Raw genomic sequence first — 56,511 nt, 5'->3', positions numbered from 1 at the left:
GCTGGTGGCGACGCAGATGGCCCTCTCGCGGGAGCAGAAGCTGACCGATCTCGGCGGCGTCGTGGCAGCGGCCGCGCATGAATTGGGTACACCGCTGGCGACGATCAAGCTGGTCAGCTCCGAGATGATCGAGGAACTCGAAGACAACGAGATGCTGCGCGAAGATGCCGAACTGGTCCGTGACCAGGCCGACCGCTGCCGTGATATCCTTCGTTCCATGGGGCGCGCCGGGAAGGACGACCTGCATATGCGTCAGGCGCCGCTGGACACGGTGATCCGCGAGGCCGCCGAGCCGCATGTCGAGCGCGGCAAGGAGATCCTCTTCGATGTCTCCCCCGGCAAGGATGGCGGAGCGCGCCAACCTTCGATCTATCGCCGCCCGGAGATCATCCACGGGTTGCGAAACCTTGTGCAGAACGCGGTCGACTTTTCACAAGAGACCGTCTGGGTCGATGCGCGCTGGACGCCGGAGCAAATCATCATCCGCATCGCCGATGACGGGCATGGCTTCCCACCGCAGGCGCTTGGCCGGATCGGCGATCCCTTCATGCGCATCCGCAAATCCGCTGCCGAACGTGCCAAGAGGCCGGAATATGAGGGCATGGGGCTAGGGCTGTTCATCGCCAAAACGCTGCTGGAGCGTTCCGGCGGCACGTTGACCTTCTCCAACGGGTCCGACCCGTTCCTGACCGAGGCCGAGCGCCCGGCGCGCAGTGGCGCAATTGTCGAGGTTGCCTGGAGTCGCGCGTCGATCGGGGCAGAGGGAGACGAGTCGGATGAAGGTCTGGGCGAAAACATTCCCTTTCCGGTTGGTTGAGACCAAAGGCTTAACGGCAGGTTAACCTTTCGTGACCTATGGCTTGAGAAAGGTTTTGTAAGAAATCGGGTTTGTGATGGATCAGATTGATCTCACCCTTGGTATCGTCATGGTTGTATCCTCTCTGGGAACGGCCCTTTTGGCGTTGCTGGTGATGTCCTGGTTCCAGCCAGCGCGGCGTATAAGCTGGACACCGATAGACGACATGGGCGAGCCGGTCGTTTTCCTGTTCAAGGATCGCATGCTGGTCGATGCAACTCACCAGGCGCGTGCGTTGCTGGAAACAGGTCCGGATTTCCTCGGCGAATGGCCGCGCCTCCTTGCTGTACTCGAACGCCGGTTTCCGGGTTTTTCGGATGAAATCAGCCTCTTGGCAGAACAGCAATATCTTGTCCTTCGCAGTGATACCGGCGAATGCATCGAGGCCGAGTGGCGCGGTGGACTGGCGCGGATCGTGGTCAGCGACGCGCCTGGAGCCGAAGATTCGACCGACACCGGTTACAACCAGACTGCGGTGATGGAGGAACTGGCGACCCTGCGTGGTGTCGTCGATGCCGCTCCGATGCTGGTCTGGAAGGAAGACGCGACCGGTGCGGTCCGCTGGGCCAACGGTGCTTATGTCGAACTGGCCGAAGAGCTTCAACCGGAAGACGAATCGGTCGGTTGGCCCCTGCCCCGTATTTTCGCAGACCGTCCGGTCGGGCCGGATTCCTCCCAGAATCCGCGCCGCCTGTCTCTACGGCCGCCGCAGGCGGAGGAAGACAGCTGGTATGACAGCTTCTCGGAGCCGTCTGGCGAGGACACGCTGCTGTTTGCCCTTCCGGCCGACAAGCTGGTGCGGGCCGAAGGTGCCCTGCGCGAGTTCGTACAGACGCTCACCAAGACCTTTGCGCATCTGCCCACCGGTCTCGCCGTCTTTGACCGCGAACGTCGGCTGGCCCTGTTCAACCCGGCCCTGACAGATCTCTCGGCACTTGAACCCCAATTCCTCTCCAGCCGGCCGAGCCTGTTCGAATTCCTCGACAAGCTGCGCCAGAAACAGCGCACCCCGGAGCCAAAGGACTTCAAGAGTTGGCGTCACAAGATCGTCGAGCTGGAAAGCGCCGCCGCCTCGGGAACCTATCAGGAGACATGGACGCTTCCCGCCGGACAGACCTATCGCGTGACCGGTCGACCCCATCCCGACGGCGCAATCGCCTTCCTATTCGAGGATATCAGCTCCGAGATTTCCCTTACCCGCCAATTCCGGGCCGAGTTGGAACTCGCACAGGCCGTGCTCGATTCCGTCGAGGAGGCGATCGCGGTCTTCTCCAATTCCGGCAGCATGATCCAATCCAACGCGGCCTATATCCAGCTCTGGGATCACGACCCGCAGGCATCTCTTGGCGATACCGGGATCGTCGAAGCTACGCAGCGCTGGCAACAGGCCTGTCAGCCGAGCCCGACATGGGGCGACCTGCGGGACTTCGTGGTCCAGCCGCATGAACGCGCGGAGTGGTCCGCTATTGTCCGGCGCACTGACGGGCAGGTGGTGAATTGCCGCTTCGCGCCGCTGGTCGGCCATGCCACGCTTGTGGCCTTCTCGCTGGTCAACGAAACCACGGGTGCGGGAGATCCTCCGCCGAAAGTCTGGACACGAATGCCAGCCGCTCTGCGCTGAGATCCCCGGGCCGGTTTGCCGGTTGCAGGTCGGGGGCAGAACGCTACTCTGCGCCCATGACGTCCGACCCTGACACCACCCTCTCGCTAGACCTGCCAGACGCCTCCGCCACCGAAGCGCTCGGTCAGGCGGTGTCGGCGCTGCTTCAACCGGGCGATACGCTGCTGCTCTCAGGCCCCATCGGTGCCGGCAAGAGCCACCTTGCCCGCAGCGCAATCCGCGCTCTCATGGCGCGCGCCGATGAACCCCCCGAGGATATCCCTTCACCAACCTACACGCTGGTCCAGACCTATCCCGCAGGCGAGATCGAGCTCTGGCACGCGGATCTCTACCGCCTCACCGACCCGTCGGAGGTTCTTGAACTCGGTTTGGAGGAAGGGCTCTCCGAAGGAATCTGTTTCGTCGAGTGGCCCGACCGGCTGGGCAGCGCGGCACCGCCGGATGCACTGCAAATTGTCCTTCAGGCAAAAGGCGACGGCCGGATCGCGCGGTTGACCGGTCCGGCAGATCGCTGGTCCGATCGCCTCTCTGCACTCTCGACAGCCGTGAAGGCTGACGAATGACTCGCCCGGAAACGATCCGGAGTTTCCTCGCTGCAGCCGGCTGGGCAGACGCAAGTGCGAGCCGCCTCGCGGGCGATGCCTCCGCCCGGCGCTACGAACGGTTGCGCCATCCGACCCTCGGCAACGCCGTTCTGATGGATGCGCCCCCGGACACCGGTGAGGATATCCGCCCTTTCCGACGCATCGCGGAGCATCTTTGCCGGCTCGGGCTTTCCGCCCCACGGATCTTCGCCGCAGATGCCGAGACCGGTCTTCTGCTGCTGGAAGATCTCGGAGATTGTGTCTTTGCCCGATTGATCGAACAGGATCCGAGCCAGGAAACCCCGCTTTATCGCGCCGCTGCTGAAACGCTGGCCGAGCTGCACTGGAACGCCCCGCTCTCTGATCTGCCACCGCTCGGTCCGGCCGAGATGGCCCGTGCCGTGGATTTCGCACTGAGTTGGTATGCCTCGTCGCTTGGCGTTGCACCGAGCGAGACGGCCTCGCTGGAACTCGCCCACCTTGTCCGGACCCGGATCGACGCGCTGCCGCCGTCGCAACCCGTCCTGGCCCTGCGTGACTTCCACGCGGAGAACCTGATCTGGCTGCCGGAGCGCGACGGGATCGCCCGCACAGGTTTGCTCGACTTCCAGGATGCCTTCGCTGGCCACCCGGCGTATGATCTTATCTCCCTGCTCGAAGACGCACGCCGCGATGTCTCCGAAGAGACCCGCGCTGCAACGCTGTCTCATTTCGCCGAAGTCGGTGGGCACGATCCCGACGCGCTTGCCCTCGCCTGCGCCACGCTCGGCGCACAGCGGAACCTGCGCATCCTCGGCGTCTTCGCCCGGCTCTGCCTGCATTTCGGCAAGGCCCAGTATATCGACCTGATCCCCCGCGTCTGGCAACACCTGCAACGCGATCTCTCCCATCCAGACCTCGCCGGCCTCGCAGCTTTCGTCTCCGAGACCCTGCCCGACCCCAGCCCCGACCGTCTCAATCGGATCAAGGAGAAATGCGGTACATGCCTGACTCCGTGATGCTCTTCGCCGCCGGCTTCGGCACTCGCATGCGCCCGCTGACCGAGACCCGCCCGAAACCACTGATCGAGGTGGCCGGGCGGCCGTTGCTTGACCATGCACTCGACCTTGTCGATGCCGCCGGGATCGAGCGGATCGTTGTGAACACGCATTACCTCGGCGAGCAGATCGCAGAGCACCTCGCCGCCCGCCCGGAGATCGCTATCTCGCAGGAAACGCCCGATATCCTCGAGACGGGTGGCGGATTGCGGCAGGCGCTGCCCCTGCTTGGCCAAGGCCCGGTCTTCACACTCAACACCGATTACGCCTGGACCGGCTCCAACCCGCTCGACACCCTGCGCGCCGCCTGGGACCCGGAGCGAATGGATGCATTGTTGATGCTGGTCGCACCGGAAAACGCGAGAGCGCATCTCGGCAAGGGTGATTTCCTGATCGGCGCCGACGGCGCACTCCGGCGCGGGCCCGGAGCGATCTATTGCGGCGTCCAGATCCTCAAGACGGACGGGCTGGAATCGATCACGGAAAGTGCCTTCTCCCTGAACCTGCTCTGGGACAGGATGCTGGCCGACGGTCGTCTCTTCGGACTGCTCCATGATGGGCTCTGGTGTGATATCGGCCGGCCCGACGGGATCGTTGCAGCGGAACAGATGTTGGTCGGGACCAATGACTGACGCGCCCCGCATCCACGCGGTCGGGTTGGGCTGCGACTACCCGTCAGCGCTGATCTCCGGCCTCGCGCAACATCTGCCGAAAGACGATCCCGCGAGTTGGGCGCGCTGCACCATCTACGCGAATAGCGGACGGATGTTGCGACGCATTCGGGACGTGTTCGATTCCGGCCCGCCCCGGCTCCTGCCACGCTTGCGGTTGCTGTCAGACCTCTCCGAAGCGGCCGGCTTCCCCGATATCCCACCGGCGCTGAAACCGCTGGAACTGAAGCTGGATCTCGCGGAGCTGGTGCTGTCGCTGATCGAGCGCGGAACAATCTCCGCCCCGCGCGCGGCGGCTTTCGACCTTGCCGAAGGACTCGCAGCGCTGATGGATGAAGTGCATGGCGAGGGGGTCGATCCGGCGGCGATCGCGGCTCTCGATGTCGGCGAGTTCGCGGAGCATTGGAAACAGGGCCGCGCGATCCTTGATGCCGTCTTCGCGCATTTCGACACGGCCGGATCGGCGCTGCCCGGCGCGGAGGCCCGGCGGCGGCTGATCGTCGAGACGCTGGCTGCGCGTTGGGCCGGGGACCCGCCGGACGGTCCGGTGATCATTGCCGGCTCGACCGGTTCGCGCGGGGCAACGCAGCTGCTGATGCAGGCCGTTGCGCGCCTGCCCGAGGGATATGTCGTCCTTCCCGGGTTCGATTTCGATCAGCCGAACGCCGTCTGGCAGGAAATGCTGCGCGGGCGGGATGGCGAAGATCATCCACAATTCCGTTTCGCCGCCTTGATGCGGGCACTGGGGCTTGAACCGGGAGATATCCAGCCCTGGGTCAAGGACGCCCCGGCCGCGCCAGAGCGCAACCGGCTGGTGTCGTTGGCACTGCGTCCCGCGCCAGTCACGGATCAGTGGCGTGCAGAGGGGCAAAGACTGACCGGCGTGCCGGACGCAGCGGCCCGGATGACATTGGTCGAGGCGCCGAGCCAGAGGGCCGAGGCGGCGGCAATCGCGTTGCGGCTGCGACGCGCTGTGGAAGAGGGGCAGCGGGCGGCGCTGATCAGCCCGGACCGAATGCTGACCCGGCGTGTCACCGCCGCGCTTCAACGTTGGGAGATCGAGCCCGATGACAGCGCGGGTGAGCCGCTGCACCAGACCGCCACGGGTCGTTTCCTGCGACATGTGGCCGGGCTGATGGAAGCCAGTCCGGACCTTCCGGCGCTTCTGGTTCTGCTCAAGCACCCGCTGACAGGTTCGACCGAAGGTCTGCGCGGTTTGCATCTCCTCTGGACCCGGGAGCTGGAGAAGGATCTCCGGGGCGATGGCGCGATCCGACCCGAGGGCACCGCTCTGCGGGAATGGGCCGACGCCCAGCGTGTCGACGATGGACGGAAGGGTTGGGCAACCTGGCTCGCGTCGCTGCTGGACTCCGTCGAACGCGGCGGTGCGTCCGCTCTGGCAAGCCATGTCACGCAGCATCTCGCGTTGGCGGAAAAGCTCGCCGCCGGATCCGACGGTGAAGGGTCCGGGGCTCTCTGGACGAAACGTTCCGGCGAGACAGCCCAGCGCGCGATGGCCGCACTTTCGGAGGCTGGGGGTCGGGGGGGCGAGATGACCCGCCGGGATTATGGCGCGCTCCTCAAAGGGCATCTCGGCGGTTTCAATGTACTCGACCCGAACCGACCTCATCCCGGCGTGATGATATGGGGCACGTTGGAAGCGCGGGTCGGGGGAGCGGATCTCGCGATCCTCGCCGGGCTGACCGATGGCACATGGCCCGACCTGCCGGCCCCGGAGCCCTGGCTCAACCGACCGATGCGGCGGGAGGCGGGGTTGCTCAGCCCCGAGCGGCGCGTCGGGCTGGCCGCGCATGATTTCCAGCAAGCGATCTCGGCGCCCGAGGTGGTGCTGACGCGTCCCGAACGCGACGACGAGGCCGAGACGGTCCCCTCGCGCTGGCTGAACCGGCTGACCAACCTTCTCGGTGGTCTGGGGCCGGACGGCGAAGAGGCGCTGAACGGGATGCGACTGCGTGGCAAGACCCTGCTCGCACAGGCCGATGCGCTGGAGAGGCCGGCGGCGCAGATCGCCCCGGAACCACGACCATCGCCTTGCCCGCCCGTGTCGAAACGCCCGCGCCGGCTGGCCGTGACCCGGATCACGCAACTGATCCGCGACCCCTACGCGATCTATGCCCGCTACATCCTGCGCCTCTCGCCGCTCGAGGCACTCGCGCCCGGACCGGATGCCCTGTTGCGCGGCAATCTTCTGCACCGGATCATGGAGCGCTTCCTCGAGAACCGCGCGCAATGGATCGGAAATGCACCAGCGGCACGCGAGGAACTCGACGCGATTGCGCGCGAGATCCTATTGGAGTCGGTGCCACAGCAATCGATGCAGGCGCTCTGGCATGCGCGCCTGATGGGCGTGGCGGACCGGCTGATTGAAGCCGAATTCGTCCGGCTGGAGGCCGGCACGCCGGTCCTGACGGAAGACTGGGGATCCCTGCCTTTGCCGGACCTGGATTTCACCCTCGCCGCGCGACCGGACCGGATCGATCGTCTGAAGAGTGGGGGCTACGCGGTCTATGACTACAAGTCCGGCCAGCCGCCGTCGCTTGACATGGTCAAGCATTTCGAAAAACAGCTGCCGTTGGAAGCCGCCATGCTGGAGCAGGGCGGCTTCACCGGGCTCACGAGGGCGACAGTCGAGACGCTGGGCTATATCGCCATCGGAGCCAGCGGGCAGGACCGTCCGCTTGAAATCGAAGACGAGACAGGGCGGCTCGCGGATCTGTCGCTGGAGGGGCTGCGGGAGCTGATCACGCGCTATAGCGAGCGAGAGCAGGGCTATACGGCGATCCGGGCAGCGCAGACGACACGCTTTGAAGGCCGCTATGATCAACTGGCGCGCTATGGCGAATGGGACCTTACGGATCAGGCCGTCCGGATCCCGGTTGGGCCGGAGGAGGAGCCATGAGGCAGTTCGACGAGGCAACGCGCCGACAAATCGAAGCCGCGAATCCGACCGCCTCCACCTGGCTTTCCGCCAATGCGGGCTCGGGTAAGACGCGGGTTCTGACCGACCGGGTGGCGTTGCTGTTGCTGCGCGATGTGCCGCCGCAAAACATCCTCTGCCTGACCTATACCAAGGCCGCCGCCTCCGAGATGCAGAACCGGCTGTTCAAGCGGCTTGGCGAATGGGCGATGCTGGACGATGACGGATTGCGCGCGGCGCTTGGCAAGCTCGGGGTCGAGGCCACGCTTGATGCCGAGACGCTGGCCAAGGCGCGCCGTCTCTTCGCCCGCGCCATCGAGACGCCGGGCGGGTTGAAGATCCAGACCATCCACTCCTTCTGCGCCGGCATCCTGCGGCGGTTTCCGCTGGAGGCAGACGTGAGCCCGGGCTTCCGGGAGATGGATGATGCGGCAACGGTTGCGCTGCAGATGGAGGTGCTCGACGCGCTAGCCGAAGGCGAGCCGGCGCTCTTCGCCGAGATGGCCCAGCTCGTGAGCGATGCGGACATGACCGGGCTGGCTGGCGCCATCGCTGGCAAACGACAGGACTTTGCGGCCCATCCCGAGCGCGACGCCGTCCTGGCGCTGGTCGACCTGCCACCGGGTTTCGACAGGGACGCCGCGTTCCGGGAGCTTGTCGAGAGCGAGGATCCAACCATCCTGCGGGAGTTGGCCGGGATCTTGGAGGGGCAGACGGCGACGACGCGGAAGGTGTCGGAAGCGCTGAGAGCCATCCTTGCAGACGGCATCGATCAGGCTCGGTTCGACCATCTCGCCGGCCTTCTGCTGCGAAAGGACGGGCTGCCAAAGGCAACTGTCGTGACCGCGAAACGCCGTACCGAGCTTGGCTCGCTGGAAGCCGTGTTCGACGCGCTGGCGGAGGCCGTCCGCCGCGCCGCCGATCAGCTCAAGGCGCTGAACGCAGCAGAGAAGACATGGGTCCTGCACCGCTTCGCTGCCCTCTTTCTGCCGGAGTATGCGCGGCGCAAAGAGCTTGGCGGCTGGCTCGATTTCGACGACCAGATCCAGAAAGCCGAGGCGCTGCTGGCCCGGCCGGGCGTCGCCGAATGGGTGCTCTACAAGCTCGATGGCGGGATTGACCACGTTCTGGTCGACGAGGCGCAGGACACCAGCCCGCTGCAATGGCGGGTGATCGAGCACCTGACGCGGGAATTCACCGCCGGGTCTGGCGTGGCCGAGGCGGGCGAGCGGTCGATCTTCGTCGTGGGAGACCTGAAACAGTCGATCTATTCCTTCCAGGGCGCGGACCCCTCCGGCTTCATCAACATGCGGCGCGCCTTTGCCGAACGGCTGTCACATATCGACTTGAGCTTGCAACAACTGGAACTGAAACACTCCTTCCGCTCCTCGGGCGAGATTCTGTCCACGGTCGATGTGACCTTCGGCGAGGAGAACAATCGCGGCATGGGCGATGCCGTGCGGCATGTCGCCTTCAAGACCGGACTGCCCGGGCGGGTCGATCTCTGGCCAGTGATCGAACCGGTCGCCAAGGCAGACAGCAAGGAGTGGTTCGACCCGGTGGATATGGTCAGCGACGAACATCACGTCGTTCAACTGGCACAGAACGTGGCGCGGCAAGCGCGGGAGATGGTCTCGCACGGCTTTCTCTGGGAAGAGCGTGACGGCAATTTCCAGCCGCGTCCGATCCATGCGGGCGATATCCTGATCCTCGTGCAGGGGCGCGGTGGCGGGGCGGCGGTGTCGCTCTTCCAGGAGATCATCTCGGCTTGCAAGGCGGTCGGGCTGGATGTGGCCGGCGCCGATGTGCTCAAGCTCGGCGAAGAGCTGGCGGTGCGGGACATTCTGGCGGTGCTGCGCTTCCTATCGATGCCGGAAGACAACCTGTCGCTTGCAGAGGCATTGAGATCGCCCCTTCTGGGCTGGAGCGAGGCGGAGCTTTACACGCTGGCGACAGAGCGCGGCGACAAGGAATATCTCTGGGCGTCGCTCCGAGCGCGGCAAGAGGAATTCCCCGCAACATGGGCGATCCTGCGCGACCTGCGCGACAACGCCGACTACCTACGCCCCTATGATCTGATCGAGCGGCTGTTGACCCGCCATGACGGCCGCCGTCGCCTGACCGCGCGGCTGGGCGACGAGGCATCGGACGGAATCGACGCGCTGCTCTCGCAGGCGCTTGGCTTCGAACAGGAAGAAGCGCCGAGCCTGACCGGGTTCCTCGCCCGGATGGAGGGCGCGGAGGTCGATGTGAAGCGTCGGGCCGAAGGACGGGGGCAGAAGCTGCGGGTGATGACGGTGCATGGCTCCAAAGGGTTGGAGTCGCCCATTGTGATCCTGCCCGATTGCGGCCCGATCCGGCGCGCGCGCGAGTTCCGGGACATGCTCTTGCCAACGGAAGGCGCGCCGCTCTGGAACATGGCCAAGGCTGACAGTCCGGAGAGCCTGAACACACGCCGCCAGGCCGCGATCGACAAGCGGTTGGAGGAGGCGCAGAGGCTGCTCTACGTGGCGATGACCCGGGCCGAGCAATGGCTGATCGTCGCCGCGGCGGGAGATCTGGGGAAGACTGGCGACAGCTGGTACGAGCAGGTCGCCACCGGGTTGGAAGCCGCAGGTGCCGGGCCCCAGGATTTTGCTGCCGGTCCCGGCCTGCGCCTGCAATCGCCGCAATGGGCTGCTGCAGATCGCCCGGCGCCCGAGCAAAACGCGGAGACGACACCCCCAGCGCTTCCCGACTGGATCGAACAGCCAGCGACGCCGCCGGTGCGCCGCGAGGCAACGCTGGCCCCCTCCGATCTGGGCGGTGCCAAGGCATTGGCCGGCGAAGGAACAGATCTCGACGAGGACGCGGCGATGGCGCGAGGGACGTCGATCCACCTTCTGCTCGAACAGCTTCCGCAACATGCTGCCGCTGACTGGCCACATGCGGCCGAACGGATCCTTGGGGACACCAGCTCTCCCCAAGAGGCTGCCGCGCTGCTTTTGGAGGCCCGCCATATTCTCGAAAACGACGCGTTGGAGTTTCTTTTTTCATCCGACAGCCTGTCCGAGGTAGACATAACCGCAACCCTCTCGGAACTTGCAGGAAAACGGATCCACGGCGCGATTGACCGGCTGGTTTTGCACCCCGATTCCGTGCTTGCCGTTGATTTCAAGACCAACGCCACCGTGCCTCATTCTGCCGCCGAAACGCCCGAGGGTCTTCTGCGCCAGATGGGGGCCTATGCCGCTGCCCTGCAACAGATTTTCCCGGGCAAGCGGATCGAAACGGCGATCCTATGGACCCGGACCGCACAGCTCATGCCCCTGCCCGCGCCACTTGTGCACTCTGCTGTGAGCAATGCTGCCTTGCCTTGACGCTTGAGGGGGCGCTCCTTACGTTCCGGCTCAACGCGTGATGCGAAGGAGAAATCGCTATGGAAACCGTTGCCGTGACCGATGACAGCTTCGATGCTGACGTCAAGAATTCCGAAGTCCCCGTTGTGGTGGATTTCTGGGCCGAATGGTGTGGCCCCTGCAAGCAGATCGGCCCGGCGCTCGAAGAGCTGGCGGCCGAGTATGGTGGCAAGGTGAAGATCGCCAAAGTCAACGTGGACGAGAACCCGAACTCCCCGGCCGCACTTGGCGTGCGGGGCATCCCGGCTCTGTTCCTGTTCAAGGACGGCGAGGTTGTCTCTTCCAAGATTGGCGCCGCCCCGAAAGCCGCACTGAAGGCCTGGATCGACGAGTCGGTTTGATCCCCGGCCATACCGGTTGAGTGAGGGCGCTTCGGCGCCCTTTTTCGTGGCCCATTGTGCCGGGCCGTTGGCGCGACCATATAGGGTCCGACCAAGGATGGAGAAAGACATGGCCGAGAGCGATTTCCCCGGCTGGCACGGGACAACGATCATTGGCGTGCGCAAGGGCGGCGAAGTCGTCGTCGCGGGCGACGGGCAAGTGAGCCTCGGCCAGACGGTGATCAAGGGCACGGCGCGAAAGGTGCGCAAGCTTTCTCCCGGCGGGCATGACGTGGTCTGCGGTTTCGCCGGCTCCACGGCGGATGCGTTCACGTTGCTCGAGCGGCTTGAGAAAAAGCTCGAAGCAACGCCGGGACAACTTGCCCGCGCCGCTGTCGAACTCGCCAAGGACTGGCGGACGGACAAATATCTGCAAAAGCTCGAAGCCATGCTGATCGTGACCGACGGCAAGGAGCTGCTCGTGATCACCGGTGCGGGCGACGTGCTTGAGCCCGAACATGGCATTGCCGCCATCGGATCGGGCGGCAATTTCGCCCTCGCCGCCGCACGGGGCATGATCGACAGCGATCTGGGCGCCGAAGAGGTCGCACGCAAGGCCATGGCAATCGCTGCCGATATCTGTGTCTACACAAACGGCAATCTGACGGTCGAGACCATCAAGGCGTGATCGGGCGCCGCCCTGTGTTTGTCAGCCCGGATAGGACTTCCAGCTCTGCACAGAGCTCCGGAACACGTTGATATCGACTTTCCCCGGCACGCCGGGCACCAGCCCGGTGCCGGTGTATTGCCAGAAGTCCCAGCGCGCACCGGGATAGCGCACGCGGGGATGATCGGCGACCGAGCGCAGCCAGAACCGTGTGCCGCGCAGTTGGTCGATGCCGGTATCTTCCCAGAAATCAACCGAGGTATAGACGATCGGCCGTTGCCCGTAATGCGCTTCCAGCATGTCGAGGAAACGATCGGCCTCGGCGCGCACGACGGCGCCGTCCGGGCGTTTGGTGCAGGTCGGCGAATAGGGGTTCCACTCGAGATCCAGAACGTGTGGCAAGCCGCCGGGCACCCTCGGGACATTTCGGATGAACCAGCGCGCCTGATCATCAGCATCGGCGCAGAAATAGTAGAAATGATAAGCAGCCCGCGGGACACCGGCCTGGCCGGCGGCGGCCCAGTGCTCCGAGAACATCGGGTCCAGCTCCTCGACGCCCTCGGTGGCCTTGATGAAGACGAAGGAAATCCCGGCATTACGCGCGGTGCGCCAGTCGATACCCTTCTGCCAACGGGAGACATCCAGCCCGTGCACCGCGTAGGAGCTCGGCACCCGACCATCCCAGGGATGCGGATCGGCATCGCCGAACTTCGGATAGCTCACTTCGACCGGGCGCGCGGCATCGGACCGGGAGGCCTTCGGCGCGTCTCCGCCCCCGCCGCCACAGCCCGACAGAACGAACAGGGCAAAAAACAGCGTCGCTAATCGCATCTGCAATCTCCGGTTTTCGCCGACAAAAACCGCCGGCAACCTTGTGCATGAAGGCATGCATGTCGATTCCGGGCAACAGGGAAGGCTTGCGTCTGGCGCAATGGTGACTACCTAGGCGGAGACATGCCGGAGATGCGAGAGATATGACCGACCTGACCCCCCGCGAGATCGTGAGCGAGCTCGACCGTTTCATCATCGGACAGAAGGACGCCAAGCGCGCCGTCGCCGTGGCTCTGCGCAACCGCTGGCGGCGCAAGCAGCTCGATGACGACCTGCGCGACGAGGTCTATCCGAAGAATATCCTGATGATCGGCCCGACCGGTGTCGGCAAGACGGAGATCTCGCGGCGACTGGCCAAGCTTGCCCGCGCGCCCTTCATCAAGGTCGAGGCGACGAAATTCACCGAGGTCGGCTATGTCGGCCGGGACGTGGAGCAGATCGTGCGCGATCTGGTCGATGCGGCAATCCAGCAGACGCGGGATTTCATGCGTGAGGAGGTCAAGGCCAAGGCGCATAGCAATGCCGAGGAACGTGTGTTGGAGGCGATTGCCGGTTCGGATGCGCGCGAGCAGACGCGAGAAATGTTCCGCGGCAAGCTCAAGCGGGGTGAGTTGGACGATACCATGATCGAGCTGGACGTGGCCGATAGCGGGCCGTCCATGCCGATGATGGACATACCGGGGCAGCCGGGGATGAATTTGGGCGCGATGGATCTCGGCTCGATCTTCGGCAAGGCCTTTGGCGGGCGGACGGTGAAACGGCGCCTGACCGTTGCGGACAGCTATGAATTGTTGATCTCGGAAGAGGCGGACAAGCTGCTCGATGACGAGGTGGTAACCCGCACGGCGCTGGAATCGGTGCAGGAGAACGGGATCGTCTTTCTCGACGAGATCGACAAGGTCTGCGCCCGGCAAGAAGCCCGTGGCGGCGATGTCAGCCGCGAAGGCGTGCAACGGGACCTGCTGCCGCTGATCGAGGGCACGACGGTCTCGACCAAGCACGGACCTGTCAAGACGGACCATATCCTCTTCATCGCATCCGGCGCCTTCCATATCGCCAAACCATCGGACCTGCTGCCTGAGCTTCAGGGGCGCTTGCCGATCCGGGTCGAATTGCGGGCGCTGACGGAAGAGGATTTCGTCCGCATCCTGACCGAGACGGACAACGCGTTGACGCGGCAATACACGGCGCTGATGGCGACGGAAGAGGTCGTGGTGACATTTACCGAAGACGGCATCGCGGCACTGGCGCGGATGGCGGCGGAGGTGAATTCCTCGGTCGAGAATATCGGCGCGCGGCGGCTCTACACGGTCATGGAGCGTGTCTTCGAAGAGCTGAGCTTCGCCGCGCCGGATCGGGCCGGGCATGAGGTCACGGTCGATGCTGCATTTGTCGAGGAAAACCTGGGCGAACTCGCCGGGTCTGCCGATCTGAGCCGCTACGTGCTCTGAGGCGCGCGCGGCATTTCGCCGGTCGGCGCCGGGAGCATGGCGCCGGTCGGCCAATGGGTCTAGACGGGCCGCATGATTGCTGCACCCGCGAAACACCTTCTTTTCTGTGCGCTGCTTGTGCTTGCGGCCTGCACGCCTCGCGCGGATGTCATGCCGAAGGCGGCTCCCGACGGAATCGGCACCGATGTGACCGTGTTCGTCGGCACGACCCGAACGCGGACGGAAACAGGCGATTTCGAGTCAAGTGATCGCGGGGACCTCGGGTTTGCCCGTATCGACGTTTCCATTCCTCCAGCTCACGAAGCAGGACGAGTTGAGGTGGGCGGCGAAAACCCGGACCCGAAGAAGCATTTCCTCTCCCGTTCGATCCAGCCAATGGGCGCGTCCCGCTTCCGAGACGAAGTCGCGCAACAACTCGCCGCCAATCCGCAATATCACGGCGAGGTTTTCGTTTTTGTCCATGGGTTCAACAACACGATGGGGGACGGCGTCTTCCGGACTGCGCAAATCGCGTCCGATCTCGGAATCCACGCGCTCCCCGTGCACTATGCCTGGCCATCGGGCGGGCATCCATTGGGCTATCCTTTTGACCGGGACAGCGCTCTCTATGCCCGCAACGGGCTACAACACCTCATCGAAGAACTCACGGCGAGCGGGGCAAAAAACATCATCCTGCTGGCGCATTCCATGGGCTCTCAGGTGACAATGGAGACGCTTCGACAGATGTCTCTGAGCGGGCGGGGGGCGGCCTGGGACCGGATCGGCGGGGTGGTGCTGATGGCGCCGGATCTGGATGTCGACCTGTTCCGCCAGCAAGCGGGCGATATCGGACCCCTGCCGCAGCCTTTCCTGATCCTGGCGTCGCAGCGGGACGCGGTTCTCCGGCTTTCCGCACGTTTGACGGGACAGGATGAACGTCTTGGAAACATCTCCTCGATCGACGATCTGTCTGCGCTCGAGGTGATCGTGATCGACCTGTCCGGCGTTCGGGATACGTGGAACTCGCATATGGTTGCCGTCGCATCTCCGACGATCATCCGGCTGATGTCGGATCCCGAACTGGTGGAAAGCGCGTTCCAGTCTGCCCAGTCCGCCCGGCTTGGCCTGTTGCCTGGAACAATCCTGACCGTGCAGAACGCGACCGAGATTATTCTCGACCCGGCCAGCGCAAGCCAGATCGAAGAGGACTAACCCATGGGAACTGTTTCCTTTCTGCGGGAAAACGCGGCCTGGCTTGCCGCGGGCTTCCTGCTGACCCTGTCCTCGAGCTATGGCCAGACCTTTTTTATCTCGGTATTTGCCGGAGAGATCCGCGCCGAGTTCGGCCTCAGCCATGGCGGTTGGGGTGCGATCTATGCGCTCGGAACGCTTGGCTCGGCGCTGACCATGCTCTGGGCGGGCACATTGGCCGACCGGTTCCGGGTCCGCGACCTGGCGATGATCGTGCTGCCTTGTCTTGCGGTGGCCTGCCTGGCGATGGCGGCGGTTCCCGGCGTCTGGGCACTGCCTGTGGTCATCTTCGCGCTGCGGCTGATGGGGCAGGGGATGACGATACATATCGCGGTTGTCGCGATGGCGCGGTGGTTCGTGGCTACCCGTGGCAAGGCGCTCTCGGTGGCGCGGCTGGGCGTGACGCTCGGAGAATCTCTGATGCCCATCCTCTTCGTAGCGTTGCTGACGATCTTCGGCTGGCGGTCACTCTGGGTTCTGGCGGCCGGGATGGCGCTGATTGTGTTGCCGGCTGTGCTTGTCTTGTTGCGACAGGAGCGGGTGCCCTCGGCGGATGCGGAGGCCAACTCATCGCTCGGCATGGACGCGCGGCATTGGACGCGCGGGGAAATGCTGAAAAACTGGCTCTTCTGGGCCATGTTCCCGCTGATCCTCGGCCCGCCAACCTTCATCACTGTGTTGTTCTTTCACCAGGTCCACCTGGCGGAGATCAAGGAGGTGGCACATCTCTCCTTTGTGGCGCTCTTCCCGCTCTACACCGCCTTTTCGGTCGGGATGATGCTGATCGCAGGCGCGGCGCTCGACCGGATCGGCACGGCCCGGATACTTCCTCTCATGCCGCTGCCCATCGCCATCGGGTTTCTCTGTCTTGGCTATGCTGACGGCATTGCCGAGTTGGCGATCGGCATGGTGCTGATCGGCACGACCTCGGGCGCCCAATTCACCGTGATCGGCGCCTTCTGGGCGGAGTTTTACGGCACGCGAAATCTCGGGGCGATCAAGGCGGTTGCGACCGCGATCATGGTCTTCGGCTCCGCCTTCGGGCCCGCGTTGACCGGAGCGCTGATCGATTTCGGCTTGGGGCTGGATCGGCAATTGGTGATGATCGGTGTCTTTTTCCTGGTCACGACCGCGATCACGTTCTTCGCCTTGCGGCGGGCGGCGAAACACCTACCGGCGACGGGAGAGGTAAACGTAATAGGCGCCTGAGCCCCCATGGCTGATATGCGCGTCCGTCACCTGCAAGACCAATGCGCCAAGCGGTGCAAGCCGGAGCCAATGCGGCACTTGATTTCGCAGAACACCGCGCGGGGTCGGGATCGGACCATCATCGTCGCGAAACTTGCCCTTTCCCTGACCCTTGCCGGTGACCACGAGAGCAAGGCGGCAACCATCGGCATGGGCGGCGATGATGAACCGCGAGAGGGCCGAATGTGCCGTGGAAAGGGTCATACCGTGCAGGTCGATCTTGCGTTCGGGCCGCAGCTTGCCCTTCTTCATCTTGCCAAAGGTCTTGCGATCCATCCGGACGGGCTGGGCGGCGAGACGCTGCTCCAACGTGCTGGCGAGATCGTGTCCCTTGGACGTGTCGTAGCGCGCGGCCTGTCCGAGCCGGAATGCGGGAAGCGATGCCAGTGCCGGCTGGCTGCGTGGTCCCTCGGGTTTGACGTTATTGACTTCCAACTCGGGTGCTGGCTTGCGGCTGGCGGGATGCATGCGATTGGTGGAGCGGGCGACCTGGTTCCAAAGCGCCTGGTCATCCTCGGAGAGGCGCCTCTTGCGGGTCATTGTTATTCCTCGTCCACCATGGCGAAGGCGCGCTGAATGGGCATGAGTACGATCATGCGGCCGGGATCACGGATCTTGCCCGCATCGAGACCAGCCGTCGATCCAGAACCGAAGAAGATATCCGCCCGCTGTGCGCCCTTGATCGCGGAGCCGGTATCCTGAGCGATCATCAACCTGTGAATGGGATCCGCGCCATCCTTCTCGATCCAGACCGGAGCGCCAAGCGGGGTATATGCAGGATCGACGGCAACTGTCCGACCGGCGGTAACGGGGCGGTTCATCGCACCGATGGGGCCTTCTTTCGGATCGTTTCCTTTCACCTTGCGGAAAAAGACATAGGACGGGTTGTGGCGCAGCAGCGCCAACCCGTCGATCGGGTTGCGGCGAACCCAGTTCTTGATGACCTGAGCGGAGACCTGATGCGCCTCGTAGATACCCCGGCGGATCATTTCCTGACCGATCGAGCGGTAGTCATGCCCGTTATGGCCACCATAGCCGACGCGAAGCACCTGTCCGCTCGGCAGCGTTATGCGCCCGGAGCCCTGAATCTGTAGAAAGAAGAGATCCACCGGGTCTTCAACCCAGGCAATCTCGAGACCACGTCCTTCGAGCAACCCCTGTTCCTCGATCTGCGCGCGCGAGGCCCAGGGCTGGCCCGGTGGCACATCCTCGGGCCGGGCATAGAGCGGAAACCGGTAGCGCGGAGTGCGAGAGAGCGAGCCGCGCAGTTCCGGCTCGAAATAGCCAGTGAAGAGCGCAGGCTCCTCGCCCTGGATCAGAACCGGACGGAAGAAGAGCTCGAAGAAACTACGCCCGCCGCCTTTTTCGCGCGCGACGCGGCAAAGGCCGCGCCATTCCGGGTCTTTCGGGATGTCGCAGGTCTTGAGAAATGCCTTGAGAGCGGCGGAATGGTCATCCGCCGCCCAACCATCAAGCTGATCGAAAGAAAGCAACTGCAGGTCCGCCTCGGCGACGGCCGGGCTTGCGGCTGCCAAAAGAGCCGCGAGCAGAGTCGCGCGGCCCGTCTTGGTCATTCGCCCGTGGCCACCAGCTGCCAGTTCGGATCTCCGGCACCCATGCGGCGCGCGAAGGTCCAGACATCCCGCTGGCGCTTGATCTCGGTTTCGGAGCCCTCGAGCACCTCTCCCTCGGCATTGCGCACAACCGACGTCAGTTCACCGACGAAACGGACCGTTACCTCGCCCATCTCCGTGGCCGGCTCGAACTCGGCCCGGACGAGAGAAAGCTCGCGCAGACCGATGAAATTGGCATCCACCGAGAGGCCCTGCTCTTCACGATGCTGGAGAACCTGGGAAAAAGCCTCGTGCACATCGGGATTGAGGAACCGGGCGACCTGATCGATATCGCCATGCTCGAAGGCCATCAGGATCATTTCGTAGGCGCCGCGCGCTCCTTGCAGGAATTCGCCGACATTGAACTCGGGCTCGGCCCGCTTCATCTGGGCCAGCGCTTCAGCGGTCGGGCTGCCTTCTTCGGCGTGATCGGTGATGTCGTGGTCGACGCCGCCCTCGATGACTTCGAAGTCGGGTCGACCGCCACGACGGTCCTCCGGGCTCTCATCAACCGGAAGAGGCGGCTTTTCAAAGCCTTCGCGGGTTCCGAGGACGGACCGGAGCCGCAGGATCAGGAAAATAGCGATCCCGGCCAAAACCAGGAGCTGGATCACGGCAGCACTCATTGAAATCCTCTTCTTTCGCCTATGGGTTGGTATCGGGCCCTCACCGCACTTATGTAAGCGAGCAGGAAAGACAAGTCCACAAACACACGCTCCTCCGGAGGAGACTCATGCTTCTGCTTCTGCTCTTCATCGCGGTTCCGCTGATCGAGATTGCCCTGTTCATCCAGCTTGGCTCCGTGCTGGGGCTCGCTTGGACATTGCTTATCGTCGTTCTGACGGCTCTTATCGGCACCTGGCTGGTGCGGCAGCAAGGGCTCGCTGTGCTGGGGAAAGTGCAAAGCTCGATGAACGAGCTGAACGATCCAACGGAACCGCTCGCGCATGGTGCAATGATCCTGTTTTCCGGTGCGCTGCTGCTGACGCCGGGCTTCTTCACCGACACGGTCGGTTTCCTGCTGCTGGTGCCGAAGGTGCGCGAGGCGGTGTTTCGCTGGATCCGGTCGCGAATGGTGGTTCAGAGCTCGGCGGGCTTTCACAGCACCCAGTTCCGAACGGGGCCGCATCCGGGGCAAAAAACCGGTCCGCGCGACGTGATTGACGGGGAATTCACGGAAATTCCCGAAGAACCGCGCCGGACGAAAGGTCCTTCGGGCTGGACTCAGGATTGAGGCGACCGGCGTGGTCTGATAAGGCCGCAGCAAACCTGTGGAACAATCATTTCTGGAGACGAAAATGTCCGATCAACCCAGTGACACCGGCGCGGCCCCTGACGGCGCGGCGCAACAGCCGCCGGCGCAGCCGAAAATGCAGGTGCTCGGTCAGTATATCCGGGACATGTCCTTCGAAAACATCGTCGCTCAAAAGGGCGTGAACGGCGAGGTCTCGCCCGATGTTCAGGTTCAGGTCAATCTTGATGCCAAGAAGCGCAGCGTCGAGAACCAGTTCGAGGTCGTCTGCAAGTTCAAGGTCGAAAGCCGCAACAAGAGCGAGGACAAGTCGCCGCTCTTCCTGCTGGAACTGGAATATGGTGGCATCTTCCTGATCGAGAACGTGGCCGAAGAACAGCTGCACCCCTTCCTGCTGATCGAATGCCCGCGGATGCTCTTCCCGTTTGTGCGTCGCATCGTGTCTGACGTGACCCGCGATGGCGGATTCCCGCCGCTCAACCTCGACAATGTCGATTTCGTCGCGCTGTACCGCCAGGAGCTGATCCGGCGGGCGCAGGCAGAGCAAGCCGCCAAGGCAAAGCCGGACGCCTAAGCCCTGCACAACCGGGGTCGCTGGAAGCGGCGCCCCCGATCAGGCTTCGAAAGTTTTCCAGAGCGCGTCGTCCCCGAGGCTTTCGATGAGCTTCGCGTGGGCGGCGCGCTCTTCTTCTGTCAAACGCGCGGGCAGGGCGGTCGATCGTGGCTTCGGACGCCAGGCTGTGCCGGTTGTCCTGTTCGCCTGCGCATTGGTGGCGAGGGCGAAATCCGGCTGACGACCACCGATGAGCTCAAGATAGACATCGGCCAGGATCTCGGAGTCGAGCAGGGCGCCGTGCAGGGTCCGTGACGAGTTGTCGATATTGAAGCGACGGCAAAGACCGTCGAGTGTGTTGTTGGACCCGGCAAAGCGTTTCCGCGCCATTTCCAGCGTGTCGAGCGCCTGTTTCAGCGGGAGTTGCGGAAAGCCGGCCCAATCCAGCTCCGCATTGAGGAACTTCATGTCGAATGGCGCGTTGTGGATCACGAGCACGGCGTCACCCACGAAACCGACAAAATCCTGCGCGATGACCTCGAACAGCGGCTTGTCGGAGAGGAACTGCTCTGACAGGCCGTGAACGTTGAAAGCTTCGATTGGCATGTCGCGGCGCGGATTTATATATTGGTGGTAGGTGCGACCGGTGGGAACGTGGTTTTCCAGTTCCACCCCACCGATCTCGACGATCCGATGGCCATCGAACGGGTCGAGACCGGTTGTCTCCGTATCCATCACGATTTCACGCATGTATCTGCCTCAATTCTTCTACGAGGGATTGGACTTGGTTTCGGGCACCAGTGAGGGTCGATGTGTCGACAATCACGTCAGCGCGAGCGCGTTTTTCAGCGTCGGGCATCTGCTTGGCAAGGATTTTCTGGAATTGTTCCGCCGTCATGCCCGGGCGCGCGAGAACACGACGACGCTGCTCTGTCGCCGGCACGGAGACGACGATGGTCAGATCCATCTGATCTGCGGTGCCCATTTCGAAAAGGAGCGGGATATCAAGGAGTAGGATCGGCGCGGTGCTCGTTGCGATGAAGGTCGCACGATCCTGAGCAACAAGAGGGTGCACCAGAGCTTCGATCCTGTGCAGCGCGGTCTCATCTTCGGCAATCCAGGCCTTGAGCGCATGACGGCTGACAGAACCATCCAAGATGGCCTCGGGGCGCAACGACCGGATCGGCTCTACGGCTGCCCCGCCCGGTGCATAAAGACGATGGACCGCTGCATCGGCATCCCAGACGGGAATACCCTCGTCGGCAAACATCGCTGCGGTGGTCGATTTGCCCATTCCGATGGAACCGGTAAGGCCAATCAGAAAGGGGGCGGTCATCGATCAAGCACCGCCCTTCGCAGGTCCTCATTCACTTCAGGACGCAGGCCGAACCAGCGCTCGAAGCCCGGCGCAGCCTGGTGCAGCAACATGCCGAGACCATCAACGGTGCGGCAACCGCGGGCAGCCGCGTCTTCGAGGAACGGTGTTCGCAACGGCGCATAGACGAGGTCGTTGACCACCGCCTCCGGCTCGATTGCATCGAGTGGTACCTTGAAGTCCGGCTTGCCGATCATGCCAAGCGAGGTCGTATTGACGACGGTCGCGGCGCCGGCAAGCATCGAGCCCGCATGGACCCAGTCATGGACCGAGATCTTGGGACCGAATTCGGAGCGAAGCGCCTCAGCGCGGCCGCGTGTCCGATTGGTGAGACGAATCTCCGGAGTCCCGGCATCCAGCAAGGCCGTGACGATGGCGCGAGACGCACCGCCAGCTCCAAAAACGGCGGCCGGGCCAGACTGGGCATTCCAGCCAGGCGCATTCTGACGAAGGTTGGCAAGGAAGCCGTGGCCATCGGTATTATCAGCGTGAATTCGGCCATCCTCGTTGAAAATCAACGTGTTGGCAGCACCGATGAGAGCAGCTCGGTCGGTGACGAGATTGGCCAGGGAAAGCGCGGCTTCCTTGTGTGGGATGGTGACGTTGACACCAACAAAACCCATGCGGGGAAGGGCTTGAAGAATGTTCGCAAGATCCTCCGGGGCGACTTCCATGGGAATATAGTGTCCGGAAATGCCGTAACTCTTCAACCAGTGGCCGTGCAGCCGCGGCGAAAGTGAATGTCCAATCGGCGCACCAATAACGCCGGCGAGCGGAATCCGTTTGGTCATGTTTCGATCACTCCCCTGAGTGCAAGATGATCCAAGAGCGGCAATAACGGAAGCCCGAGAACGGAAAAGTAGTCCCCTTCAATCCGGGTGAAGAGGCGGCTGCCCTCCGCTTCGAGTTGATACGCGCCGACGCAGTGGCGTATCTCGGACCAGTTTCGGGCAACATAATCTTCGACATAGGCCTTCGAAAGGGATCGCATCGTCAGCCGAACCGTCGCAACATGCCGCCAGATCACCTGTTCAGCTTCGATCAGGATTGCGGCTGAATGAAGGAAATGGGTCTGGCCGGACATGGAGAGGATTTGTTGAACCGCGTCGTCTTCCGAGTTTGGCTTGGCGAGCGCGTGATTTTCGAATTCAAGGATCTGATCGCACCCGAGGACCAACGCGTCCGGTTGACGGGTGGCGATCTTGAAGGCTTTTGACTCGGCGAGGTGGTCGGCCATGTCGCGCGGCGAAACTCCTTCGGCCTCCATGGCGCGGCGCAGGCTGTCCTCATCAATACGAGCCCGGGCGGTCTCGAAACCAAGACCCGCATTGCGCAAGAGCTGCGCCCGGATTTCGGAAGCTGACGCGAGGACCAGGTTCGGCATGTGGACATCCTCGTGGAAAAGCTTGGGGGTTTGATCGGGAACCCTTGTGGCCCGATGGGGACAGAAATGCCAGTCCCTGGCTCCGACCCGGATCTCGGCCCGTTCCAGTCTGTTCGATCCACGTGGAGAAGTCGAGCAAGCTGTATTGGGATAGTTAGCTCACACAAGGTCTGGTCGAAATGTATCCACGGGATAGTCCACTGTTAAAAAATATCTAAATCATTGAATTTATTTGTAAAAATACTGAAAAGCGACGCCGGTGGATGTCTCAGGATATCCCTGTCGAAGGTGTGTGAAAGACGGTGGAAGACTCGATAATCCACAAATGCACAGGCCCTACAACAACAACATCTTTTCTTTCTTACTTATTTATATTTAGGTGGCTCGGCTTGGTCCAAGGGGAGATATGCAATGATCGGTGACTGGCTTGCCAATGGCTATCTCTGGATAAAGGCCCTGCATGTGATCTCCGTGATTGCCTGGATGGCCGGTCTGTTCTACTTGCCGCGCCTCTATGTCCATCATACCGAGAAGACAGAAGCCGGGACAGAGATGGATACCGTCTTCCAGATGATGGAGAGGAAGCTGCTGAAGCTGATCATGAACCCTTCCATGATCGCGAGCTGGCTGTTTGGACTGCTGCTGGTCCTCACACCCGGGATCGTGGATTGGTCAGCCGTCTGGCCCTACACCAAGGGTCTGTCTATCCTGGCGATGACTTGGTTCCATATGTGGCTCGCGGCGCATCGACATGATTTTGTAAAAGGCGAGTTCAAGCTGTCGGGTCGGACTTACAGGATGATGAACGAGCTTCCGACAGTCTTGATGATCGTGATCGTCATCTCTGTCATTGTCCGGTTCTGACCACTTATTGGCTAAGTTGAACAGGGCAGGAATTGACTCCCGGCTCGAAACTTCCTAGATCGACCAGCAATGGCAGTCCTGCCAGGTCCCTCCATTCAAGACGACATCGCGACCGGATTTTCCGGAGCAGGATATATTTACATGGCTGACACCTCCCTTACGCTTTCCGAACTCAAGGCAAAGACCCCCAAAGATCTTCTTGCCGTGGCGGAGGAACTGGAGATCGACAACGCATCCACGATGCGGAAGGGCGACATGATGTTCGCCATTCTGAAGGAGCGTGCCGAGGATGGTTGGGAAATCTCGGGAGACGGTGTCCTCGAAGTCATGCAGGACGGGTTTGGCTTCCTGCGGTCGCCTGAGGCCAATTACCTGCCAGGTCCCGATGACATCTATGTCTCCCCGGATATGATCCGGCAACACGCTCTGCGGACGGGAGATACCGTTGATGGCGTGATCCAGGCACCGCGTGAGAATGAACGCTATTTCGGGATGACGAAAGTCACCCAGATCAACTTCGAGGAACCCGAGAAAGCGCGCCACAAGGTCAATTTCGACAACCTGACGCCGCTCTACCCCGATGAGCGGTTGAACATGGAGATCGACGATCCCACGATCCGGGATCGTTCGGCGAGGATCATCGATCTCGTCGCACCGATCGGCAAAGGGCAACGTTGTCTGATCGTGGCACCGCCTCGGACCGGTAAGACCGTCTTGCTGCAGAACATTGCGCATTCGATCGAACGAAACCATCCGGAATGCTATCTCATCGTTCTCCTGATCGATGAACGCCCGGAAGAAGTCACCGACATGCAGCGCAGTGTTAAGGGTGAGGTCATTTCCTCGACCTTTGATGAGCCGGCGACTCGCCATGTCGCTGTCTCGGAAATGGTGATCGAGAAGGCAAAGCGTCTGATAGAACACAAACGAGATGTTGTTATTCTTCTGGATTCGATCACTAGACTTGGTAGGGCTTTCAATACCGTCGTCCCGTCTTCCGGCAAGGTTCTGACCGGTGGTGTCGATGCGAATGCGTTGCAACGACCGAAGCGCTTCTTTGGTGCGGCGCGGAACATCGAAGAAGGCGGTTCTTTGACTATCATTGCAACCGCGCTGATCGACACTGGCAGCCGGATGGACGAGGTTATCTTTGAAGAATTCAAGGGTACGGGTAACTCCGAGATCGTTCTTGACCGCAAGGTTGCAGACAAGCGGGTCTTCCCGGCAATGGATATCCTGAAGTCCGGCACCCGGAAGGAAGACCTTCTGGTGAACAAGATTGATCTTCAGAAGACCTTTGTTCTACGTCGGATCCTGAATCCGATGGGGACAACAGACGCAATCGAGTTCCTGATTTCGAAACTGAAGCAAACAAAGACAAACGCAGAGTTCTTCGACTCGATGAACACCTGACCGGTTAGTTTTCGGAGAGAGAGATGGATACAATCTATGCTCTGGCCACGGCGCCTGGCCGTGCCGGCGTGGCAATTGTTCGTGTCTCAGGGACGGAAGCGAGGAATGTCTGTCGGTCTTTGGCCGGGGACGTTCCGGATCCGCGGATGGCATCCTTGCGGCGACTTCGGCATCAGGGCGATGTTATCGACGAGGCTCTGACTCTGTTCTTTCCAAAGGGCGCCAGTTTTACCGGGGAAGATGTTGTTGAGTTTCAGACCCATGGCAGCCCGGCTGTTATTTCGCGTATTTCACGGGTGCTCTCTGGTCTGGATCGCGTGCGTGCGGCTGAACCCGGTGAATTCACGCGGCGTGCCCTGGAGAACGGGCGCCTTAACCTGGCAGAAGTGGAGGGCTTGGCGGATCTGATCGACGCTGAAACGGAAGCTCAACGCGTCCAGGCTTTCAGAACATTTGACGGTGACCTTGGTCGGCAGGTTGAAACCTGGAGACGGGATCTCATTCGGGCGGCCGCGCTCGTTGAAGCCAGCATTGATTTTGCCGACGAAGAAGTTCCGGAAGATGTTGTGCCTGAGGTCACGAGTATTCTTCAGTCACTGGTCGCGTCTTTCCGCTCCGAGGTGAACGGAGTGGGTGTTGCGGAGCGGATTCGATCGGGTTTTGAAGTGGCTATTGTCGGTCCGCCAAATGTTGGAAAATCAACGCTTTTGAACAGGTTAGCGGGTCGAGAGGCCGCGATTATCTCTGAATTTGCTGGCACAACGCGTGATGTGATTGAAGTTCGCATGGATGTGAGCGGTATGCCTGTGACTTTTCTTGATACAGCGGGCGTTCGAGAAACGGACGATGCTATCGAGGCTCTGGGTGTTGAGCGCGCACTGGAGAGAGCTAGAGCGGCCGATATTCGTGTTGTGTTAGGATCTGTCAGTGACGAGCTGAGCCTTCAGCCAGATGATATTGTTCTGGTCCCGAAGTCTGATCAGACACCAGATTTGAGTGGGATGGGAATCTCGGGACTGACTGGTGATGGCGTTTCACCCTTGATGGAACATATTTCACGCATTTTGTCCGGGCGGGTAGCTGAAACAGGCGTCGCCACAAGAATTCGCCACAAAGAGGCCCTTACGGAGTCAGTTGATGCTTTGGAGATGGCATTGTGGAGTCTATCCTCGGACGATATTGAACTTGAACTCAGTGCCGAGTCGATACGCATCGCCACACGGAAGGTGGATTCTTTGGTCGGACGGATTGGTGTTGAAGATCTTTTGGGAGAGATCTTCAGTAGTTTTTGCATCGGCAAGTAAGGATTGTTTCACGTGAAACACGATTTTGATGTTGTCGTTGTGGGCGGAGGACACGCCGGCTGCGAGGCAGCTGCGGCGGCCGCCCGTATGGGTGTCAAGACAGCACTGGTCACTCTGAAAGAGAGTGACCTAGGTGTGATGTCGTGCAACCCGGCCATAGGTGGCTTGGGTAAAGGACATCTTGTTCGGGAGATTGACGCGCTTGATGGATTGATGGCCCGCATCGCCGATCGAGCGGGTATTCAATTTCGTTTGCTGAACCGCAAAAAGGGCCCAGCTGTCCAAGGCCCGCGCGCGCAGGCTGATCGCATGATCTATCGGACAGCGATGCGTGAAGAGATCGCGAAGATCGAAGGACTTCAGTTATTGCCGGGTGAAGTCTCAGGACTGATCCAGGCTGACCAGTCTGTTTCTGGTATCAGACTTGCCGATGGATCAGAAATACATGCCCGCGCTGTTGTTCTTACAACAGGAACGTTCTTGAACGGCATTATTCACATCGGGGACGAACAGTCTTCAGGTGGCAGGATCGGCGACAAAAACTCAACTCTCCTTGCAGAGCAATTACGCGCTTTAGGATTGTATACTGGGCGTTTGAAAACGGGGACGCCGCCGCGTCTGGATGGCCGAACGATCAATTGGGAGGTTTTGGAAGCGCAACCAGGCGACCCGCGTCCCACGATGTTCTCGTTTCTGTCCGATGCGCCAACTGCGCGACAGATCTCCTGCGGGATCACGCACACAAACACGCAAACACATGAAATAATTGGTAAAAACCTATCGAGATCGGCCATGTATGGCGGACATATCGAGGGAGTGGGGCCGAGGTATTGCCCATCCATCGAGGATAAGGTTGTCCGTTTCGCGGAAAAGCAGTCTCATCAGATTTTCCTCGAGCCAGAGGGATTGGATAGCCACACGGTCTATCCAAACGGAATTTCAACGTCGCTTCCACGCGAGGTTCAGGAGGACTACGTTCATTCCATTAGAGGATTGGAAAACAGCGCTATCCTTCAACCCGGCTACGCGATTGAATATGACTATGTGGATCCGCGCAGCCTGGACAACACACTGGCGACAAAGTCTTTGCCCGGTTTGTATCTGGCGGGGCAGGTCAATGGTACGACCGGGTATGAAGAGGCCGCCGCGCAGGGAATGGTCGCTGGGCTGAATGCCGCTGCTTATGTATCAGGGAGAGAGCCCGTTGGGTTTTCCCGTCACTCCAGCTATATCGGCGTCATGGTGGACGATCTTACGACGCAGGGTGTGAGTGAACCCTATCGGATGTTTACGTCGCGTGCTGAATACCGACTTTCCCTACGTGCTGACAATGCGGATCAAAGACTGACGCCTCTCGCAATGGAACTTGGGATTGTATCCAAGCGGCGAGAAGACGCCTTCATACGGAAGCAGAAAGCGCTTGATGGTTTGAAGTCTGCGATGCAAAGCGTTCGGGTGTCGTCGAGGAGGCTTTGCGAAGCGGGTGTCAAAGTGAATCCGGATGGGCCACAACGGACATTGCTTGATGCATTGGCTTTGCCCGGAGCCACGGGTTCTAACCTTTCCGAGTTTATGTCGGGCTTTGACGTCCACGATCCCGGCGTTCTTGAGCAGGTCTCTCGGGACGCGCTCTATCGACATTACATTGATCGCCAGCAGAAAGATGTTGAGGCGTTGAATCGTGATGAAACGTGGAAGATCCCGAACGGTTTTGCCTATTCGGCCTTGGCGGGGCTTTCAAACGAACTCCGGAGCAAACTCGAACGGGTCCGGCCGAGCACATTGGCGCAAGCCGGGCGAATTGACGGAATGACTCCCGCGGCGCTTTCCTTGATCCTCGCGCACCTCAGGCGACAAGAGCGTCGAAATGCTTGATGGCGATGGATTGGAGAAAGTGCTCGGAGAGACTGTTTCACGTGAAACAGTGGATATGCTGGAGACCCATCTCGCCCTCCTCGAGAAGTGGAATCCCGCGATAAACCTGGTTTCGTCCGGCAGTCTAAAGGATGGATGGAGCCGCCATACCATTGATTCAGCTCAAGTTTTCGTACCAGGACGCAATCGTGCCGGTCTATGGGTCGATTTTGGTTCGGGTGGAGGATTCCCGGGTTTGGTCGCCGCCATTCTGGCCACTGAACTTGCACCAGATCTACGTTTTGTGCTGGTCGAAAGTGACAAGCGAAAATCTGCGTTCCTCTTGAATGCGGTAAATACCCTCAAACTGAATGTCACGATTCTCGCCGAGAGAGTAGAGGCGCTTCCGTGTCAGTCGGCGCAAGTCATTTCCGCGAGAGCGGTATCGGAGCTTGGTCAGCTATTGAACTATGCAGAACCTCACTTGGCCGAGGATGGAATTTGCATTTTTCCAAAGGGAGAACGGTATGAGCAGGAAATTTCAAGAGCGGAGAAACACTGGCGCTTCAAGCTCGCGCAAAGGCAAAGTATAACCGATCCGAAAGCCGTTATTCTTGTTCTTGGAGATATCCAGCGTGTCTGATGGGACCAGCCCGCGTGCCGCGAAAATCATCGTGATCGCGAACCAGAAAGGCGGTGTTGGGAAAACAACCACCGCGATAAATCTTGGGGCCGCTCTCGCCGAGATTGGCCAGAAAACCCTGATTGTAGACTTGGATCCCCAAGGAAATGCTTCAACCGGCCTGGGGATTGCGCTCTCAGATCGAACTGTGACGACATATGATCTCCTCCTGGAAGACGCATCGCTCGAGAACGTCTACCAGAAGACCCACCGCGAAGAGTTGTTCGTGGCGCCTTCAACAACCGATTTGAGTTCGGCCGATATCGAGCTTGTTTCGAATGAACGCCGGAGTTTTCTGCTCCATGATGCTCTGAGACGGCCTGAAGTCACCAAGTTGGGCTTCGACCACATACTCATTGACTGTCCGCCATCTTTGAATCTGTTGACGATAAACGCAATGGTTGCGGCCCATTCGTTATTGGTTCCATTGCAGAGCGAGTTTTTCGCCTTGGAAGGGTTGTCCCAGCTCATGTTGACCCTGCGCGAAGTGAGACAAAGCGCGAATCCGTCTCTTCGAATAGAAGGTGTTGTTCTCACCATGTTCGACGCGCGGAACAACCTTTCGCTTCAGGTCGAACAGGACGCACGGGAAGCTTTGGGCGAGCTTGTGTTCAATACGCGAATTCCCAGAAACGTTCGAATAAGCGAAGCGCCGAGTTTCGCGCAGACGGTTCTCGAGTATGATACCCGGTCAAAGGGCAGCGCTGCGTACAGGGCGTTGGCGGAAGAAATGATCGCACGCAGCGTTCGTGCTTCAGACTGAGAAGGTTCCAATGGAAAAGAAGAACAAGAAATCTCGCGGCCTGGGGCGGGGTCTTTCCGCGCTGATGGCAGACGTCTCGGTGGAGCCGCAGACTGCCGGTGGAGATCACGTCGGATCAGTAGAACGATTTGTTCCCATTGAACTAATTGAAGCTAACCCCGATCAGCCGAGGAAGAGCTTCGCGGCCGGGGCGCTTCAGGAACTCGCAGAGTCGATTCGCGAAAAGGGTGTTCTTCAGCCACTGATTGTGCGGCGGAGCCCCCGCGATTCTGAAGGGTTCGAAATCGTTGCGGGCGAGCGGCGTTGGCGTGCCGCTCAGATGGCGCAACTTCATGAACTTCCTGTGCTGGTAAGGGAACTTGGCGATACGGAAGTTCTTGAAATTGCGATTATTGAGAATATCCAGCGAGCTGACCTCAATGCGATTGAAGAAGCGCAAGGTTATAGGCAACTTATCGATCGTTTTGGTCATACGCAGGAGCAACTTGCACAGGCGCTTAGCAAGAGCCGTAGCCATATTGCAAATATCATGCGCCTTCTACAGCTTCCGGACGATGTCCAGGGATTGCTACGAGAAGGCAAACTGTCCGCTGGTCATGCCCGTGCGCTGATAACTTCGGATAGACCCTCAGAGCTGGCACGAGAGGTCGTCGCTCGTGGTTTGTCCGTGCGTGAGACAGAGGCTCTTGTCAAACGCAACGCGGAGCAGAAGGAGGCACCGAACAACCAGCGCAAGCGGGCACCTGAAAAGGATGCCGATACACGGGCTCTTGAGTCGGACCTTTCCGCGAATCTAAGAATGAAAGTGTCGATCGATCATCTCGATGTCGATGGGACGGGCAACCTTACGATCCGTTACAAGTCTCTCGATCAACTCGACGCCTTGTGCCAGCTTCTGTCGGTCAGCCCGTTGGACGAGACCATATAAAGACCAGTACTGCGGTTAGAACGACAGCCTGGAGGAGCAGAATAGCCGCGGAGAGTTGGGCCAAGAGAGAAAGCCCGAAGACGCCACCGATCGAGAGGGTTGCGAGCCGCTTGCCGCCCATTGAAATGGCACCTTTTACTCTCCAATCGGCGATGCTTGGCCCGAACACGGCATGCTCCACCAGCCAATCGTGTAACCGGTCGGACGACCGTGAAAAACAGAAGGCTGCCAACAAGATAAAGGGGACGGTCGGAAGGAGAGGCAACACAACTCCAATGAGGCCAAGCAGAAGCGAGACACCGCCCAAGGTGGCCCAAAATACCTTCATTTCGATCCCAGAATTAGCTCGCGTAGAACGGCATTCAGGATGTTTCGTCCGCGCACGGTGGTCCTGACACGTTCTCCATCTTGATTGAGCATTCCGGCTTGCACCATTTCTTGAATTCGTTCCGGCATTCCCGGATCGGCTCCCATGTTCATCAAACGGCCAAGCGAGATCCCATGCCGATGCCGCAATCCCATCATGAGATATTCTTCTGCTCGCTCCTGTCCACCCAACGGACGGGATTCCCAGAAGGGCAGAGACTGGCTCTCTGCTCCGGCCAACCAGACAGAGGGGTCGGATGCCGATACGCACGCGTTTCGGATACCCTCAAAGGTTAGTCGGCCATGGGCGCCGGGTCCTATACCTAGGTAGTCTCCACCGGACCAATACAATATATTGTGTCTGCTTTCAGCCCCTGGGCGCGCGAAATTCGAAATCTCGTAGAGATCGAGTCCATGGGAAGCGCAGGTTTCGACCGTCAGATCATACATGTCGCCTGCGAGGTCCTCATCCGGAAGTCCAGCCAAGCCGCCAGCAGCATGACGTTGTCCGAATGCCGTCCCTGGCTCGATCGTCAGTTGGTAAAGGGACAAGTGATCGATTGCCATATCCAAGGCCCGTTGCAGCTCACTCCGCCATGCCGCAAGAGATTGATCCTGGCGTGCGTAGATCAGGTCAAACGACACCCGCTCGAAGACCTGTCGCGCAACCTCGAACGCTTTCTGCGCGTCCTGAGTAGAATGCAGTCGCCCGAGCCGTCGCAGATCCTCATCGAGCAAGGATTGCACACCAAGAGACAACCGGTTGACGCCGGCCTCTCGATACCCTTCGAAACGACCAATCTCCACAGATGTCGGGTTGGCTTCCAGCGTGACTTCCAGATCGTTGGAGACAGCCCAGCACTGACGGACTTCGTCCAGCACGGCGCGAACCGTTTGGGGCGCCATCAAACTGGGAGTTCCCCCTCCGAAATAGATGGAATCGAGTTTTCGTCCCTGAAGTAGCTCAGCTGAAGCACGGATCTGGCGTCGATACGCCTCGGCCCACCGCGCCTGATCGATAGAAGCAGCCACATGGGAGTTGAAGTCGCAATAGGGGCATTTCGATTGGCAGAATGGCCAGTGCAGATAGAGGCCAAACCCGGCGTTCTGCCAATCAGCTATCGGCAAAACAACCTGCTACAAGTTTGGCAAAGGCATCGGCCCGATGACTCATCGAATGCTTCCGTACCGGATCCATCTCACCAAAGGTCTCCGTCTCGCCGACCGGTTGAAACATCGGATCAAAGCCGAATCCATGTTCACCGCGGAGCGGCCAGACGAGGCGGCCTTCGACCCGACCGTCAAAGATTTCATCATGCCCGTCCGGCCAGGCGAGACACAGCACGCAGTGAAAGCGCGCAACACGAGGCTCTTGCGCCGAACGCTCTTCGCATTTGTCCCAAACCGTCGTCATCGCCATCTTGAAATCGCGTCCATTGGGCGTTTCAGCCCAATCCGCAGTATAGACCCCGGGCGCGCCACCCAAAGCGTCAACACTCAAGCCGCTGTCGTCGGACAAGGCCGGCAAACCGCTTGCCTTCGCCGCCGCATGCGCCTTGATCCGAGCGTTGCCGATGAAGGTGTCCTCGGTTTCCTCCGGTTCGGCCAGCCCCAGTTCTCCTGCGGACTGAACCGAGACGCCGAATGGCGCCAGGAGATCACCGATCTCGCGCACCTTGCCAGCGTTGTGAGAGGCGATCACGAGGTCATTGCCGTCAAACCGACGCATCTCAGCCCTCCACAGCCGCTTTTTGCGCCGCAACCAGCTCGGCAACACCGCTTTCGGCGAGGTCCATCAGCGTGGAAAGCTCCTCACGTCCGAAGGTTGCGCCCTCCGCCGAGGCCTGGACTTCAATCAGACGACCGCGTCCGGTCATGACGAAATTCGCATCCGTCCCGGCCTCGCTATCCTCCGGATAGTCCAGATCCACCACCGGTTGCCCGGCATAGACCCCGCAGGATACCGCCGCCACGTGATCGATGATCGGATCGCTGATCACATCGCCGGCCTTCAGAAGCTTGTTCACGGCGAGACGCAGCGCGACCCATCCGCCGGTGATCGATGCACAGCGTGTTCCGCCATCAGCCTGGATCACATCGCAATCCACAACAATCTGCCGCTCGCCGAGAGCGACCCGGTCGATGCCGGCCCGAAGCGCCCGCCCGATCAGTCGCTGAATTTCCTGCGTCCGCCCGGATTGCCCACGCTTCGCTTCCCGGTTCATCCGGCTATGCGTCGCGCGCGGCAGCATCCCGTATTCTGCCGTGACCCATCCCAGGCCGCTGTTTTTCAGGAAAGGCGGCACCCGTTCGTCGATTGTCGCGGTGCAGAGCACATGCGTGTCGCCGCATTTGATCAGGCACGACCCTTCCGCATGCCGGGTCACCCCGGTTTCGATCGAAATCTCTCGCATCTGGTTCACTTCACGGCCGGACGGGCGCATAGGGTCTCTCCTTGTAGATTTGCCCCTCTCTTGGCGATGACGGACGTATGATGCAAGCCCGATTGACCTCAGGGGCCCAAGGCACCTAAATCAAATTCCGAGCAGGGCCAATCCGAGCACCCAGATGAACAACGCGTCCCAGATCCTCGACCAGATGAACGAACGCTCCCGCGAAGTCTTCCGTCGGGTGGTCGAAGGGTATCTGACATCCGGCGAACCGGTTGGCTCGCGTACGCTTACACGCTCGCTTTCCGAGAAGGTTTCCGCCGCCACGGTGCGAAACGTGATGCAGGACCTCGAATATCTCGGGCTGCTGGACTCGCCGCATGTATCTGCCGGCCGCGTACCGACCCAGCAAGGACTCCGCATGTTCGTCGACGGACTTCTGGAAGTGCGCGATCTCGACCAGCAGGACCGCGAACGGATCGATGCGACGCTCGGCACTCCGGAGTCCGATATTGGCGATCTCATGACCCGCGTCGGCTCTGCGCTCTCCGGAGCGACACAGGTCGCCAGCCTTGTGCTTGCCCCCAAACACGAAGCCCCGATCCGGCATATCGAGTTCGTTCAGCTTGCGGCGGACCGTGCTCTCGTCGTGCTTGTCTTCGCCGATGGCCAGGTCGAGAACCGCGTCTTCACCCCTCCACCGGGTCAGACTCCGTCTTCGTTGCGAGAAGCCGCAAATTTTCTGAACTCACTTGCAGAAGGCCGTACCCTGTCCGAACTGCGACACACCATCGGTCAGGAAATCGTGAAACGTCGCCGGGAGATCGACGTTCTCGCCCGCGATATGGTCGATAGCGGCCTTGCTACCTGGGCCGATGCCGGAGAATCCACGGAGCGCCTGATTGTCCGTGGTCGGGCGAACCTCTTGGAAGAAGGGGCTGAAGCAGCGGATCTCGACCGCATCCGAACCCTTTTCGATGATCTAGAGCGCAAGCGCGACATCGCCGACTTTCTTGAGCTCACCGAAGAGGGCGAAGGTGTGCGCATTTTTATCGGCTCTGAGAACAAGCTTTTCTCACTTTCGGGTTCCTCTCTGGTGGTTTCTCCCTATATGAACGCTGATCGAAAGATTGTGGGCGCGGTCGGTGTGATCGGCCCCACGCGACTGAATTATGGACGCATCGTGCCCATCGTGGACTACACGGCACAGCTGCTGGGCAGGATGCTATCGGACCGGAGCTAGAGGCGACGATGGCGGACAAGAAGACGGACGAAACGCTGGACGAGAAGATCGAAGAAATCTCCATCGAGGGCCTTGCCGAGGATGCCGAGGAATTCATCGGCGATCCGCTTGCGGAAGACGACGAACTGGAGACGATCCGCGCCGAGCGGGACGAGTTCCGCGACCGCTTCATGCGCGCGCTCGCCGATGCCGAGAACTCCCGCAAGCGCTCCGAGCGCGACCGGCGTGAGGCGGAGCAATATGGAGGCTCCAAGCTCTCTCGCGACATATTGCCGGTCTATGACAATCTCAAACGTGCGCTGGATGCTGCAACGGCTGAGCAGCGCGAACAGGCTGCCGCTTTGATCGAGGGCGTCGAGTTGACTCTTCGCGAGCTGCTCAATGTCTTCTCGAAGCATGGTATCACGTTGGTTCAGCCGGCAGTCGGCGAGAAGTTCGACCCGCAGATCCATCAGGCGATGTTCGAAGCGCCGGTTCCCAACACGGTTGCCGGCGACATCATCCAGGTCATGACGGAAGGATTCCTGCTGCATGACCGGCTGTTGCGTCCGGCGCAGGTCGGTGTCTCCTCGACGCCGGCGGGTTGATCGTTCAGCTTTTCTCTCGCGCGAGAGCCTTGAGGTCGTAGATCAGCGACAGGGCCTCGCGCGGCGATAGCTCATCCGGCAGAACCTCGTCCAGACGCTCGACAATAGCGCTCGGTGCTGTCTTTGCCGCGGGTGCCGGGGCGGGGGGGACGGCCGAGAACAGTGGCAGATCGTCGATCAGCGCAAGCTGCCGCTTCCCGCCCTCGCGATCCCCCTTTTCCAGTTGGTCCAGCACAACCCGCGCCCGTTCGACGACCGAAGCAGGCAACCCGGCAAGCCGAGCCACCTGGACCCCGTAGGATCGATCTGCCGCGCCGTCGCGAACCTCGTGCAGGAAGATCACTTCGCCTTCCCATTCCTTGACCGCCACGGTTGCGTTCTCAACCCCGTCCAGTTTCGTGGCCAGAGTCGTAAGTTCATGATAATGCGTGGCAAATAGCGCCCGGCAGCGATTTGTGGCATGCAGGTGCTCGAGTGTTGCCCAGGCTATGGAGAGTCCGTCATAGGTCGCCGTTCCGCGCCCGATCTCGTCGAGAATGACCAGGGAACGTTCATCCGCCTGGTTCAGAATTGTGGCCGTTTCGACCATCTCGACCATGAAGGTTGATCGCCCGCGCGCCAGGTCGTCGGAAGCGCCGACCCGGCTGAAGAGCGAGGACACAACGCCGATCATCGCCGATGAAGCCGGCACGAAACTCCCCGACTGCGCCAACAGCGCAATCAACGCGTTCTGACGTAGATAGGTCGACTTACCGGCCATGTTGGGGCCGGTGAGCAACCGCACATGCGCCGCGTCATCCGGCGCCGTCAGCAGACAATCATTGCCGACAAACGCTTTTCCTTCGCGCTTCAGAGCATGTTCGACCACGGGATGTCGCCCGCCGGACACGTCGAAATCCCGGCTTTGATCCACCGTTGGCCGGGTCCAGTTCTCTCCCCGCGCAAGATCGGCCAAACCGGACGCGACATCCAACTCCGCCAGGGCACCGGCCGCTGCACCAGTCTCGCCCGCACCCGTCAGAACCTCTGCCCGCAGCGCTTCGAACAAACGTTTCTCGATCTCCTGGACACGGTTTCCAGCGTTGAGAATGCGCGTTTCCAGTTCGGACAACTCGACGGTCGTAAACCGTACTGCGTTGGCCGTGGTTTGCCGATGGATGAACGACTCCGACAGCGGGGCAGAGAGCATCTTTTCGGCATGCGTTGCCGTTGTTTCGACAAAATACCCTAAGACATTGTTATGTTTTACTTTTAAAGAAGCTATCCCGGTTTCCGCTGCATAGCGGGCTTGAAGCGAGGCAACCACGCCGCGCCCTTCGTCGCGCAGGGTCCGGACCTCGTCCAGTTCGGCGTCATAACCGGCCGCGATGAAGCCGCCATCTCGCAGCATCAGCGGCGGCTCGGCCACAAGCGCGGCCTCGAGCCGATCAACCATCTCGTCGTGACCATTCAGCCCGGCGGTCAGCGGTGCCAGCAACTCTGATCCATTAGTCTCCGAGAGGATCGCAGCAATCTCCCCGGCCTGGGTCAGTCCGGCCCGGATCGCCGCGAGATCCCGCGGTCCACCGCGTTCCAGAGACAGGCGTGACAGCGCCCGGTCGATGTCCGGCACCTTGCGGAGAGCTGCTCGCAACGTGTCGGCAGTGGATATTCCGTCAACAAAAAATGATACGACATCAAGTCGTTCAAGGATTTTGTCGATATTGCAGGAAGGGCTGGAAATCCGCCGTGCCAGCAGACGCCCGCCTGCCGCGGTCACCGTCCGGTCGATAGCGGCGAGCAGGGATCCTTCACGCCCGCCCGACAGGCTGGCGGTCAGTTCGAGATTGCGACGTGTGGCAGCGTCGATCTGCATCACGTCGCCACCAAGATCCCGTTGCGGCGGCCGCAGAAGCGGCAGCTTTCCCTTCTGTGTCAGTTCCAGATAGGCGGTGATCGCTCCAAGCGCTGCAATCTCGGCCCGTTCGAACGAGCCGTAGACCTTCAGTTCCGAAACCCCGAATATCCGACACAGCCGCTGCTCGGCGCCCGAACTGTCAAAGCTGGACCGGGCGACTGGTGTCAGCGCCGCGCCGGATTCCTCAACAAGCTCGCGAAGTGCCGATTCCTCGCTTTCGGAGACCAGCACTTCACGCGGGGCCAGCCGCGCCAGTTCCGGACCGAGCCGAACGAGCGGGCAGGGGCCGACACGCAACTCCCCGGTCGAGATATCCACTGTCGCCAGCGCTGCGGCGTCCCGGATTCGCGCGATTCCACAGAGGAAGTTGTTCCGCCGCGCGTCGAGCAGGCTGTCTTCCGTCAGGGTTCCGGGTGTGACCAACCGAACCACTTCGCGCCGAACCACAGCTTTGTAGCCGCGTTTCTTCGCCTCCGCCGGATCTTCCATCTGTTCGCAGACGGCAACGCGAAACCCCTTGCGGATCAGAGTCAGCAGGTAGCCCTCGGCCGCATGGACCGGCACGCCACACATCGGAATGTCCTCGCCGGCATGCTTGCCCCGCTTGGTCAGCGCAATATCGAGCGCGGCGGAGGCGGCCACGGCGTCATCGAAGAACATCTCGTAGAAATCGCCCATCCGATAGAAGAGCAGCGCCTCGGGATGGCCTGCCTTGATCTCCAGATATTGCGCCATCATCGGCGTGACGGTCACGGGCATTCCCCCAATCCAGTGTCGCGTTCGGCGCAGACTATGCGAGGCAAGCCCGGCTTTGAAGCCGCCTTCCCAAGCTATCCACAGCTTCCTGTATCGCGCCGCGTCAATCGGCGGTTTCGTATTCCCCGGAAAGAAGGGATATTCGTGTTCCGGAATGAAAAGATCCCTAGGGAGGGCGGTCCTCATGGCCAAGAAACAAATCACATCCGACGAGGCGCTTCTCTATCATCTGGAGCCAACGCCGGGAAAGTTCGAGGTTGTCGCCACCAAGCCGATGACCACGCAGAGAGACCTGTCACTCGCGTATTCTCCCGGCGTTGCCGTCCCGGTCGAGGCGATCGCCGAAAACCCGGCAACCGCCTATGACTACACGGCAAAAGGCAACACAGTCGCGGTGATTTCCAACGGCACGGCGATCCTCGGGCTCGGGAATCTCGGCGCGCTGGCGTCCAAACCGGTCATGGAAGGCAAGGCGGTGCTCTTCAAGCGCTTCGCCGATATCAACTCCATCGATATCGAGCTGGATACCGAAGATCCGGATGAGTTCATCAATGCGGTGAAGCTCATGGGTCCGGCTTTCGGCGGCATCAACCTTGAAGACATCAAGGCGCCGGAATGCTTTATCATCGAGCAGCAGCTCAAGGAAAAGATGGACATCCCCGTCTTCCATGACGATCAGCACGGCACGGCCGTTATCTGTGCGGCGGGTCTGATCAATGCGCTGCAGATCACCGGCAAGAAGATTGAAGATTGCAAGATCGTGCTCAACGGCGCGGGCGCAGCCGGTATCGCCTGTATCGAGCTCGTGAAGCATATGGGCGCCAAGCATGACAATTGCATCGTCTGCGATACCAAGGGCGTGATCTTCCAGGGCCGCAAGAAGGGCATGAACCAGTGGAAATCGGCCCATGCGGCGAAGACCCCTGACCGGACGCTGGAAGATGCGATGAAGGGCGCCGATGTCTTCCTTGGTGTCTCCGCCAAGGGTGCGCTGACACCGGATATGGTCGCCTCGATGAATGATGATCCGATCATCTTCGCCATGGCAAACCCTGATCCCGAGATCACGCCGGAAGAGGCCTACGAGGTTCGCGCCGATGCTATCGTTGCCACCGGGCGTTCGGATTATCCCAATCAGGTCAATAACGTGCTGGGTTTCCCGTATCTCTTCCGCGGGGCGCTGGACATCCAGGCCCGGGCAATCAACGAGGAGATGAAGATCGCCTGCGCCCAGGCATTGGCCGAACTCGCGCGGGAGGATGTGCCCGACGAGGTGGCCATGGCTTATGGTCGCAAGCTGAGCTTCGGCCGGGAATACATCATCCCGACTCCTTTCGACCCGCGTCTGATCTATACGATCCCACCGGCCGTTGCCCGCGCTGGGATTGAGACCGGCGTTGCCCGGCGCCCGATCGTTGACATGGATGGCTACGAGCAGACGCTCCGCGCGCGGATGGACCCGACCGCGACCATCCTCTCCTCGATCTCCGCACGCGCCAAGGCGGCCCAGGCCCGGATGATCTTTGCCGAGGGCGACGATCCGAAGGTATTGCGCGCGGCCGTTGCCTATCAACGGCAGGGTTTCGGAAAGGCGCTGGTCGTCGGTCGCGAAAAGAATGTGAAAAAGAAGCTTGAAGAAGCCGGGATGGGCGAGGCCTATCGTGAACTGACCGTGGTCAACGCGGCCAATTCCCGTCATCTCGAAGCCTATACCGCCTTCCTCTACAAGAAGTTGCAGCGCAAGGGTTTCGATACCTCCGATATCTACCGCATGGCGGCGCGCGACCGCCATGTCTTCTCGGCTCTGATGCTTGCCCATGGTCATGGCGACGGCCTGGTGACGGGTGTGACCCGCAAGGCCGCGCATGTTCTGCACCAGATGAACCGCGTCTTCCCGGCTTCGGCCGAGGATGGCGCCGTGGGCGTCACGGCGGTCCTTCACAAGGGCCGCATCGTTCTTGTTGCGGACACGCTGGTGCATGAATGGCCGGACGAGGAAGATCTTGGTGATATCGCCATCGCTGCTGCGAAGGTGGCGCGTGGTCTCGGGTTGGAGCCTCGCGTTGCCTTTGCCAGTTTCTCGACCTTCGGCTACCCGGTCTCCGAGCGCGCCCACAAGATGCATATCGCGCCGAGCGTACTCGACAAGCGTGGCGTCGATTTCGAGTATGACGGCGAAATGACAGTCGATGTGGCATTGAACCGAGAGCAGATGGCGCTTTACCCGTTCTGCCGGCTCTCCGGACCGGCGAATATCCTCGTCATGCCGGCGCGGCACTCGGCCTCCATCTCTGTGAAGCTCCTGTCGGAAATGGCGGGCGCGACCGTGATCGGTCCAATCCTGTCCGGCGTCGGAGCCCAGATCCAGATCTGCCACACGGGCGCGACGGTGAATGACATCCTTCACATGGCCTCGATTGCGGCCTGCAAGATCGGATAGCGACATGGCACTCTACAACCTGGGTTCTATCAATACCGACTGGTTCTATCAGGTGACTCACTGTCCGATGGATGGTGAAACGGTCGCCGCAGATGGCTGCGTCAACGGATTGGGTGGCAAGGGCGCCAACCAGTCTGTCGCTGCCGCACGGGCGGGATCCGTGGTCCATCATATCGGGTCAGTCGGTGGCGAAGGGGTCTGGGCTGTGGAACAGCTCAAGTCGATGGGGGTGGATGTCACTCATGTCGCCATCGAACTGACTGGGCCGACGGGTCATGCCCTGATTTTTGTCACCCCCGATGGCGAAAACCGGATTGTGATTTTCCCCGGTACCAATCGGATGATCGAGGACGCGGACGTCAAGACAGCGCTGTCGCGCGCGAAACCGAAAGACACGCTGCTGATTCAGAACGAAACCAACGCACAGGCCTTTGCCGCCCAGCGGGCCAAGGCGCGGGGCATGCGGGTGGTGTATTCCGCAGCGCCATTCGATTTGGAATCCGTGCGGGAAATGCTGCCGCATGCTGATCTATTGGCCGTGAATTCTGTCGAGGCAGCGCAACTCGCCGAAGCGCTTGGCGTGGAGATTACGGCGCTGCCGGTGCCGGAATTGCTCGTGACGCGAGGCGCAAAAGGGGCGACTTGGCATGATCTCAAGGAGGGCGAAAGCCTGTTCGTTCCTGCGCCAAAGGTCGATCCGGTGGACACGACGGGCGCTGGCGATACCTTTGCCGGCTATTTCTGTGCTGGACAGGATCAGGGCTTGGCGGTTGCAGAATGCCTGGAACTTGCGGTCGGGGCTGCCGCTCTGAAAGTAACCCGTCCGGGAACCTCTGAGGCGATTCCGTCGCTGTCAGAGGTCCGCCTGTTCCTCGAATCTCTCCCCGCGGCACAATAGGCCGATGGTGTCAGGCAAGTCGGCAAGAAAAAAGGCGGGTCAGAAACCCGCCTTTTTCCAATTTTCGAGATCTTGCGATCTTAGCTGCAGCTGGCTGCGGCGGCTGCGATCACGACGAAGATCGCGAGCGGGAGCCAAACGCCACCCGAGGAACCGGTTTCTTCTTCGATGATGACCGGCTCAATGATGGGCTCTTCATAACCACCAGCGAACGTGGCGGTAGCGGCGAGCGACAGGGCAGCTGCAAGGGCAAGCTTTTTCATGTAAATCTCCAGTTTATGCACGGGCGCATGCACATAGCGAGGACACCCGCGCCCCAAGTAGTTTGTACCTCGTGATCAATTCCTCGCAGAGGAAACTCAGTTTGGCAATTGCCGAGCTATGGGCTCAAACTACCCGGAACTCGATGTCGTCAAATTGGCAACACCTGCCCAAACTGGAGGCTAAACTTGGATTAGCTGCAGCTGGCCGCAGCGGCTGCGATTACGACGAAGATCGCCAAGGGGAGCCAAACGCCACCCGAGGAACCAGTTTCTTCTTCGATGATGACCGGCTCAATGATCGGCTCTTCGTATCCACCGGCAAAGCTGGCGGTCGCGGCGAGCGACAGGGTAGCGGCGAGAACGAGTTTCTTCATGACAACCTCCGTAGTTTGCACGGACACTGAAGCCGATAAGAGGCCCGTGCCCAAAGTCATTCCTCGTAAGAAGACGATTCCAGACTAGGCCTGATCGAGCAATAGTCAACACCGCGCACACGCTCCAAGTGTGCCAATTATATCAGCAATACCTGTGCGCCGTTGGAAACCATCGCGTAAAGCTCTGCGATATGCTCGTTATAAAGACCAATACACCCGTTGGACGATCTCCGGCCGATTTTGCGCGTGTCGTGAGTCCCGTGGATTCGATAGTACTTCCACCCTAGGTAGAGTGCATGAGTCCCGAGCGGGTTGTCAGGTCCCGGCGGCACGAAGTCGGGCCATTCCGGGTTGCGCTTCTTCATCGACGGGGTTGGCGCCCAGGATGGACCTTCCACCTTGCGCACAACAGACGTGCGGCCGCGGCGGGTGAGTTCCTCGGAGATCGGCACGCTGGTCGGGTACAGCTTGTAGACCGTCTGGTCGGCGGACCAGTAATGCAGCGCTCGAGACGTGGTGTCGACAAGGATCGCGCCGCCCGCCGTGGACGAGAAATAGGGCTGCCAGCTTAGCGAGCGGAAGCTGGAAATATTGCGCTGAACGGAAGGATCTTCATCCGGAATCGGCTCAAAGACGGAAGTCTGGGCGAGCGCGGGTGTTGCGAACCCACCAAGCAGCGCGGTCCCCGCTCCGAGAAATCGTCGCCGGTTCAGGTTTGTTTCAGTCGAATCAGTCATTGAATCCTCGTCGAAATCCGCCTCGGTGTGACACCGGATGATATTGCGTCGCGGACGCGTTCGCAAATCAAACGCTTGTGCGCAGAGCGAAGTGTTTGAAACCGTATCTGCTTCCCGCTAGACGACTCGGGAACAAAGCGATGGGTGCCGACGTTATGAAAAGCCTTTATGCCCTTCTTGCCGCAATGGCGCTTCTTCTGACCGCTTGTGGCGGCTCCACCGGTGGATCGGGTGGCTATCGGATCTCCTCGGGTGACACGGCCAAGATCCAGTATCGAACACTCGACTCGATCAACTCATATCGAACTGCGGCCGGCCTCTCCACGCTGCAGCTCAATTCGCAGCTCAACTCCGCGGCATCATCCCACTCGCGGGATATGTCGGCCCAGAATCGTCCTTGGCACTTCGGATCAGACGGCTCTTCGCCGCTCGAACGCGTCGCGCGCGCGGGCTATTCCGGCAAGTTGCTTGGCGAGAATATCTCCGAGACCTATGAGAGTGAAGTCGAGACACTCGGCGCTTGGATGGACAAGCCTGACACGCGCAACGTGATCATGGATCCCGAAGCGCGCGATCTTGGCATCGCCTGGTATCAGGAGAAAAACGGCAAGATCTGGTGGACCCTGATCACCGGCGGGTATGGGGCGACGGCGCTTCCGGCCGCCAACCCCGCCGCCGGCATTCAGGGGTGAATGTCGATCGGTGTGCCCGTGCGCACCATCGCATAGATATCTTCCATCTGCTTGTCCTTGACGGCGATACATCCCGCCGTCCAGTCCTTGCCGCGGGGATCGTCCGGCCGGCGATCACCATGGATGAAGATATCGCCACCCGGATCCCGACCGAGCGCAGCAGCATAGGCGCGGTCGGCCTCGTTCGGATATGAAATACCGAGCGACAAGTGGAAGGAGCTGCGCGGGTTGCGCCTGTCAACGACATAAGCGCCCTCGGGGGTCTTGCCATCGCCGCGGAACTGCTTTGGGCCCTGGGTATTGTTGCCAAGGTGAATCTTGTATTCGGCCAGCAATTCCTTGTAGTTGAAGATGTACAGCCGGCGGCGGTTCTTGACCACCTGAAGCCGTGTCACTTCGGGACCGTTATAGGTCTTGAATTTGCTGGACGAACAGGCCGCCAGCGTCAGCGCCGCGCCGCCTGCGAGAAGGGATCGTCTGTGGACCGTCATGCTCGTGAACTGCCTCGTTTTCTGAGTTTTGCCTGATGATCTACCTTAAAATCGTTCTGAAATGAAGCGCGGCGAAGGGTAGAGAGCGATCACGGAGCCGTGACCCGGTCCTCACCTGCTTTCGTCTCGTGGCTCGATCCGCCCGACTGCTGCCGCAGCAACCGCTCAATCTCGTCCAGCCGGCCTAGAACGTCATCGCGAAAGACGCCGGTCTCTGCGACATCCTCCTCGTGATGGGCATCCTGCATCGAGTTGACGATAAGACCGACAAGGAGGTTCACGACCGCGAAGGTCGTCAGCAGGATGAAGGGCACGAAAAAGGCCCAGGCGCCGGGATGTTCGGCCATGACCGGACGGACGATGCCCATGGACCAACTCTCCAGCGTCATGATCTGGAAAAGCGAATAGAACGAATTTCCGAGCGATCCGAACCAATCTGGGAAGCTCTGGCCATAGAGCTTGGTCGCCATGACCGCGCCGATATAGAAGACCAAAGCCATGAGCAAAAAGACCGAACCCATCCCCGGCAAGGCCGAGACGAAACCTTCGACCACTCGGCGCAGTCGCGGCATGACCGAGATCACACGCAGAACCCGGAGGATGCGAAGGGCCCGCAGGACGGAGAAGGCATGGGCCGCTGGCACCAGCGCTATGCCGACGATCACGAAATCGAAGATATTCCAGGGGTTTCGGAAAAAGCCGAAACGGTAAGCGATGAGCTTTGCCAGGATCTCGAGGACAAAGATCGTCAGGCAGAGGTTGTCGAGCGCAATGATCACCCCGCCAGCCCGGTTCATGACCGCCGGATAGGTTTCGAGCCCGAGAAGGACGGCATTGAACAGGATCACGCCAATGATGAAATTGCCGACCTTCGGGCGTTCCAGCCAGGTCTTCAGTGTCTCTCGCATGTCTTCCCTCGCGTTCGTCCGTCTCACGCGCCGATATGGTTGCGCGAGAAGCAGGCTGCAAGTTCGACATGCGTGGACCAGCGGAACTGGTCGACAGGAAGCAGCCATTCGAGGTGGAATCCGGCCTGAACGAGCAGTGCTGCGTCGCGGGCGAAGGTCACAGGATTGCAGGAAACGAACGCGACCCGCTCGACCTTGGACCGGGCGATCTCCGCACATTGCGCCTGGGCGCCCGCGCGGGGCGGGTCGATTACGATGGCGTCGAATTTCGCGAGCTCATCGGGGAGAAGTGGCCGGCGGAAGAGGTCTCGCGTCTCGACCGTGACCTGCTTGAGTCCGGTCGCGTTCCGCCAACCGGCGGCCAGCGCATGGGTCAGCGCATCCATCCCCTCGACCGCGTGGATCTCGGCCTGTTTTGCGAGGGGCAGGGCAAATGTCCCGCATCCCGAGAAGAGATCGGCGATGCGCCCGGCATCCTCGACAATCTCCCGCACCGCGTCGCGCAGCGTGGCCTCGCCATCTTCAGTTGCCTGCAGGAAAGCACCGGGCGGCGGTTCGACCGAGATGCCTTCAAAGCGAACCAGGGGCCGCGCCCGCTGCGCGACCTGCTCATCGCCCCAGTTCAGCCGCGCCAACTCATGCTCTTCCGCAATCGCGCCAAGGGCCGCGCGGAGCGGAAGATCCAGCGGTTTGCCACCCTCCACGGCGATCTCCGGGCCTTCTTCTGTCAGCGTCACGGTGAAACTCAGCTCAGCCTTGCGCGACGCGCCGACACGAGTCATTTCCGCCAACGCCGGATGCGTTGCCAGCAGCTCCGGGCGCAGAAGCTGACAGTCGGGAACCTCGATCAAGGTTTCCGAGGCGCGGGCATGAAAGCCGATCAGCACATCCTTTTTCGTCCGCCGACCGGAAAACACCGCACGACGCCGACTTTTGGGCGGCGAGATGTGCACCGGGCGGAATTCGGTCTCCAATCCCTGGGCTTCAAGCGCGGTTCGGACGATCCCGGTCTTCCACTCGGCGACGAAGGCGTCCGACGCGTGCTGCACCGCGCAACCGCCGCAGCTCTTGTAGTGCCTGCAGGGCGGCGAGACGCGATGCGGCGAGGGTTCAAGGATACGCGGCGCCGCGATCCGACCATCGACGGTTTCGCCGTCGATCACCTCTCCCGGCAGACAGCGCGCCGCAAAGACCGGTCCGTCGAGGATACCGTCGCCCAGATGCCCCAGCCGTTCCACGACTTGTCCGTTCATTCCGCCGCCTCGTCGATATTGAGAAAACCGCCCGATTGGCGCCGCCAATAGCGCGCATAGAGCCCGTCCTGCGCCAGAAGCGCGGCATGGCTGCCTTCCTCGGCGATCTGGCCCGCGTCGAGCACGATAATGCGATCCATCCGGGCGATGGTCGAGAGCCGGTGCGCGATCGCGAGCACGGTCTTGCCCTCCATCACCCGGTCCAGCGCGGCCTGGATCTGTGCCTCGACCTCCGAATCCAGCGCCGAAGTCGCCTCGTCCAGCACAAGGATCGGCGCGTTCTTCAGGATCGCCCGAGCCAGTGCGATCCGTTGCCGTTGCCCGCCGGAAAGCCGCACGCCGCGTTCGCCGAGATGCGCGTCATAACCTTCTCGGCCCTTGAAATCCTGTAGTCCGAGGATGAACTCATGCGCCTCCGCCCGCTGCGCGGCGGCGATCATTTCGGCATCGGTTGCCTCGGGGCGACCATAGAGCAGGTTGTCCCGCGCGGAGCGGTTGAACATCTCTGTCTCCTGCGTGACCATCCCGATCTGCCGGCGCAGGCTGTTCTGGGTGATCGCACGGATGTCCTGCCCGTCGATCTGCACGGCGCCGTTTTCGGGATCGTGCAACCGCAGGAGGAGGTTCACCAGGGTCGACTTGCCAGCGCCCGAAGCGCCGACCAGCCCGACCTTCTCGCCCGGGTGCAGGGTCAGGGAGACCCCGTCGACCCCGCCAAGCCCGCGCCCATAGGTGAAGCCGATCTCGTCGAAGACCACCTCACCGCGGGAGGGCGGCAGGGCAGCGGCGTTCGGCGCGTCGGTCAGTGAATGCGGTACGGTCAGGGTGCGCATGCCATCCTCGACCTCGCCGATATTCGAATAGATGGTCATCAGCGTGAAGGAGACCCAGCCGGTCATCTGCGCGATGCGGATGGCGATGGCACCGGCGGCGGCAATGTCGCCCGGCGTGGCGATCCCTTGTCTCCAGAGCAGCAGCGTGCCGCCGATCAGCAGCACCGGCAGCATCCCGGCCAGCGTCATCAGCACGGTGCGGAAGACGGAAGCGAGGGTGCCGAACCGGATCGCGGTGTCGCGGAAATCCCCCATGGCGCCAAGAGCGGCGCGATCCTCGTGGCCCAGATGTGCAAAGAGCTTGACCGTCTTGATATTGGTGATCGTGTCGACCACCTGCCCGGAGACATTGGCGCGCGCATTGGCCCTTGCCTTGGCGCGAATGCGGATGCGCGGCAGGAAATAGGAGATCAGCGCGATATAGCCGACCAGCCAGACAGAGAGCGCCAGCGCGACGCGCCAGTCGATCGAGGTCAGCAGCAGCGCCGAGCCGATCAGCGAGGCCAGCGCGAAGAAGACCACGTTGATGATCTCGGAGACGACATCGGTGACCGCGCGAGCGGTCTGCATCTGTTTCTGCGCGATGCGCCCCGCGAAGTCATTGTCGAAGAAGGTGACGGACTGGCCCATGGTCCAGCGGTGCAGGCGCGAGAGCACGAGAGGGGTCACGTTGGGTTGCACGACCACAGCATTGGCCGCCGCCGATGCGCCGAAGAAGAAGGGCCGCAGCAGGACAAAAAACACCAGCGCGCCGAGCAGGAGCGGCAGGTTGCTGGCGAAGAATGTCTCCGGCCCGCTCTCCAGCGCCGTGTCGATGATCCGGCCGAGCAGCAGCGCGGAGATGACCTCCAGCGTGCCGACCACGGCGGACAGCATCCCGGCGCCAAGCAGCACTGGCAGGGAGCCTTTCAGGCACCATTGCAGGAAGGCGAGGAGACGTCGCGGCGGCGGGCCTTCGGCCGGCGCGAAGGAGGGGATCAGATCGGTGAGTTTCATTCGGCGGCTTCTCCACTCGAATCGAGTCCGATGAACCCGCCCGATTGACGCTGCCAGAAGCGCGCATAGAGCCCGCCCGCGGCCAGCAGTTCGGCATGCGTGCCCTGCTCTGCGATATGGCCGTCATCCAGCACGAGGATGCGGTCCATTCTGGCGATGGTCGAGAGCCGGTGAGCGATGGCGATCACGGTCTTGCCTTCCATCACGCCGTAAAGCGTGTCCTGGATGGCGGCCTCGATTTCGCTGTCGAGCGCGGAGGTTGCTTCGTCGAGCAGGAGAATTGGCGCATCCTTGAGGATGACACGGGCCAGCGCGATCCGCTGGCGTTGCCCGCCAGACAGCTTCACGCCGCGTTCGCCGACCTTTGCGTCATAGCCGGACTGACCCTCGTGATCGCTCAACTCCTCGATGAATTCATGCGCCGCGGCGCGTTTTGCGGCGGCAATCATCTCCGCCTCGGTTGCATCGGGGCGACCATAGAGGATGTTCTCGGCAATCGAGCGATGCAGCAATGCGGAATCCTGCTGCACCATGCCGATATGGCTTCGAAGGCTGTCCTGCGCAACGCTGGTCACGTCCTGCCCGTCGATCTCGATATGGCCGTCCTCGGGATCGTAGAAGCGGAGCAACAGCTTCACCAGTGTCGATTTGCCAGCCCCGGAGCGTCCGATCAGCCCGACCTTCTCGCCCGGCGCGATGTCCAACGTCAGCCGGTCCAGCCCGCCGGCGCCGCGCCCATAATGGTGGCTGACAGCGTCGAAGGTGATCCGCCCCTCGGTCAGCTCCAGCGTTGGGGCGTTCGGTGCGTCGGTCAGTTCGATGGGCTGGGCAATGGTCTCCATCCCCTCGGCCACGACGCCAAGATTGCGGAAGAAGGACGAAACGGCCCACATGATCCAGCCCGTCATGGCGTTGAGCCGCAGTGTCAGCGCGGTGGCGGCGGCGACCACGCCGACAGAGGCGGACCCTTGCATCCAGAGCGCCACGCACCAGCCAACGACACCGACAATCAGCCAGCCATTGATGATTGTCAGCGAGATATCCATGACCGTGTAGATCCGCATTTCCTTCTGGAAGGTCCGGCGCGTGGTCTCGATGGCTTCCTTCGCATAGTCCAGCTCGCGGTCGTGATGGGCGAACATCTTGACCGAATGGATATTGGTGTAGCTGTCGACCACGCGCCCGGTGACTTCGCTGCGCGCATCGGACGCCGCCTTGGAGGCCGGCCCGACCCGATTGATCGTCCAGCGCAGCAGCAGCGCATAGGCGGCGAACCACAGGAGCAGAGGCAGGGTCAGTCGCGCATCGGCCTGTGCGAGCAGAACAGCAGCGCCGACGAGATAAGCCAGCGCGAAGGTCAGTGCGTCGAAGACCTGGAAAATCGCCTCGCCGGCGGCGGGCGGGGTCTGCATGATCCGGTTGGCGATCCGCCCGGCAAAATCATTCTCGAACCAGCCGACCGATTGTCGAAGCACGTGCCTGTGCGAACGCCAACGGATCAGCGTGCCGAAATTCGGCATGATGCCGTTGTTGAGCACCAGCACATCGAGCGCCTGAAGAAGTGGCCGCAACAGGAGGATAAAAGCGGCAATGCCGATCAGCTCCCAGCGATACTCCGTCCAGACCTCGGCCGGGGAGGTCTTGGAGAGGATATCGACCACGCGCCCCATGTAGTGGATCAGCCCGATCTCGACCGCCGCCACGATGACAGAGAGCAGCGCGGCCACCACGAAAACCCGCTTGAACGGCTGAGAATAGGCCCAGAGGAAGGGCCACAGCCGGCTCGGCGGCGTGTCGGTCTCCTCATACGGCGTATAAGGATCGACAAGTTTTTCGAAGCGTCGGAACACGGGGATCTGCCTTTGGCAATGGGGAGGGCCAGAGATAGCAGGTCCGTGTTACAGGAAATCTCGAGGCGGGAAAAGCGGGGTCACTCGAGGAAGAGCAGCGCCACGCAGGCGGCAAGGATCGCCGCCATGGCGATGTTGAAGGCACGGAGTTTGCGCGGGTTGCTCAACCAACCGGTGATCGCCTGGCCAAGAAGAGCCCAGATCGTGGCAGAGCTCAGCCCCATGAAAACGAAGACGCTGCCAAGGGTCAGCGCAGAGGCGAGCGGCGCTTCGGGGCGGATAAATTGCACCGTTATGGCAATTGCCATGGCCCAACCCTTGGGGTTGATCCATTGGAAGGCGGCCGCTTCGAGGAAGGTGAACGGCCGAGGTTCCTTGCCTGGCGCTCCGAGGCCGCCCGTTGTTGCGATTTTCCAGGCCAGCCAAAGCAGGATCGCCGCGCCCATCCAGCGGAGCGCCTCGCGCAAGAGTGGCGAGGTCTGAAAAAGCTCGCCAAGGAAGAACCCGACAAGGAAGATCATGACCGGGAAGCCAAACGCAATTCCCAGCACGTGCGGCCAGGTTCGCCACAGTCCGAAGGTGGCGCCGGAGCTTGCCACGAGCGCGTTGTTTGGTCCGGGTGAGAACGCGGCCACCGCGGAGAGCGCCAGCAGGGCAAGAAAGGCATCAAAGGTCATGACAGGCTCGCCAGCAAGGCCTCGCGGTCGAGCTTGAAGCCGGACTCGATCCAGAGTCGTTCCAGACTCTTCATCGCAGTCCCGATCTCCGAGCCGGACAGGGCCGGCATCAGATCCTGCGCCTTGACGGGGAACACCGCATCAGCCCCGTGCGCCGCTGCTTCCAGCGCTTGCGGCGGCACGGTTACGCCCATCAACGCATCCTGCAGGATCACGGCGGCGGTTCCGTCGGTCTCGCCGAGCCGATAGCCCATCTCGCCTGCGGATTGGCCGGAACGCGCGGCGTCGGAAACGGCCTGCAGCCGTCGCGCATCACGTCGACTCAGGCGCAGGCGTCGGGAGACATCTTCGCCTCCAAGAGCGGCGAGCCGCAGAACGGGGTCGGGCGCGCGACCGAGCAACTCCTCCAGGTGCACGAGGATCGGCAGTGCGGTCACGTCCGCGCCGGGCAGGATCGTGTTCAGTACGCCGGTCGTCTGCATAACCGACACGGCCTGGCTCGGCTCTGGCGCCGAGAGCAGCTTTCGCATCTCCGCACCAACCCGTTCTGCCGAAATACGCGACAGCCCGTCGAGATGGGTCGCGCAGGCCTCAAGCGCGTCGGGATCCATTCCCTGTTCGGGGTCGGCATACCAGGCAGAGAAACGGAAGAACCGCAGAATCCGGAGGTAATCCTCCCGCACCCTGTTTTTTGCCTGGCCAACAAAGCGCAACCGCCGGGCGCGCAGGTCGGGCATTCCGTCCAACGGATCGACAATATCGCCCCGGCAGTCGCAATAGATCGCGTTCATGGTGAAGTCGCGCCGTCGCGCGTCGGCGTGGACATCGGTCGCGAAGCGAACCACCGCGCGGCGCCCATCGGTGGCGACATCCAGCCGGAATGTCGTTATCTCGAAGACCTCGTCGGAGATGACGACAGTCACGGTTCCATGTTCGATCCCGGTCGGGATGACTTTCAGCCCGGCATCCTTCATCAGAGCGATGACGGTTTGCGGCGTCGCGTCGGTCGAGAGATCATGGTCGCTGACAGGATAGCCGAGCAGCGTATTCCGAACGCATCCGCCGACAAAGAGCGCCCTGTGCCCCGCCGCTTCCAACAGCGCGCAGATATGCTGCACTTCCGGAGCGTCGAGCCAGGGCGCGTCGATTTTCATTTCGGCATCCGATCGGCAAGGGCACGGAGCATACGCGCTGTTGCGCCCCAGATATAATATGGCCCATGCGGAACCGTGTAGAAGCTGCGCCAGCTTCCGCGCCAGCGCCTCCGCTCGATAGAGAAGCGGTCGGGATTTGTAACCAGCTCCAGCGGGACGGTGAAAACTTCCTGAACTTCGCCCGGCTCGGGCACTGGCTCGAAGCTCTGATGCAACAGCCCGACAACCGGGGTTACGTCGAAGCCGGTGACGGTTTCATGGCTCGGCAGCGTTCCCAGGATTTCGACCGTCTCGGGAGCCAGCCCGATCTCCTCCTGCGCCTCGCGCAGGGCGGCGGCCTCGGTTCCGGAATCGCCTTCGTCCAGCTTGCCGCCCGGAAAGGCGACCTGCCCCGGATGGTGCTTGAGCCGCGACGACCGTTTGGTCAGGTAGAGCCGCACGCCGCGCGGCTCCAGCGAGATCGGCACCAGCACGGCCGCCGCCCGAAGCTTGCGATTCGGCGGCAGCTGGACATCGGCATTAAGGTCATAATCCGAGGACGGGCTGCCCGGCGCGTCTATTGCGCCGAGCAGCTGTTCCCGGAGTGCGTCACGACTTGTCACCCGGCACCTCCTCGGCTTCGAAGCCGAGCGTCCTGGGATCGAAGACGTAATGCGCGCCACAGAACTGGCAGTCTGCGGTTACCGTGCCCGCGTCGGTTGTCATGTGGCCGATATCCCGCGCCGAGTAGATCGAGAGCGACTGCCGGACCTTGTCTTCCGAACAGGTGCAGCCGAATTCGACAGGCTGGCTGTCAAAGACCCGGGGAATCTCTTCATTGAAGAGCCGGACGAGCAGTTCGGTCGGCTGGACGGACGGGCCGACCAGTTCCAACTCCCCGACCGTGTCGAGGAGAATATTGGCACGTTGCCAGTTCTCGCCCTCTTCGCCTTCGAGGATATCGTCGGCGGTTAGCAGGCGTGGTGCCTCTTCGCCTTTCTCGGCCGCGATCGCAGGCGCGGCCTTCGGCATGGATTGCAGCATGATTCCACCTGCCCGCCAGCCGGAATGGTCTTGGCCGGTCGAATGCCCGAAGCTCAACTCGAAGCGGGTCGGAAGTTGTTCGGATTGCGCGAAATAGGTCTCGGCACATTGCCCAAGGCTGTCGCCGGCAATCGGCGTGATGCCTTGATAGGGCGCGGTGCCGCCGCCCTGGTCGATCAGGATCGCAAAATAGCCCTTGCCGATCAGCTTGAACGGGTCGCCGTCGAGCGGCCGGTTTTCATCAAAGCTGGCATAGGCACGGATGCGTGCGGGCGTGCCGTCCTCGCCGGGCGCGTAATAATCGGTCGCGATCAATCGCGCTGGCCCGTCGCCGCGCACCTGCAGCGAGAGCTTCCAGCGCAGCTTGATGGTCTGGCCGATCAGGGCGGTCAGCAGGGTCATCTCCGCCACGAGCGCCTCGATGGCGGGGGGGTAATCATGCTGTTCCAGGACGCGATCCAGAACACCGTCGAGGCGGGCGATCCGGCCGCGAATGTCGGAACGGTCGAGTTGGAAAGGCAGGACGGTGTCGTCCCACGCGATTCTGGAGCCAATGGTCATGGGGTTTCCTTGCAGGCCTGTCGCTGGCATATCGCAGCCATGTAGGCGCGGCAATGCGTGGTGAAAAGGGGGCGGACATGATCCGACGTGTCGGCGAGCGTTTTGTTGCGGGCAAGAACTATCGTTTGCGACCGGGTGTCTATGCGGTTTTGGAACGCGGTGGACTTGTATTGCTGACGCATCAGGCGGCCCCGGTGCCGGAACTCCAGCTTCCCGGTGGCGGGATCGACCCAGGAGAGCAGCCGTTGGCAGCGCTGCATCGGGAAGTTCTCGAGGAGACCGGCTGGTCGATCCGTGTCGAGCGGCGCATTGGAGCGTTCCGGCGTTTCGCTTTTATGCCCGACTACGATCTCTGGGCCGAGAAACTCTGCACGATCTACCTTGCGACTCCTGTCCTGCGCCGATCTGCGCCGACTGAGCCTGGCCACATGGCCGTATGGATGCCAGGTCGCGAGGCAGCGAACGTGCTTGGCAACGCGGGAGACCGTGATTTCTTGCGATTGTGTATCTGATTCAACGATCAGGGCTCAGGCAGCCTAGAGACGCTACCCTAATCCGCATTCCGCTTCGGTCCGCCAAATTCGAACAGAACAGCAGACACGTCGTCGGTGAACTCTTTCTCGCCGGCATGGCAATGCAGGTTCCAGGTTAGTGCCTCTAGAAAGTCAGGGCCCTTTAGCCTGTGATTGTCCGTCATCGCATGGCGAATGCCTTCCTCGTCATACATTTGGCCATCCGCTGTCTCGCATTCGGTGACCCCGTCGGAAACGATGAACAACCTATCTCCCTTGCCGAGATCGAACTCGACCCTCTGGTAACTGGCCCCGGGAACGAGCCCCACTGGCAGGCCTCCTTCGCCGATGAACTCGATATGTCCGTCAGCGCGCTGAATCGCGGGATACGGGTGGCCGGCCTGGACAAGCATTCCGTGTCCGCTGACAAGATCGATCTCTGCGAAAAGGAGGGTAAAATAGGTCTCCGTCTGAATCTCGTCAAGCGTCAGCTCGTTGAGGCGTTCGGCAACCATTTCCGGCGGATGGGCATCATAGATACCGAACTCGCCTTCGAAGAGAGCAACATTCTGGTCTACCGAACTGCCGGAGAGAAAGCCCGCAAGACGCGCCGTCATCAGTGCGGACGTCACACCGTGGCCGGAAACATCGATTGAAAAGACGGCGACGCGGCTGGCGTTAATGGGGAAGAAGCCGACCAGATCGCCGCCGACATGGCCGCTTGGCCGCAACAATAGGGAGACCTGCGAATCGCCGAAACTTCGGAACCGTTCCTTTACAAGGGACTGCTGCAGTTTTCGGGCCTCGACGAGGTCGCTATCGAGGGAGTCGTAGACAGTCTGCAGCTCTGTCAATGTGCTGCTGAGCAAGTGGTTCTTGTCTACCAGCTCTTGCTCCATGCGAAGAATGCGCTCTCCTGCTTTGAGTCGTGCGCGAAGCTCGTCTCCGCTGACAGGCTTTGTCAGAAAATCGTCTGCACCGGCATCCAGCCCTTGGGCAACGTCCACAGCTTCGGATTTGGATGTCAGGAGGATGAAGTAACCATATGTGTCCCGGTCCATGGCCCTGAAGGCCTGGCAGAACTCCGGACCGTTCATTCCGGGCATCATCCAGTCGCTGATGACGAAGTCGGGGGGCGTCTTCGCGCAGATTTCCAGGGCTTCGGGCCCAGACCCGGCCTCGGAGACTTCGAACCCCCAGCGTTTGAGCGAAGCAGTCAGGATTCGTCGCTGAAGGCGGCTGTCATCGACAACCAGTACACGAGACTGGGCGGCGGGCTCTTCCTTCGTTGCGCAACTTGCTGTCATCGTGTTTCGGGATCCGCCTTCGAGAAGTAATTATTGCCACGTCGGCAGAACCAATTCGTGGCACAGGCGGATTAACGCTCGATGAAGTCTATCATTTTACAGAACTATCCAGGCTAAGCATTTTTTAAGCGCTCGCTCGTAACCTGTGATCAGCCCGAACTGGAATCAGGCCGTAGGAAAGAATGAGATGATCGATTGGAAGCGTGTATCCGAACTCAGATCTGAAATCGGAGAGTCAGATTTCGATGAGGTTGTCGAGCTCTTCCTCGAAGAAGTCGAAGGCCTGTTGTCCCGACTGAAGAAGGATCCTCAACCGGATCTGTATCACGAGGATCTGCACTTTCTGAAGGGCTGTTCGGCAAATCTCGGCTTCGGAAGCCTGGCAGCCATGTGCCTTTCAGGAGAGACCATTGCCGCGGGTGGGGCGCCTGAAAACGTGGCTTTGGCTCCCATATTCGAATGTTTCGAGCGTTCGAAAGCGCAGTTCTTCGATGGTCTCGAAAAGGGGTTGGCAGCCTGAGAGGAGTGGCTGGGATGATCTGTCGCCGATCATTCTCGGATTTGGCTGATTGGATCTGACCACAGCAAAAAGCATCGCGCTTGACGCAAGCGGCGATCCCAGAAGCGTGTGGCGGGAGCATCCTTCAGATGACGAACTCGGACAAGGTCTCGTCGCTCGTGATGTCATTGTAAACCAGCCCAGCCGATTCCAGACGCGCAAATAATGCCGTGAAATTCTCCCTGTGGGTCGTCTCGATCCCCAAGAGGACAGAACCGAAGTTCCGCGCAGATTTCTTCATGTATTCAAAGCGAGCGATGTCGTCATCCGGACCGAGCAGGTCGAGAAAGTCTCGCAAGGCGCCCGGGCGCTGCGGAAGCCGCAGGATAATGTATTTCTTGACGCCTGCATAGCGTTGGGCGCGTTCCTTGACCTCTGGAAGTCGTTCGAAATCGAAATTGCCCCCGGACGTGACACAGACGATACGTCGCCCGCGAATCTGGTTGGCGAGATCAGGGAGGACATCAACTGACAGCGCGCCGGCGGGTTCCAGAACGATTCCCTCGACGTTTAGCATCTCGATGATCGTGGTGCAGATGCGGTCTTCCGGTGCCCGCAAGACATCCGCGGGGGCGACCCGGTTGAGCGCGGCAAAGGGCAGATCACCGATCCGCGCCACGGCAGCCCCATCGACGAAGGAATTCACCTTTTCCAGTTTTACCGGGCGGCCCGCCGCCACGGCTGCGGTCAGGCTTGCGCCGCCGGCCGGCTCCACATAGCGGAGCCCCACCAGAGGGGACACTTCTTCGAGATATTGCGTCACGCCGCCGGAAAGTCCGCCGCCACCCACGGGAAGGATGACCATGTCGGGCGGATCCATCTCGTTCAGAATTTCGACCATGACCGAGGCTTGCCCCTCGATGACATCCGGATCGTCGAACGGGGCCAGGAAATGTCCGCCCTCGGC

Annotated in this window: 55 protein-coding genes (2 of these 55 running past the window's edge); 28 read left to right on the top strand and 27 right to left on the bottom strand. The window is 61.2% G+C overall.

The features are described 5' to 3' along the window. The 9 genes from regB to hslV all read left to right on the top strand — a co-directional run. Positions 1–817, top strand: partial view of a sensor histidine kinase RegB gene (regB, locus tag R3X27_RS01260; protein WP_317706994.1) — the 3' portion only. 584 nt of this gene lie to the left of the window's left edge; 817 of the gene's 1,401 nt are visible here — the last part of the coding sequence; its start codon lies off the left edge, out of view; its stop codon occupies positions 815–817. 76 nt (positions 818–893) lie between these two features. Further along, a complete protein-coding gene (locus tag R3X27_RS01255; RefSeq protein ID WP_317706993.1) occupies positions 894–2,477 on the top strand; it encodes a PAS-domain containing protein in 1,584 nt (527 codons plus the stop codon). Between the two features lie 56 nt (positions 2,478–2,533). Then, a complete protein-coding gene (gene tsaE / locus R3X27_RS01250; protein WP_317706992.1) occupies positions 2,534–3,040 on the top strand; it encodes a tRNA (adenosine(37)-N6)-threonylcarbamoyltransferase complex ATPase subunit type 1 TsaE in 507 nt (168 codons plus the stop codon). Continuing rightward, positions 3,037–4,059: an aminoglycoside phosphotransferase family protein gene (locus tag R3X27_RS01245; RefSeq protein WP_317706991.1), complete on the top strand. Its 1,023-nt coding sequence runs from the start codon at positions 3,037–3,039 to the stop codon at positions 4,057–4,059. Before tsaE ends, R3X27_RS01245 begins: the two co-directional genes overlap by 4 nt. Beyond that, entirely contained in the window at positions 4,035–4,730 is a 696-nt protein-coding gene (locus tag R3X27_RS01240) for a nucleotidyltransferase family protein (RefSeq protein WP_317706990.1), read from the top strand. The genes R3X27_RS01245 and R3X27_RS01240 overlap by 25 nt, the downstream gene beginning before the upstream one ends. Then, positions 4,723–7,689, top strand: a complete 2,967-nt coding sequence (addB, locus tag R3X27_RS01235; RefSeq protein ID WP_317706989.1) for a double-strand break repair protein AddB — start codon at positions 4,723–4,725, stop codon at positions 7,687–7,689. Before R3X27_RS01240 ends, addB begins: the two co-directional genes overlap by 8 nt. After that, on the top strand, positions 7,686–11,066 hold the full coding sequence (addA, locus tag R3X27_RS01230) for a double-strand break repair helicase AddA (RefSeq protein ID WP_317706988.1): 3,381 nt from the start codon (positions 7,686–7,688) through the stop codon (positions 11,064–11,066). The genes addB and addA overlap by 4 nt, the downstream gene beginning before the upstream one ends. A 59-nt stretch (positions 11,067–11,125) precedes the next feature. Beyond that, positions 11,126–11,446, top strand: a complete 321-nt coding sequence (trxA, locus tag R3X27_RS01225) for a thioredoxin (protein WP_317706987.1) — start codon at positions 11,126–11,128, stop codon at positions 11,444–11,446. Between the two features lie 109 nt (positions 11,447–11,555). Then, positions 11,556–12,113, top strand: a complete 558-nt coding sequence (gene hslV / locus R3X27_RS01220; protein ID WP_317706986.1) for an ATP-dependent protease subunit HslV — start codon at positions 11,556–11,558, stop codon at positions 12,111–12,113. Positions 12,114–12,134: 21 nt separating this feature from the next. On the opposite strand, the gene R3X27_RS01215 is transcribed toward hslV, so the two are convergent. Next, entirely contained in the window at positions 12,135–12,923 is a 789-nt protein-coding gene (locus R3X27_RS01215; protein WP_317706985.1) for a GH25 family lysozyme, read from the bottom strand. A 143-nt stretch (positions 12,924–13,066) separates the two neighbouring features. Between R3X27_RS01215 and hslU the strand changes: the two genes are divergently transcribed. From hslU to R3X27_RS01200, 3 genes are all read left to right on the top strand, one after another. Further along, positions 13,067–14,374: an ATP-dependent protease ATPase subunit HslU gene (hslU, locus tag R3X27_RS01210; protein ID WP_317706984.1), complete on the top strand. Its 1,308-nt coding sequence runs from the start codon at positions 13,067–13,069 to the stop codon at positions 14,372–14,374. 72 nt (positions 14,375–14,446) lie between these two features. After that, positions 14,447–15,565 (top strand): alpha/beta hydrolase, encoded by a 1,119-nt coding sequence (locus tag R3X27_RS01205; RefSeq protein ID WP_317706983.1) that lies wholly within the window; start codon positions 14,447–14,449, stop codon positions 15,563–15,565. 3 nt (positions 15,566–15,568) lie between these two features. Further along, on the top strand, positions 15,569–16,813 hold the full coding sequence (locus tag R3X27_RS01200; protein ID WP_317706982.1) for an MFS transporter: 1,245 nt from the start codon (positions 15,569–15,571) through the stop codon (positions 16,811–16,813). On the opposite strand, the gene R3X27_RS01195 is transcribed toward R3X27_RS01200, so the two are convergent. Genes R3X27_RS01195 through R3X27_RS01185 form a run of 3 tightly spaced genes read right to left on the bottom strand, consistent with a single transcriptional unit; the run spans position 16,775 to position 19,091 of the window. Next, positions 16,775–17,392, bottom strand: a complete 618-nt coding sequence (locus R3X27_RS01195; RefSeq protein ID WP_317706981.1) for a Smr/MutS family protein — start codon at positions 17,390–17,392, stop codon at positions 16,775–16,777. The two genes, R3X27_RS01200 and R3X27_RS01195, sit on opposite strands and share 39 nt — an antisense overlap. A gap of 2 nt (positions 17,393–17,394) precedes the next feature. Further along, positions 17,395–18,426, bottom strand: coding sequence for a murein transglycosylase A (locus R3X27_RS01190; protein ID WP_317706980.1), 1,032 nt, complete (start codon positions 18,424–18,426; stop codon positions 17,395–17,397). Then, a complete protein-coding gene (locus tag R3X27_RS01185) occupies positions 18,423–19,091 on the bottom strand; it encodes a Tim44/TimA family putative adaptor protein (protein ID WP_317706979.1) in 669 nt (222 codons plus the stop codon). Before R3X27_RS01185 ends, R3X27_RS01190 begins: the two co-directional genes overlap by 4 nt. Positions 19,092–19,198: 107 nt before the next feature. Here R3X27_RS01185 and R3X27_RS01180 point away from each other — a divergent pair, with 107 nt between their 5' ends. Both R3X27_RS01180 and secB read left to right on the top strand, forming a co-directional pair. Next, on the top strand, positions 19,199–19,699 hold the full coding sequence (locus tag R3X27_RS01180; protein WP_317706978.1) for an FxsA family protein: 501 nt from the start codon (positions 19,199–19,201) through the stop codon (positions 19,697–19,699). Between the two features lie 64 nt (positions 19,700–19,763). Then, positions 19,764–20,291: a protein-export chaperone SecB gene (secB, locus tag R3X27_RS01175; protein ID WP_317706977.1), complete on the top strand. Its 528-nt coding sequence runs from the start codon at positions 19,764–19,766 to the stop codon at positions 20,289–20,291. 39 nt (positions 20,292–20,330) lie between these two features. Here secB and dnaQ read toward each other — a convergent pair whose 3' ends face one another. From dnaQ to R3X27_RS01155, 4 genes are read right to left on the bottom strand one after another with little or no spacing between them, the layout of a single operon-like run. Continuing rightward, positions 20,331–21,020: a DNA polymerase III subunit epsilon gene (gene dnaQ / locus R3X27_RS01170; RefSeq protein WP_317706976.1), complete on the bottom strand. Its 690-nt coding sequence runs from the start codon at positions 21,018–21,020 to the stop codon at positions 20,331–20,333. Further along, positions 21,013–21,606: a dephospho-CoA kinase gene (coaE, locus tag R3X27_RS01165; protein WP_317706975.1), complete on the bottom strand. Its 594-nt coding sequence runs from the start codon at positions 21,604–21,606 to the stop codon at positions 21,013–21,015. Before coaE ends, dnaQ begins: the two co-directional genes overlap by 8 nt. After that, on the bottom strand, positions 21,603–22,436 hold the full coding sequence (locus R3X27_RS01160; RefSeq protein WP_317706974.1) for a shikimate dehydrogenase: 834 nt from the start codon (positions 22,434–22,436) through the stop codon (positions 21,603–21,605). Before R3X27_RS01160 ends, coaE begins: the two co-directional genes overlap by 4 nt. Next, positions 22,433–23,029 carry a Maf family protein gene (locus tag R3X27_RS01155; protein WP_317706973.1) on the bottom strand — a complete coding sequence of 199 codons (597 nt, stop codon included), beginning with the start codon at positions 23,027–23,029 and terminating at the stop codon, positions 22,433–22,435. Before R3X27_RS01155 ends, R3X27_RS01160 begins: the two co-directional genes overlap by 4 nt. A 411-nt stretch (positions 23,030–23,440) precedes the next feature. On the opposite strand from R3X27_RS01155, the gene hemJ reads away from it, so the two are divergent. The 7 genes from hemJ (at position 23,441) to R3X27_RS01120 (ending at position 30,837) form a co-directional block, all read left to right on the top strand. Then, entirely contained in the window at positions 23,441–23,893 is a 453-nt protein-coding gene (hemJ, locus tag R3X27_RS01150) for a protoporphyrinogen oxidase HemJ (RefSeq protein WP_317706972.1), read from the top strand. Positions 23,894–24,034: 141 nt separating this feature from the next. Beyond that, positions 24,035–25,306, top strand: a complete 1,272-nt coding sequence (rho, locus tag R3X27_RS01145) for a transcription termination factor Rho (protein WP_317707174.1) — start codon at positions 24,035–24,037, stop codon at positions 25,304–25,306. A gap of 23 nt (positions 25,307–25,329) precedes the next feature. Beyond that, positions 25,330–26,610: a tRNA uridine-5-carboxymethylaminomethyl(34) synthesis GTPase MnmE gene (mnmE, locus tag R3X27_RS01140; RefSeq protein ID WP_317706971.1), complete on the top strand. Its 1,281-nt coding sequence runs from the start codon at positions 25,330–25,332 to the stop codon at positions 26,608–26,610. A gap of 3 nt (positions 26,611–26,613) precedes the next feature. Continuing rightward, a complete protein-coding gene (gene mnmG / locus R3X27_RS01135; RefSeq protein WP_317706970.1) occupies positions 26,614–28,485 on the top strand; it encodes a tRNA uridine-5-carboxymethylaminomethyl(34) synthesis enzyme MnmG in 1,872 nt (623 codons plus the stop codon). Next, complete coding sequence (gene rsmG, locus R3X27_RS01130) at positions 28,478–29,107, top strand: 16S rRNA (guanine(527)-N(7))-methyltransferase RsmG (RefSeq protein WP_317706969.1); 630 nt, start codon at positions 28,478–28,480, stop codon at positions 29,105–29,107. The genes mnmG and rsmG overlap by 8 nt, the downstream gene beginning before the upstream one ends. Further along, positions 29,100–29,909 carry an AAA family ATPase gene (locus R3X27_RS01125; RefSeq protein ID WP_317706968.1) on the top strand — a complete coding sequence of 270 codons (810 nt, stop codon included), beginning with the start codon at positions 29,100–29,102 and terminating at the stop codon, positions 29,907–29,909. The genes rsmG and R3X27_RS01125 overlap by 8 nt, the downstream gene beginning before the upstream one ends. Positions 29,910–29,919: 10 nt before the next feature. After that, positions 29,920–30,837 carry a ParB/RepB/Spo0J family partition protein gene (locus R3X27_RS01120; RefSeq protein ID WP_317706967.1) on the top strand — a complete coding sequence of 306 codons (918 nt, stop codon included), beginning with the start codon at positions 29,920–29,922 and terminating at the stop codon, positions 30,835–30,837. Here R3X27_RS01120 and R3X27_RS01115 read toward each other — a convergent pair. Genes R3X27_RS01115 through rph form a run of 4 tightly spaced genes read right to left on the bottom strand, consistent with a single transcriptional unit; the run spans position 30,812 to position 33,647 of the window. Continuing rightward, positions 30,812–31,165, bottom strand: a complete 354-nt coding sequence (locus tag R3X27_RS01115) for a YbaN family protein (protein ID WP_317706966.1) — start codon at positions 31,163–31,165, stop codon at positions 30,812–30,814. The two genes, R3X27_RS01120 and R3X27_RS01115, sit on opposite strands and share 26 nt — an antisense overlap. Further along, positions 31,162–32,325, bottom strand: a complete 1,164-nt coding sequence (hemW, locus tag R3X27_RS01110; protein WP_317707173.1) for a radical SAM family heme chaperone HemW — start codon at positions 32,323–32,325, stop codon at positions 31,162–31,164. The genes R3X27_RS01115 and hemW overlap by 4 nt, the downstream gene beginning before the upstream one ends. Next, complete coding sequence (rdgB, locus tag R3X27_RS01105; protein ID WP_317706965.1) at positions 32,318–32,932, bottom strand: RdgB/HAM1 family non-canonical purine NTP pyrophosphatase; 615 nt, start codon at positions 32,930–32,932, stop codon at positions 32,318–32,320. Before rdgB ends, hemW begins: the two co-directional genes overlap by 8 nt. A gap of 1 nt (position 32,933) precedes the next feature. Next, positions 32,934–33,647, bottom strand: coding sequence for a ribonuclease PH (gene rph, locus R3X27_RS01100; RefSeq protein ID WP_317706964.1), 714 nt, complete (start codon positions 33,645–33,647; stop codon positions 32,934–32,936). 124 nt (positions 33,648–33,771) lie between these two features. Here rph and hrcA point away from each other — a divergent pair, with 124 nt between their 5' ends. Next, entirely contained in the window at positions 33,772–34,836 is a 1,065-nt protein-coding gene (gene hrcA / locus R3X27_RS01095) for a heat-inducible transcriptional repressor HrcA (protein WP_317706963.1), read from the top strand. An 8-nt stretch (positions 34,837–34,844) separates the two neighbouring features. Next, positions 34,845–35,423, top strand: coding sequence for a nucleotide exchange factor GrpE (locus R3X27_RS01090; protein ID WP_317706962.1), 579 nt, complete (start codon positions 34,845–34,847; stop codon positions 35,421–35,423). A gap of 4 nt (positions 35,424–35,427) precedes the next feature. Here R3X27_RS01090 and mutS read toward each other — a convergent pair whose 3' ends face one another. Beyond that, entirely contained in the window at positions 35,428–38,079 is a 2,652-nt protein-coding gene (gene mutS, locus R3X27_RS01085) for a DNA mismatch repair protein MutS (RefSeq protein ID WP_317706961.1), read from the bottom strand. Between the two features lie 181 nt (positions 38,080–38,260). Between mutS and R3X27_RS01080 the strand changes: the two genes are divergently transcribed. Both R3X27_RS01080 and R3X27_RS01075 read left to right on the top strand, forming a co-directional pair. Then, positions 38,261–40,516, top strand: a complete 2,256-nt coding sequence (locus R3X27_RS01080; RefSeq protein WP_317706960.1) for an NADP-dependent malic enzyme — start codon at positions 38,261–38,263, stop codon at positions 40,514–40,516. Positions 40,517–40,520: 4 nt separating this feature from the next. Continuing rightward, positions 40,521–41,414 (top strand): ribokinase, encoded by an 894-nt coding sequence (locus R3X27_RS01075; protein WP_317706959.1) that lies wholly within the window; start codon positions 40,521–40,523, stop codon positions 41,412–41,414. An 80-nt stretch (positions 41,415–41,494) separates the two neighbouring features. On the opposite strand, the gene R3X27_RS01070 is transcribed toward R3X27_RS01075, so the two are convergent. From R3X27_RS01070 to R3X27_RS01060, 3 genes are all read right to left on the bottom strand, one after another. Further along, the gene (locus R3X27_RS01070) at positions 41,495–41,677 is read right to left on the bottom strand and encodes a hypothetical protein (RefSeq protein ID WP_317706958.1); all 183 of its coding nucleotides are present in this window, start codon (positions 41,675–41,677) and stop codon (positions 41,495–41,497) included. Between the two features lie 191 nt (positions 41,678–41,868). After that, positions 41,869–42,051, bottom strand: coding sequence for a hypothetical protein (locus tag R3X27_RS01065; RefSeq protein ID WP_317706957.1), 183 nt, complete (start codon positions 42,049–42,051; stop codon positions 41,869–41,871). A 137-nt stretch (positions 42,052–42,188) separates the two neighbouring features. Beyond that, positions 42,189–42,788: a L,D-transpeptidase gene (locus tag R3X27_RS01060; RefSeq protein WP_317706956.1), complete on the bottom strand. Its 600-nt coding sequence runs from the start codon at positions 42,786–42,788 to the stop codon at positions 42,189–42,191. Positions 42,789–42,943: 155 nt separating this feature from the next. On the opposite strand from R3X27_RS01060, the gene R3X27_RS01055 reads away from it, so the two are divergent. After that, positions 42,944–43,480, top strand: a complete 537-nt coding sequence (locus R3X27_RS01055; protein ID WP_317707172.1) for a CAP domain-containing protein — start codon at positions 42,944–42,946, stop codon at positions 43,478–43,480. On the opposite strand, the gene R3X27_RS01050 is transcribed toward R3X27_RS01055, so the two are convergent. From R3X27_RS01050 to R3X27_RS01010, 9 genes are all read right to left on the bottom strand, one after another. After that, complete coding sequence (locus tag R3X27_RS01050) at positions 43,471–43,971, bottom strand: murein L,D-transpeptidase family protein (RefSeq protein WP_317706955.1); 501 nt, start codon at positions 43,969–43,971, stop codon at positions 43,471–43,473. The genes R3X27_RS01055 and R3X27_RS01050 overlap by 10 nt on opposite strands. An 89-nt stretch (positions 43,972–44,060) precedes the next feature. Further along, complete coding sequence (locus R3X27_RS01045) at positions 44,061–44,879, bottom strand: ion transporter (RefSeq protein WP_317706954.1); 819 nt, start codon at positions 44,877–44,879, stop codon at positions 44,061–44,063. A gap of 23 nt (positions 44,880–44,902) precedes the next feature. After that, positions 44,903–46,132 (bottom strand): class I SAM-dependent RNA methyltransferase, encoded by a 1,230-nt coding sequence (locus R3X27_RS01040; RefSeq protein WP_317706953.1) that lies wholly within the window; start codon positions 46,130–46,132, stop codon positions 44,903–44,905. Then, on the bottom strand, positions 46,129–47,961 hold the full coding sequence (locus R3X27_RS01035; RefSeq protein ID WP_317706952.1) for an ABC transporter ATP-binding protein: 1,833 nt from the start codon (positions 47,959–47,961) through the stop codon (positions 46,129–46,131). Before R3X27_RS01035 ends, R3X27_RS01040 begins: the two co-directional genes overlap by 4 nt. After that, entirely contained in the window at positions 47,958–49,811 is a 1,854-nt protein-coding gene (locus R3X27_RS01030) for an ABC transporter ATP-binding protein (RefSeq protein ID WP_317706951.1), read from the bottom strand. The genes R3X27_RS01035 and R3X27_RS01030 overlap by 4 nt, the downstream gene beginning before the upstream one ends. Positions 49,812–49,891: 80 nt before the next feature. Beyond that, complete coding sequence (locus R3X27_RS01025; protein WP_317706950.1) at positions 49,892–50,488, bottom strand: LysE family translocator; 597 nt, start codon at positions 50,486–50,488, stop codon at positions 49,892–49,894. Then, positions 50,485–51,642: a CCA tRNA nucleotidyltransferase gene (locus R3X27_RS01020; RefSeq protein ID WP_317706949.1), complete on the bottom strand. Its 1,158-nt coding sequence runs from the start codon at positions 51,640–51,642 to the stop codon at positions 50,485–50,487. Before R3X27_RS01020 ends, R3X27_RS01025 begins: the two co-directional genes overlap by 4 nt. Next, a complete protein-coding gene (locus tag R3X27_RS01015; RefSeq protein ID WP_317706948.1) occupies positions 51,639–52,244 on the bottom strand; it encodes a CoA pyrophosphatase in 606 nt (201 codons plus the stop codon). Before R3X27_RS01015 ends, R3X27_RS01020 begins: the two co-directional genes overlap by 4 nt. Then, a complete protein-coding gene (locus R3X27_RS01010) occupies positions 52,231–53,226 on the bottom strand; it encodes an Hsp33 family molecular chaperone HslO (RefSeq protein ID WP_317706947.1) in 996 nt (331 codons plus the stop codon). The genes R3X27_RS01015 and R3X27_RS01010 overlap by 14 nt, the downstream gene beginning before the upstream one ends. A gap of 77 nt (positions 53,227–53,303) precedes the next feature. Here R3X27_RS01010 and R3X27_RS01005 point away from each other — a divergent pair, with 77 nt between their 5' ends. After that, positions 53,304–53,738: an NUDIX hydrolase gene (locus R3X27_RS01005; protein WP_317706946.1), complete on the top strand. Its 435-nt coding sequence runs from the start codon at positions 53,304–53,306 to the stop codon at positions 53,736–53,738. Positions 53,739–53,776: 38 nt separating this feature from the next. Here R3X27_RS01005 and R3X27_RS01000 read toward each other — a convergent pair whose 3' ends face one another. Next, a complete protein-coding gene (locus tag R3X27_RS01000) occupies positions 53,777–55,045 on the bottom strand; it encodes a PP2C family protein-serine/threonine phosphatase (RefSeq protein WP_317706945.1) in 1,269 nt (422 codons plus the stop codon). 187 nt (positions 55,046–55,232) lie between these two features. Here R3X27_RS01000 and R3X27_RS00995 point away from each other — a divergent pair, with 187 nt between their 5' ends. Next, positions 55,233–55,565, top strand: coding sequence for an Hpt domain-containing protein (locus tag R3X27_RS00995; protein WP_317706944.1), 333 nt, complete (start codon positions 55,233–55,235; stop codon positions 55,563–55,565). Between the two features lie 124 nt (positions 55,566–55,689). Here the strand turns inward: R3X27_RS00995 and ilvA are convergent, their stop codons facing one another. Further along, on the bottom strand, positions 55,690–56,511 hold the 3' portion of the coding sequence (ilvA, locus tag R3X27_RS00990) for a threonine ammonia-lyase IlvA (protein ID WP_317706943.1). It continues 423 nt past the right edge of the window; the window shows 822 of its 1,245 coding nt (coding positions 424–1,245); the start codon falls outside the window, past its right edge; the stop codon is at positions 55,690–55,692.

This window comes from Tropicimonas sp. TH_r6 (assembly GCF_033101155.1).
Classification (GTDB): Bacteria; Pseudomonadota; Alphaproteobacteria; order Rhodobacterales; family Rhodobacteraceae; genus Tropicimonas.
Note: the sequence above shows the minus strand (reverse complement) of the source record. Positions and strands in the feature narration are given on the sequence as shown.

Coding starts and splice junctions, on each gene's coding strand:
- R3X27_RS01245 (WP_317706991.1), top strand. CDS start 3,037: ATGACTCGCCCGGAAACGATCCGGAGTTTCCTCGCTGCAGCCGGCTGG.
- dnaQ (WP_317706976.1), bottom strand. CDS start 21,020: ATGCGTGAAATCGTGATGGATACGGAGACAACCGGTCTCGACCCGTTC.
- R3X27_RS01195 (WP_317706981.1), bottom strand. CDS start 17,392: ATGACCCGCAAGAGGCGCCTCTCCGAGGATGACCAGGCGCTTTGGAAC.
- R3X27_RS01120 (WP_317706967.1), top strand. CDS start 29,920: ATGGAAAAGAAGAACAAGAAATCTCGCGGCCTGGGGCGGGGTCTTTCC.
- R3X27_RS01200 (WP_317706982.1), top strand. CDS start 15,569: ATGGGAACTGTTTCCTTTCTGCGGGAAAACGCGGCCTGGCTTGCCGCG.
- tsaE (WP_317706992.1), top strand. CDS start 2,534: ATGACGTCCGACCCTGACACCACCCTCTCGCTAGACCTGCCAGACGCC.
- R3X27_RS01055 (WP_317707172.1), top strand. CDS start 42,944: ATGAAAAGCCTTTATGCCCTTCTTGCCGCAATGGCGCTTCTTCTGACC.
- R3X27_RS01185 (WP_317706979.1), bottom strand. CDS start 19,091: ATGAGTGCTGCCGTGATCCAGCTCCTGGTTTTGGCCGGGATCGCTATT.
- addA (WP_317706988.1), top strand. CDS start 7,686: ATGAGGCAGTTCGACGAGGCAACGCGCCGACAAATCGAAGCCGCGAAT.
- R3X27_RS01050 (WP_317706955.1), bottom strand. CDS start 43,971: ATGACGGTCCACAGACGATCCCTTCTCGCAGGCGGCGCGGCGCTGACG.
- hemJ (WP_317706972.1), top strand. CDS start 23,441: ATGATCGGTGACTGGCTTGCCAATGGCTATCTCTGGATAAAGGCCCTG.
- R3X27_RS01090 (WP_317706962.1), top strand. CDS start 34,845: ATGGCGGACAAGAAGACGGACGAAACGCTGGACGAGAAGATCGAAGAA.
- R3X27_RS01190 (WP_317706980.1), bottom strand. CDS start 18,426: ATGACCAAGACGGGCCGCGCGACTCTGCTCGCGGCTCTTTTGGCAGCC.
- mnmE (WP_317706971.1), top strand. CDS start 25,330: ATGGATACAATCTATGCTCTGGCCACGGCGCCTGGCCGTGCCGGCGTG.
- R3X27_RS01000 (WP_317706945.1), bottom strand. CDS start 55,045: ATGACAGCAAGTTGCGCAACGAAGGAAGAGCCCGCCGCCCAGTCTCGT.
- R3X27_RS01215 (WP_317706985.1), bottom strand. CDS start 12,923: ATGCGATTAGCGACGCTGTTTTTTGCCCTGTTCGTTCTGTCGGGCTGT.
- R3X27_RS01160 (WP_317706974.1), bottom strand. CDS start 22,436: ATGACCAAACGGATTCCGCTCGCCGGCGTTATTGGTGCGCCGATTGGA.
- R3X27_RS00995 (WP_317706944.1), top strand. CDS start 55,233: ATGATCGATTGGAAGCGTGTATCCGAACTCAGATCTGAAATCGGAGAG.
- R3X27_RS01020 (WP_317706949.1), bottom strand. CDS start 51,642: ATGAAAATCGACGCGCCCTGGCTCGACGCTCCGGAAGTGCAGCATATC.
- rho (WP_317707174.1), top strand. CDS start 24,035: ATGGCTGACACCTCCCTTACGCTTTCCGAACTCAAGGCAAAGACCCCC.
- secB (WP_317706977.1), top strand. CDS start 19,764: ATGTCCGATCAACCCAGTGACACCGGCGCGGCCCCTGACGGCGCGGCG.
- R3X27_RS01010 (WP_317706947.1), bottom strand. CDS start 53,226: ATGACCATTGGCTCCAGAATCGCGTGGGACGACACCGTCCTGCCTTTC.
- R3X27_RS01255 (WP_317706993.1), top strand. CDS start 894: ATGGATCAGATTGATCTCACCCTTGGTATCGTCATGGTTGTATCCTCT.
- hrcA (WP_317706963.1), top strand. CDS start 33,772: ATGAACAACGCGTCCCAGATCCTCGACCAGATGAACGAACGCTCCCGC.
- trxA (WP_317706987.1), top strand. CDS start 11,126: ATGGAAACCGTTGCCGTGACCGATGACAGCTTCGATGCTGACGTCAAG.
- R3X27_RS01060 (WP_317706956.1), bottom strand. CDS start 42,788: ATGACTGATTCGACTGAAACAAACCTGAACCGGCGACGATTTCTCGGA.
- coaE (WP_317706975.1), bottom strand. CDS start 21,606: ATGACCGCCCCCTTTCTGATTGGCCTTACCGGTTCCATCGGAATGGGC.
- rdgB (WP_317706965.1), bottom strand. CDS start 32,932: ATGCGTCGGTTTGACGGCAATGACCTCGTGATCGCCTCTCACAACGCT.
- R3X27_RS01180 (WP_317706978.1), top strand. CDS start 19,199: ATGCTTCTGCTTCTGCTCTTCATCGCGGTTCCGCTGATCGAGATTGCC.
- R3X27_RS01155 (WP_317706973.1), bottom strand. CDS start 23,029: ATGCCGAACCTGGTCCTCGCGTCAGCTTCCGAAATCCGGGCGCAGCTC.
- hslV (WP_317706986.1), top strand. CDS start 11,556: ATGGCCGAGAGCGATTTCCCCGGCTGGCACGGGACAACGATCATTGGC.
- mutS (WP_317706961.1), bottom strand. CDS start 38,079: ATGCCCGTGACCGTCACGCCGATGATGGCGCAATATCTGGAGATCAAG.
- R3X27_RS01080 (WP_317706960.1), top strand. CDS start 38,261: ATGGCCAAGAAACAAATCACATCCGACGAGGCGCTTCTCTATCATCTG.
- hslU (WP_317706984.1), top strand. CDS start 13,067: ATGACCGACCTGACCCCCCGCGAGATCGTGAGCGAGCTCGACCGTTTC.
- R3X27_RS01005 (WP_317706946.1), top strand. CDS start 53,304: ATGATCCGACGTGTCGGCGAGCGTTTTGTTGCGGGCAAGAACTATCGT.
- R3X27_RS01065 (WP_317706957.1), bottom strand. CDS start 42,051: ATGAAGAAACTCGTTCTCGCCGCTACCCTGTCGCTCGCCGCGACCGCC.
- R3X27_RS01070 (WP_317706958.1), bottom strand. CDS start 41,677: ATGAAAAAGCTTGCCCTTGCAGCTGCCCTGTCGCTCGCCGCTACCGCC.
- R3X27_RS01025 (WP_317706950.1), bottom strand. CDS start 50,488: ATGACCTTTGATGCCTTTCTTGCCCTGCTGGCGCTCTCCGCGGTGGCC.
- rph (WP_317706964.1), bottom strand. CDS start 33,647: ATGCGCCCGTCCGGCCGTGAAGTGAACCAGATGCGAGAGATTTCGATC.
- R3X27_RS01240 (WP_317706990.1), top strand. CDS start 4,035: ATGCGGTACATGCCTGACTCCGTGATGCTCTTCGCCGCCGGCTTCGGC.
- R3X27_RS01045 (WP_317706954.1), bottom strand. CDS start 44,879: ATGCGAGAGACACTGAAGACCTGGCTGGAACGCCCGAAGGTCGGCAAT.
- R3X27_RS01035 (WP_317706952.1), bottom strand. CDS start 47,961: ATGAAACTCACCGATCTGATCCCCTCCTTCGCGCCGGCCGAAGGCCCG.
- R3X27_RS01205 (WP_317706983.1), top strand. CDS start 14,447: ATGATTGCTGCACCCGCGAAACACCTTCTTTTCTGTGCGCTGCTTGTG.
- addB (WP_317706989.1), top strand. CDS start 4,723: ATGACTGACGCGCCCCGCATCCACGCGGTCGGGTTGGGCTGCGACTAC.
- R3X27_RS01040 (WP_317706953.1), bottom strand. CDS start 46,132: ATGAACGGACAAGTCGTGGAACGGCTGGGGCATCTGGGCGACGGTATC.
- R3X27_RS01075 (WP_317706959.1), top strand. CDS start 40,521: ATGGCACTCTACAACCTGGGTTCTATCAATACCGACTGGTTCTATCAG.
- rsmG (WP_317706969.1), top strand. CDS start 28,478: ATGCTTGATGGCGATGGATTGGAGAAAGTGCTCGGAGAGACTGTTTCA.
- R3X27_RS01115 (WP_317706966.1), bottom strand. CDS start 31,165: ATGAAGGTATTTTGGGCCACCTTGGGCGGTGTCTCGCTTCTGCTTGGC.